We start from the raw sequence: 56,843 nt of genomic DNA, 5'->3' as shown, positions 1-56,843 counted from the left end.
GCCCTTCTCGGCGAAGGCGCGCCGTGCCGCAGCCAGGATGCGGTGTCGTTTCTCCTCGGCGTCCCAGCGCATCAAACGAGCGTACGCGCGGACGTTTCTGCGCATGAAGAAGTGCAACAACCGCATGCCGCGATCCCTCAGTCCGTTGGCGGGCGCACGACGAGGGTCGGACCGTGGTTCCTGCTTCGATACGCGAAACGAAGGGGAGATCATGGAAACGCTGGACGGCACGACAAGCCTCGTCACCGGCGCGAGCAGGGGCATCGGCCGCGCGATTGCCAAGCGGCTCGCCGCAGCGGGGTCGCTGGTGGTGGTGCACTACGGCACGAGCGAGTCGGCCGCGCAAGAGACCGTCGCGCAGATCGCCGAGGCGGGTGGCGCCGCGTTCGCGGTCGGCGCGAAGCTCGGCGTGGCAGGTGACGCCGATCGGCTCTGGACTGGCGTGGAGGCCGGGTTGGCCGAACGCGGCGCGCCGCGCGGCATCGACGTGCTGGTGAACAACGCGGCGATCGGCGGGGCCACGCCGACGCTGGCCACCGCACGGCCGGATGACTTCGACGAGTTGTTCGCGATCAACGTGAAAGCGCCGTTCTTCGTGATCCAGCGTGGCCTGAACCTGCTGCGCGACGGTGGCCGGATCGTCAATATCTCGTCCGTCGCCACCCGAGTCGCGATACCCGGCACTCTCGCGTATGCCATGACGAAGGGCGCGATCAACACGTTGAGCGTCACGCTGGCACAGGAACTGGGCGGTCGGGGTATCACGGTGAACGCGGTGATGCCCGGGACCACCGCCACCGAGAACAACGTAGCCTGGTTCGACGCCCAACCGGCGCTACGCGAGGTCGTCACCGGGCTTTCGGCCCTCCGTCGTGTCGGAGAGCCGGCGGATGTCGCGGACGTGGTCGCCTTTCTTGCCTCTCCCGCCGGGCGATGGGTGACGGGCCAGGTGATCGACGCCTCCGGTGGGGCGCATCTCGGCCTCTCCGTCGACCAGGGGCCGCCGGAGTAGATGCGCCCGTTCCGTCTGACGCTGGTCGATCGGGCGGAGACTGCGGTGACCGACTTACCGGCGGTGTGGCCGGTCTCTACGGCCGCAACCGCTTCAACGCCCGCGTCAGGTTCTTGTTGCCGCATCGAGGCCCGGGCCGTCGACCGCGCTCATCGCTGGACAGAGACGAGGGCTTTGACCCCTCGCCGGCGTCCTGAGGCGGGGCGACGCGGCGATCCGTCTGGGTACGGTGGGAGGTAGCTCCGCCGCACCCAGTCGCTCTTGCCGACCGGAGGTTCGGCTACGCCCGGCCCTCGGCGGACCCCGGACGAACAGGCAGGAGCGCCCAGCCGTCGTGGGGTGCGCGTCCAGCGCCCTGTCCTCGCTGGCCCGAGTCAGAGTGGACCGGCACCCCCTCGCCGACCCGGAAACTGCCGACACACGAGGGTTTCCGGGCGGCAGGGGCCACGGATCGCCGATCCCCCTCTGCGACGGTAGGTGGCGGGTCCCTGTTCGCGAAGACGAGATCCAACCGCCGCTGCCGACGTCACTGCGCCTGGTCTCGGCGGACGAGTGTGCCTCTGGCGGGAGCAGCGGCAACTGCACGGCCGAGTCCGTGGTAACGGCCACCGACGCTGCCGGTAAACCTCGATGCGGCTGGTCTTGTCCGTCACGCAGGCACCCGGAGCGAACGGGCCGGAACGCCGACGTGGGTTCTCTGGCTACCTGCTCCAGGGCTGCTTCTTCTCCTGGAAGTCGACGATCGCCTCTCCATTGTCGCGGGCCCAGTCGGTGAGTACCTTGATCGGCTCGACGAGGGTGCTTCCGAGCGCGGTCAGGCTGTACTCGACGCGCGGGGGCGCCTCGGCGTACGCGTGCCGTTCGACCAGGCCGTACGCCTGAAGACGGCGCAGCGTCTGGGTGAGCACCTTCCGCGAGATGCCGCCGATGAGCTCAGCTAGTTTGCTGGGCCGCTGCGGCTCGAGGCTGAGCGCGAACAGCACGATCACCGCCCATTTCTCGGTAATGATCTCGACCGCCAGGCGGGTGGGGCAGTCGGCGAGGAAGACCTTTTCGGGGGTGTTGTGCACGAGGTCAAAAGTTACCAGTCGGTTCCTATCGACTCCGTAGCGTTTCTGGGCGTACCTCACTGATAACTGGAGGAGCCATCCATGCCACGAGTAGTTGTGTTCGACGAGACCGGTGGTCCGGACGTTCTGCGCATCGTCGAGGAGCCGGTTGTCGCACCTGCAGCGGGCGAGGTGCGCGTCCGGATCGAGGCCTTCGCGGTCAATCCGATCGACCGGATGGTCCGCGCCGGCCAGTCCCCGCGGCCCGTGCGGTTGCCGCACGCCCGGTTGGGCATCGAGGGGACCGGCGTGGTCGACGCGCTGGGATCCGGTGTCACCGGGCTGGCGGTCGGCGATCCGGTCATCCTCGGCGCCGTCCCGGATTTCGAGGCCAAGGGCGCCTACGCCGAATACACAACGGTATTGGCGAGCCGGTTGGTATCCCGGCCTGCCGGTCTGGACGTCCTGGGTGCGGCGGCGCTGTGGGTGGCGTACTTCACCGCGTATGGCGCGCTCGTTGAGAAGGCGGGGATGCGCCCCGGCGACCACGTCCTGATCACTGCGGCGTCGGGCGGCGTCGGACGCGCCGCGATCCAGATCGCCAACCAGATCGGTGCGATTCCCATCGCGGTTACCCGGCATACCGCGAAGCAGGAGAGTCTGCTGGCCGCCGGTGCTGCTGCGGTCATCCCCACTGACAGTGAGGAGGTGGCTGAATCCGCTCGGCTGCACACTGATGGCAGAGGCGTCGACATCATCCTGGACGCCGTCATGGGCCCAGGTTTGGCTGATCTGTCCCTGGCTGCCAAGCTCGGTGGCACCCTGGCAACCGTTGGCTGGCTGGACCCGAGGCCCGCGTCGTTTCCGGCGAATCCCTCACTGACCGTTCACCGTTATATGGCTTTCGCTGACATGACCGACCCGGAGGTCGTCAGACGTGTCGCGGCTTTCCTGGCTGCCGGCGTCCGTACCGGCGGGTTGCGGCCCGCGGTCGACCGGGTGTTCGGCTTTGACGACATCATCGAGGCGCACCGCTACCTGGAGGCGGGAACGTCAGAGGGCAAGATCGTCGTGAAGATCCATTAGCTTCGGGGGGACGCGCGACCACGTGGCAACCAGCACCTCGACGCCGGATGGTCTCGCACCCTGCAATCCGCTGGCCGCGCTCCGCGAATAATGGCTACTCAATCTATAGGAATAGTCGGTAGCATGTCGCCGTGGCCAGCGCGCTGTTCGGGTTCCCCAACCCCGTGAACGAGGTATCCGCCCGACTCGTCGCCAGTGGGGTGGTCATCCTGTCCACTGCGACGATCGTGCTGGACCAGCCCTGGATCTGCGCGCTGATCGCGTACGGGTTCGTCGCGCGGGTGCTCGCCGGCCCCAAACTCAGCCCGCTCGGCCTGCTCGTCACGCGGGTGATCACGCCGCGGCTACCGGTGCGGGCCAAGCTCGTCGCCGGGCCACCCAAGCGGTTCGCCCAAGGGATCGGCGCTGTGCTCACCCTGACCGCCGCTGTGCTGGCGCTCGGGTTCGGGCAGCACCTCGCGGCATACCTCGTCCTCGGCGCGGTGATCGTGGCGGCGACACTCGAATCCGTCTTCGCGTTCTGCGTGGGTTGCGCGATCTTCGCGGGGCTCATGCGGATCGGATGGATCCCCGAGGCCGTCTGCGTCGAATGCGGCGACATCTGGAGCCGCGTGCCGGCGAACGGCTAGGAGACCGTCGGATCGGCCCTCCGCCGACCGTGTGCGTCGCCCGGGCCGTTGGCCCGGGCGCCGTGGTCCCTGCCGCCGCCCATATAGCAGCACATCGAGCTCTCACGGCGACGGGTGTTGCTCCGAGTCGAGCGTTCGCGCCGCCTCGTCGAGGATCTTCTCCGGGCCGTGGCGGTTCCCTCGGTACGACGCGCTGGTCAGTTGGCGTTGGCGTTACGGCGCTGTCAGCGGCTGGGGTGCCACCCGAGCGCAGGGCCGAGTCGGGTCGCCATGTCGGTGAGGATCTGCGCGTAGTCGTCCGGCGTGAAGGTGAAGGGCAGCGCGAACGCAACCTCGTCGACCTCGCGGAACGCGACATTCTCCAGCAGCCGTTCGGCGATCAGCTCCGACGGGCCGACGAGGTCGGGGGCGAACATCATCCGGGCCGGACCCTGGGGTGACGCCGTTCGCGGCGTGCGCTGGAGGGCGTACTCCTCGTAGCGGGCACGTTGGGCCGGGGTGGCGGTGTCGGTGGGGATGACGACGAGCCCTTGCGAGACACGCGCCCGTTCGCCGTCCGGATGGTGGGCGCGAAACATCCGAATATGCGAGAGCTGGATCTCGGCAAAGTCGGTGGACTCCTCGGCCTTGACGACGCTGCTGGTGAGCAGGTTCATGCCGTGCTCTCCCGCCCAGCGAGCGGAGCTGAGGCTGCCGGCGCCGTACCACATCCGGGCAGCCAGGCCGGGGGAGTGCGGTTGCACCCGGCGAGAGAACTGCTCGAAACCCTCGACTCCGTCGACGTCGCTCGCCGGCTCGCCGCGAACAAGGTCGAGCAGCCGTCGCACCCGTGTATAGCTGAAATCTTCCGCTTCGGCGGTGTCCGGGTAGAGCGATTCGCGGACCCGGTCGTAGTGCATCGGTGGGCCGACGCTCACCCCGGGGTTGAGGCGCCCGCCGGAGAGGACGTCGACAGTGGCCAGGTCCTCGGCCAGCCGCAGTGGATTCTCCCAGCCGAGCGGGATGACAGCGGTGCCGAGCTCGATGTGCCGGGTCCGCTGTGAGGCCGCCGCCAGGACGGCGATCGGTGAGGAGATGCCGTACTGGAGGTGCCGGTGGCGTACCCAGGTGCTGTCGAACCCGAGTTGCTCGCCCAACTCCACGAGTTGGAGTGTCGCCTCATGGCCGGTGCGCGGGTCGGCCTCGTCGAACAGGCCGATGGTCAGGAAGCCGAGCTTTCGCAGTGGCGCCGACCGTCTCGACACAGATGTTCCACTCACCGTCCGCCTCCGAGGATGCTTGTCCAAGGACTCAAACCCTACCTGGCTGGTAGGAAAATCGATCGCATGCCGCCTGTTCGGCTCACCACCCGCCGGATCGTCGGTCGGGAGGCCGGGAGGCCGGGAGCTGACCGTCGGCCCGGCTGCAGCCACGACTGCCTGAACGCGCACTTCGGCTGCTGCTCGGCAGTCTTGCCGCGGCCCTCGCGGTCTTCTACCTCAGCCAGGGCATCCGCTGACAGGCCCTCCGGCTGTGTCAGTCGATTGTTGATCCGCCCGCGTCAGGTGCGCAGCAGTGGCAGAAGGTGGTCGCCCTGACGCGTGATTTCGGGAAGGTACGGCGTGTCGGAGAGCACGAAGTGGTTGATGCCCAGCCGCTGGTATTTGCGCAGCGAGTTCGCCACGTCCTGCGCGGAGCCGACCAGCCAGGTGGTGCCCGCTCCGCCGCCACCGTACTTGCCCGGGGTGGTGTAGAGGTTGTCGTCGAGGACCTCTCCGCGTGCGGCGAGGTCGAGCAGCCGCCGCTGACCGACTGCGGTCTTCCAGTGGTGACTGCGTGCGGCGCCTGTGCCCTTGGCCATCTCGGCGACTTTGGCTTCGGCATCGGCCCAGGCCTGTTCGGTGGTGTCTCGCACCAGTGTGGTGACCCGCAGCCCGAACTCCAGCGGGGCGTGCTCACGTCCCAGTTTCTCGCTGAGCTGTTTGAGCCGCTCGATCCGGTCGGCCACGCCGTCGAGCGGCTCGCCCCAGAAGAGTTGGACGTCAGCCTCGGTGGCGGCCACCTCTTCGGCGGCGGGGGAGGCGCCGCCGAAGTAGAGCCGGGGGTGGTTGCGTTCACTGTTGACGACCGGTCGGAGCGCCAGGGTAGAGCCGGTCACGGCGAAATGCTCGCCCTGGTAGGTGACGCTCTCCTCGGTCCACAGCTTGCGGACGATCTGGAGGAACTCTCTGGTGCGGGCGTAGCGGTGGGCCGGATCGCTCTCGCCGTCGCCGTATGCGGCCAGGTCGTCCTTTCCCGAGACAATGTTGATCAGCGTTCGGCCCCCGCTGAGGTGGTCGAGCGTTGCGGCGGCGGCGGCGAAGTTGGCGGGTCGCCAGTAGCCGGGTCGGATCGCGATCAGCGGCTGGAACGTGGTCGTGCGTGCGGCGAGCGCGGTGGCGACCGTGAACGTGTCGGGCCGTCCCCAGCCGGTCCCGAGGAGCGCGCCGCCCCACCCGTGCTCCTCGAGAGCCCTGGCGTGGCTGGTGAGGGTATCCAGGCTGTTGTGGTCGTCGATGACGTCGTCGCCGCGGTGGCCGGGCTGGACCTGGTTCGGGATGTACCAGAGGAACTCGGAACTCATCGGTGGCGGCCTTCCAGTTGGGTGAGATGGCGGCAGCGGTCATCGCCCGCAGGGGTGGCGGTGACCGTGCCGCCCCGCGGGTGAGTCGGGTCAGGGTCGTGTCACGCCACGCTGGCCCGCTGTGCGTCGATCGCGGTGGTGTGCTGGTCGGCCCACTGCGCCGCGATCTCGTACACATCTGTCAGCTGCGACTCGAGTACGGCGAGCGGCGGCGCCGGGACCTGTGCGCCCAGTTCGACGAGCACGTCGCGCAGGGCTGACGAGGCCGCGTCGGCGTGCGCCGGCGAGGCGGCCACGGCCAGTGCCACAGCGACCACGCCGGCCAGCTCCCGGTGCCCGAACTGGTCGAGGAAAACCTTCAACAGGCCGGTGTAGCTGCCCTTGTAGGTCGGTGTCGCGACGACCAGCAGCCGCGCCGACCGGACCGCCGCGAACGGATCGGGGCCGGTCTTCGCCCCGTACGCTGGTTCCGGTCCGAATGACACTCCGACGATCTCGGCCAGCTCCAGCACCTGCACGACTCTCGGCGGTCCGTTCAACCGATCCCGTAGTGCCTCGGCCACCGCCTCGGCGATGCCTCGGGTACGTGACCCGGCACGAGGGTTGCCCACCAGCACGACGATGTCCGGTGTCGGCGAGGGGCTGTCGCTCATGAGGGCACGCCGATTCGCCGCACCGATGAGCCGCCGCCTCGGCGGTACGCCGGCTCGGTCAGCCACGGAGGCTGATAACCGGCGTCGGCGGGGTTCAGCGTGGTGCCGGGCGGGACGATGGCGTCGATGCGGTCCAGCACGTCCGTGGACAGCGTCACCTTGGCGGCGCCGAGCTGTGACTCCAGGTGCGCCAGGGTGCGCGGCCCGATGATCGCCGACGTGACCGCCGGGTGTTCCAGGACGAAGGCGATCGCGAGATGAATGAGCGAGAGCCCGGCCTCGTCGGCGAGTGCGGCCAGTTCGTCGACGGCGGTCAGTTTGGCGGCGTTGGCGGGCAGGGTCGGGTCGAAGCGGGCCGGTAGCCTTTCGGCGCGTCCGGAGATCGGCGCTGTCAGCTTGGAGTGGTAGCGGCCGGACAGCCACCCGCCGGCCAGCGGGCTCCACGGGATCACCGCCAGCCCGTACCGCTGTGCCACCGGTAGCACCTCGCGTTCGATCCCGCGGGCCAGAATCGAGTACGGCGGCTGCTCGCTGACCACCCGTTCCCTGCCGCGGCGCTGCGCGATCCACTGCCCCTCGACGATCGCTGACGGGTCGAAGGTGGACGTGCCGATGTAGCGGATCTTGCCTTGGCGCACCAGGTCGGTGAGCGCGCCCAGGGTCTCGTCGAAGTCCGTGTCCGGCTCCGGGCGGTGTGCCTGGTAGAGGTCGATCCAGTCGGTGCCCAGTCGCCGCAGGCTGTTCTCGACCGATCGGATGATCCAGCGTCGGGAGTTGCCGCGGTGCTGCGGGTTGTCACCGACCTGGCCGTGGAATTTGGTGGCCAGGAAGACGTCGTCACGTCGTCCGCCCGCGAGGGCCTTGCCGACGATCTCCTCCGACTCGCCGTGGGAGTAGACGTCTGCGGTGTCGATGGCGGTGATGCCCTCGTCGAGGGCCCGGTGGATGATCCGGATGCCGTCCTCGTGGTCCGGGTTGCCCCGTTGTCCGAAGTTCATCGCGCCCAGGGTCAGGGCGCTGATGCGGACGCCGGTGTGTCCGAAGGGTCGTTGGTCGACCATCACTTCTCCTTCACGTGGTTCAGTGGGACGCGGTGGTGAGTTGCCGGGTGAACTGGTTGGCGGGTCGGGGCAGCCCGTAGTGCTCGCGCAGGGTGGTCCCGACGTACTCGGTGCGGAACAACCCGCGGCGTTGCAGGATCGGCACGACGTGCTCGACGAACGTCTCCAGTCCGGAGGGCAGTACGGGGGGCATGATGTTGAAGCCGTCGGCCGCGCCGCCGCGGTACCACTGCTCGATGGCGTCGGCGACCTGTTCCGGTGTGCCGGCGAAGGTGCGGTGCCCGCGCCCGCCACCGAGGCGGCCGATGAGCTGGCGGACGGTCAGCCGTTCGCGCCGGGCCAGCGTGACGATCAGCGTGTACCGGCTCTTGGCGCCCTCGATCTCGTCCTCGCTCGGCAGGTCGGCGGGCAGTTCGCTGTCCAGGTCGAGGTCTTCCGGTGCGACCCGCAACGTCGTGGCGAGCTGCTGCCGGGCGTACTCCGGTTTGATCAACCGGTCCAGCTCCTCCTCCAGGGCACGGGCCTCGGCCTCGGTGGCCCCGATGGCCGGAACGATGCCGGGCAGGATCTTGATGGTGTCCGGGTCGCGGCCGACCTGCGCGGCACGCCGCTTGAGGTCGCTGTAGAACGCCTGCGCCTCGGCGAGTGTCTGCTGGGCGGTGAAGACGGCCTCCGCGTAGCGGGCGGCCAGGTCCTTGCCGTCCTCGGACGAACCGGCCTGCACCAGCAGGGGGTATCCCTGCGGGGAACGTGGGACGTTGAGGGGGCCGGCGACGCGAAAGTGCTGCCCGGAGTGCTCAGGTGGGTAGAGCAGTTCGTCGTCGCCCCACCGCCCGGCGTCCTTGTCGCCGAGCGGCGCGGCGTCGTCCCAGCTGTCCCAGAGTTTCTGGGACACCTCGATGAACTCGGCGGCCCGCTGGTAACGGTCCCGGTGCGCCGGCAGGTCGTCGAGGTTGAAGTTCCGGGCCGCCTTCTCGCCGGCGGTGGTGACGATGTTCCACCCGGCCCGCCCGCCGCTGATGTGGTCCAGCGACGCGAAGCGGCGGGCCAGGTTGAACGGCTCGTTGTATGTCGTCGACGCCGTCGCGATGAGCCCGATGTGGGTCGTCGCGCCGGCCAGAGCGGTGAGCAGCACGGTCGGCTCCAGGGTGCCGCCCGGCCGCCGGCCGATGCTGTTCCACAGCACCGGGCTGTCGGCGAGGAACAGCGAGTCGAGCTTGCCGCGTTCGGCGATGCGGGCCAGGCGGGTGAAGTGGGCGACGTCGGTCTGCGCGAACGGGTCACTTTCTGGCAGCCGCCAGGCCGCCTCGTGGTGGCCGACGCCCATGAGGAACGCGTTGAGGTGCAGCATGCTCATCCTTCCGTCTGGTTGACGCCGAGCGCCCGCAGCAGGGTCTCGCGATACGCGAGGAACTGCGGCTGTCGGTACGACCGTGGTGTCGGCAGGTCGATGGCGAGGTCGACGGCGATCCGGCCGCTGTCCAGCAGCAGCACCCGGTCGGCAAGCGTGATCGCTTCGTCGACGTCGTGTGTCACGAGCAGCACCGTGGGTCGGTGCCGGGCATGGAGGACCCGCAGCAGGGCGTGCATGCGCAGCCTGGTGAGCGCGTCCAGTGCGCCGAACGGCTCGTCGGCGAGCAGTAGCTCCGGCTCGGACACCAGCGCCCGGGCCAGCGCCACGCGTTGCTGCTCGCCGCCGGACAGTTGGCTGGGCCAGGCCCGCTCCCTCCCGGCGAGGCCGACCTCGGCGAGGGCCGCACGGCCGCGCTCGGTGGCGTCCGGCCCGCGCAGACCGAGGAGTACGTTGTCCAGCACGCGCTGCCACGGCAGAAGTCGGGCGTCCTGAAAGACGACCGAGGAGTTCTCGGGTACGTCGACCAGACCCGAGCCGGTGGCATCGCCGTCCAGGCCGGCGAGCGCACGCAGGAGTGTGCTCTTGCCCGAGCCGCTGCGTCCCAGCAGCGCGACGAACTCGCCGGTGCCGATTTCCAGGTCGAATGCGTCGAGGACCACCCGGTCCCCGAATCCTCGCGCCAGGCCGTGAACGTGTACGGCGCGGGATGTCGTCAGTCCGCCAGCGTGCGTCGCCATGACAGGGCCTTCCTCTGCGCGAGCCGGACGGCACCGTCGGACAGCAGCCCGAGCAGTCCGTACAGCACGAGTCCAACGATGATCACGTCGGTCTGGCCGTACTCGCGGGCGAGATCCATCATGTAGCCGATGCCGCTGGTGGAGTTGATCTGCTCCACGACCACCAGGGACAGCCATGCCCCGACGACCGCGAACCGCATGCCGAGCAGGAAACCGGGCAGCGCGCCGGGCAGCACGATCCGGCGGATGAAGGTTGTCCGCCGCAGTCGTAGCGACTCGCCCAGCTCGACGTACCGGCTGTCGATGGTCCGCAGCCCGTTGTGGGTATGTATGTAGACGGGAACGAACACGCCCAGCGTGATGGTGATGACCTTCATCTGCTCACCGATGCCGAACCAGAGGACCAGCAGCGGAATCAGCGCGAGAGCCGGGATGGCACGCTTGATCTGGATCGGCCCGTCCAGGATGGCCTCGCCCCACCGGCTCAGACCGGCGAGCAGGGCCAGCACCGTGCCGACGGCGGTGCCGATGGCGAGGCCGAGGCCGGCCCGTTGAGCGGAGATCGCCAGGTTGTCCTGCAGTCGACCGTCGGCGATGAGGTCGCCCGCCGTGACCACCACGGTCCAGGGTGCCGAGAGCGTACGGGGGTCGATCCAACCGGCGGCCGAGCCGGCCGCCCACACCGCCAGCAGCAGGGTCGGGCCGATCGCCGCCCCGAACGGGATCGGGCGTCGCGGCTTGAGTCGGCGTCGCGGCCGGCCGGCGGGAGCGGCGGCGGCCGACCGGGGTCGGGTCGGTGCCGAGACGGTCACTGGGTACCTCCGGCAGTCAGCGCCTGCGCACCGACCGACTCGTACCGTCGGTCGTACAGGTCCTCCGCCGTGAGGGGTTTGTTGCCGGTTTCCCTGGCGAGCAGGTCGATGGTTTCCTGGTGTCGGGCGATGGCCTCGGTCCAGCTCGCCGGGATGTCGGCCACGCCGCCGTTCTGGACCAGCCACCTGCCGTCGTCGGCGGTGAGGCCCTGGTCCTTGACGTAGTACCGCTCGATCCACTCGTCCGGATTCGCCTCGCGCCACCGCCAGGCGCGCGCCCACGCCTGCGTGTACTCGCGGATCGCCGCCGCCTTCGCCGGATCACCGAGTACGGTGACGGGCGCGTAGAGGTGACCGGGATCGTCGCGCAGTCCGTGCGCGATCGTCGTCGCGCCATCCCGGGCGTACTTGGTCTCGTAACGCTTGATCTGCACACCGCCGATCGGCGCGATCTCGACCTGGCGGCTCGCGAGCGCGGTGTTGTAGACATCGCCGGTGCTCGGCAGCTCCACCAGCTTGACGTCCTTCTTGTTGAGGCCGGCCTTGTGAAGCACCCGCAGGACGAGCGCGCCCTGCGCCTGTCCCGGGCTGTACGCGATCTTCTTCCCGCGCAGGTCGGCGAGGGCGGCGACCGTGATGCCGGGGGCGACGCCGAGCCGGTAGATGGCGTGGTTGAGCGGGTCCTGGCGGAACTTCGAGGCCACGATCTTCGTGGGGATGCCGGTCCAGTGCGAGTGGATCGGCGGGATGTCGGCCACCGAGCCGATGTCCAGCGCCTTCGCGCGGAATGCCTCCAGGGTCTGCGGGCCGCCGCTGATGTTCGCCCACTCCACCTCGAAGCTGAACTTGTCGGATTCACCGGAGAACTCGATCGCCTTCTGGTGCTCCTTGTCGCCGACGACCAGCTTGGTTCCCTTCGGCACGACCTCAGGCAGCGGCGCGCCCGCGGCCAACGCCGCGGTGGGTCTGTCGTCACCGGCGCAGGCGGTCAGGCCCAGCGTCGCCGCGCCGAGGGTCGCGGACAGGAAGGCCCGACGGTCCAGGAGGGATGATGAGGTCACTTACAACTCCTTCGTCGCTGGTTGCAGGGCTGCGTAGCGCCCCATGTGGTAGAGCAGCGGCGCGCCGTCGCGGTGACTGGCGATCAGCGGCTCCGCGATCACGATGGCGTGGTCGCCCGCGGACACCCGTTGGGTCACGCGACACAGGAGCCAGGCGACCGGCTCGTCCAGCAGCGGCACCCGGTGCGGCCCGTACCGCCACCCTGGATGTGCGGCGAACCGGTCGATGCCGCTTGTCGCGAAGGTGCGCGCGACGTCCGCCTGGTTCTCGCCGAGCAGGTGCACGGCGACGTGCTCCGCGTCGGCGACCGTCGGCCAGCTCGACGACGATCGGGCCAGGCAGAACGACACCAGCGACGGATGCAGCGACACCGACGTCAGCGAGGTGACGGTGAACCCGGCCGGTGGCTCGCCCGCGGCGGTGACCACCGCGACTGCGGCGGCGTGCCGGCGTAGAAGAGCACGGAACAGGTCCGGGTCGACCGGAGTCACGGGTTCGGCGATGACGGTCATGGCTGTCCTCCTGGGTCGATGAAGACAGGTACCGCCGCCCCGAGTACGCGTGGACGTAGGGCGGCGAGCAGCAGTCGATCGGTGCGAGGAGTCGGCAGCCGGTCATCGTCGAGCCGGCGGCGCGAGGGGGGAGGGAGGGGGTGCGGGCTCAGCGGCAGCAGCCGCAGGCGGCGGTCCAGCCACGGCAGCATCCCCGCGACACCGCGATGGCGGTGCCCCGAAGCAGGGTGTGTTGGCTGGTCACGGATACGACGCTAACCAACAATTCCTATGTGTCAAGTAGGATTTCAGGCCCTGGGATCCGCCCGTCGACAGGCCGTTACGACATCCGGCGCCTGGCATCCCGAAGTCATGTGGTGCCGCCTGGTGCCGGGGACTTGAAATCCTACTTGTTTGGTAGGAAAATCGGCCCATGCTGCTTGTTCGGTTGTTCACCTCCCGCCGGGTCGTCGACCTGATGCGGGTCGCCGCGCAGCTCTGTCGCCCGGCGGTCCTTCCGGCCTGAGCGGGCGATCCCGGCCCGTCGGTCGTCGTCCCGCCGGCTCGCATCCGGCGCCTTCGCACCCGTTCCCGAGCGGCCGCACGTCAACGAGAGGGACCCCTCATGACCAGTGATCTCGCACCGTCCGCATCCCCCGACGCCGCACGATCCACCCGTGCGTTCACCGAGGACTGGCAGGAGTGGCACCACCGGCACGAGGAGGCGCGGGCGGACCGCCACGGCTTCCTCGCCGTCGCCGGACTGCACTGGCTCACCGGGGAGCCGCAGCGGTTCCCCGGGGTGCCCGGGCAGTGGAGCACCGGGAAGGAGGGGCCGGCGGTGACCCTCGCCGACGACGAGGAGATCGTCGTCGAGGGCCGGAGCGTCCGCGAGCGGCATCAGTTCGGGGCGATCGCCGAGCGCGCCGGCATCACAGTGGGCATCGTCGGTGGCGTCCTTGAGGTGGCCCGGCGGGGTGGGCACGACATCCTCCGACCCCGACGCCCCGACCACCCGCTGCGGAGGCGCTACCGCGGCACCGCCACCTACCCGCCCGCCGAGCGGTGGGTGCTCCAGGGGCAGTTCCTGCCGTTCGACAGTCCCCGACCGACCACTGTCGGCGCTGCCGTGGAGGGCCTCCAGCACGTCTACGACGCGCCCGGTCGGATCGAGTTCAGCGTCGACGGCCTGCCGCTGAGCCTGACGGCGTTCAACGGTGCGGGGCCCGGCAGCCTGTCGGTGCTGTTCACCGACAGCACCTCCGGCGTCACCACCTACCGCGCCAACCGGTCGTTGGCCGTCGGGGCACCGGACGAGGAGGGTCGGGTGACGCTGGACTTCAACCGGGCCGTCAACCTGCCGTGCGCGTACACCGACTTCGCGACCTGCCCGCTGCCACCGACGGAGAACCGGCTGCCGGTCGCCGTCGAGGCCGGCGAGAAGACCCCGTTCGAGCGGCTGGTGGCCGACCCCGCCGTCCGTTCCTAGCGCTCCGCGCCGCCACCCCTCGGGAGGAACGCCATGACCTCGTCCACCGAAGCCCCGATCGACGCCGACGCCGACGCGCTGCGCCGGTTGCTGCGCCACCAGGCCAGCACCGTCACGGTGGTCACCGCCCCCGGTGCGCCGCCGGTAGGCTTCACCGCGACATCGTTCACCTCGGTGTCGCTGACGCCGCCGATCGTCTCGTTCTGCCTGAACCTCGGCTCGTCCACGTGGCCGACGCTGGCCCAGGCGCGGCACGTGGCGGTGCATCTGCTCGCCCACGGCCAACAGGACTTGGCCAAGACCTTCGCCACGAGCGGGATCGACCGCTTCGCCGCTCCGACCCGCTGGCGGCCCGGGCCGAACGGGCTGCCGATCCTCGACGGCGCCCTGGCCTGGCTGGTGTGCCGGGTCGTCGACCGAGTGGTCGTCGGCGATCACGTGGTCGTGCTGGCCGAGCCGGAGCTGCTCCGGCACGCCGACGTCGGCTCCCCGTTGCTCTACCACCGGGGTCGCTACGCGGGTCTCGCGGACGCTCCGGACGGCACAGCCCGCCGCGCCGCCGCCTGACCATCGGGCCGGCGTCGTCCGCCGGTCGCCGACAGGGTCGTTGGTGTGTGCCACCAGTCAAGAACCTCGTGGAGACCCAGGGGGTTGTATGCGGGCGATCGTCGCCGCTCCGGACGCCGCCGACGGATTCCGGCTGATCGATGTCCCCGAGCCCGAGGTCGGGCCGGGGCAGGTGCTCGTCGAGGTGCGGCACGCCGCCGTCAACGCCGGCGAGATCCGTCACCTCGATCTCTGGCCGGCCGGACGAGTGCTCGGGCACGATGCCGCCGGCGAGGTGCGGCGGGCCGCCGAGAGCGGTCCGGGTCCGCGGGTGGGAGACCGGGTGCTCGCCTTCGGGCCGGGCGCGTGGGCCCAACGCGCGGTGTTCGACCTGGACAGCGTCGCGGTGGTGCCCCCCGACATCGACCTGTCCGAGGTGGCCGCACTGCCGATGGTCGGCCTCACCGCGCTGCGGACGCTCCGGGCGTCCGGTCCGCTGCCCGGGCGTCGCGTGCTGATCACGGGGGCGTCCGGGGGAGTGGGCCGGGTGGCGGTCCAACTGGCGCGGCACGGGGGTGCGTCCGTGATCGCCGCGGTCGGGTCGGCGCCCCGGGGCGACGGGCTGGCGGCGCTGGGGGCCGACGAGGTGGTGGTCGGCCTCGAGGGCGTCGGCCACCCGGTCGACGTGGTGCTGGAGACGGTGGGCGGTGCCCAGTTGGTGGCCGCGTGGGGCCTGCTCGCGCCGGGCGGGGTGCTGCACAGCATCGGCTGGGCCTCCGGCGAGCCGGCCGTCTTTCCGGTGAACTCCACCTTCGCCCCGGGCACATCCCGAACGTTACGGTCCTTCGGCGACGCCACCGCCCCGGCAGCCGATCTTGCGCTGCTGGTGGACCTCGTGGCCCAGGGGGTGCTGCGGGCGCCGATCGGCTGGCGCGGCTCGTGGCATCGCCTCGGGGTCGCGGTCGAGGCGATGCGGGAACGACGGGTGCCGGGCAAGGTCCTGCTCGATCTGGACTGACGCTCCCAGGCGGTGACGTGTCCGGCGGACCGATCCCGGCCCGCGCGGGTCCAGGCCGACCTGCGGACGCATTTCCTCCAAATCCTATAGCCTTAGTAGGGATTACGTCAATGAATCGGCGTCCCCGCGTGCGATAGCCGACATCCATCGACCGATGTGTTGACACCGATCCGCACGGCGAGTGAACTCGGCTCATGTCCAGCGAGCTGCGGCTGACGATCCGCGGCCACATCGACTTCGGTCGGGTGTGGTCGAGTTCCTGTCTGGCCTGACCGGCACCCGCTTACCCGGCCCGCCACACCGGCCGGCCGAAGGTGGAGCTCACTGCCGAGCCGACCGCCGAGCAATCCGCACCGACACCCCAGGACCGACCCGCGCTCACCGCGCCGGGCCGGGTGTCGGCGTACCCGTACCGCCTGCCTGGACAGGAGACCTCGCCATGCCCGCCAACCGTTTGCGAACCCTCGCCGCCGCCGCACTCGCCCCGCTGCTCGCCCTCGTCGCCGGCTGCTCCACCGCCACCACGCCGGCCGCCGAAGCCGCCGGCGAGCCGCGCTCCGGCGGCAGCCTCACCTGGGCCGTGGAGACCGAGCCGATCACCCTGAACCCGCACCAGTACGCCCAGGCCAAGGCTCGACTGTTGGTCTGGAACACCTTCGAGTCCCTGCTCACCTACGACCAGCAGGGCAAGCTGGTGCCGTGGCTGGCCACCGGTTGGCAGGTCGCCCCGGACGGGTTGGCGTACACGCTGACACTGCGCGACGGCGTCACCTTCTCCGACGGCACGCCCCTGGACGCCGCAGCCGTCAAGGCGAACATCGACAAACTCCGCGAACCCGGTTACGCCCCCGCCGTCGCCGCCGTGCAACTGCGCAACCTCACGTCCGTCGAGGTCGTCGACCCGCGCACCGTACGGCTCACTCTCACCAGGCCCGACGTGCTGATCCTCGACTTCCTCGCCTCCCCGCAGGGCGCGCAGATCTCGCCGAAGTCGTTGCGCGAGGCGAAGAACCTCAAGGCCGGCGGCGTCGACGTGGTCGGCACCGGACCGTTCGTGCTGGACCGCTACGTCGCGGGTCAGGAGCTGCACTACCGGCGCAACCCCGGCTACGACTGGGCGCCGCCCACCGCGACGCACACCGGCCCGGCGTACCTCGACGAGATCATCTACCGGTTCCTCAAGGAGTCGGCGGTCCGCGTCGGCGCCCTCACGTCGAGTCAGGTGCAGCTCATCGAGGGAGTGCCGGCCACGGACCAGCCGCTGGTCACCGGCAATCGGACGCTGCGCCTGACCAGGGAGCTCAACTCCGGCTCCGCCTACTCGTACTACTTCAACACCTCCCACGCACCCTTCGACGACCTACGGGTCCGCCAGGCGTTCCGGGAGGCCGTCGACGTGGACACCGTGCTGCGGTCGGTCTACCGGGACACCGCGACCCGCGCCTGGAGCGTGATCAGCCCGTCCAGCCCGCTGTACGACAAGCGGCTCGACGGCAACGCGTACAGCGGCGACGCGGCCAAGGCGAACAGCCTGCTCGACCAGGCCGGCTGGACTGCCCGGGACGCCGACGGCTACCGGGTGAAGGCCGGCAGACGGCTCACCGTACGGCTCGTGCAGTCCGCACCCTTCGTCCGCGACCGCCGCGACGTCCTGGCGCAGGCCGTGCAGGCGGCCGTCAAGCAGAGCGCCGGTATCGACCTCAAGGTGTCGCTCGTCGACCAAGGGACCGCCACCGACGCCATCCAGCGTAACGAGTACGAGGTCTTCGACAACTCGCGGGCAGACACCGACGCCGGAGCGGCGCTGAACCTGCTGCTGCACTCGAAGGGCGGCATCAACCGCACCCAGGTCAACGATCCTCGGATCGACCAGCTCCTGGAGGCCGGTCAGGCCACCGCGGACCCGACGAAGCGGGCCGGCCTCTATGCCGACCTGCAGCAACAGGTCGTTGTCCAGCAGGCCCTGCTGCTGCCGCTGTACGCGCCCGCCGACCAGATCGCCGCCAGCACCGGCGTCGGCGGGGTGCGCTTCGAACCCACCGCCGGGGTGCCCGCCAGCGCGTACGACCTGTGGATCGGCAAGTGACATGAGCCCACCACCCGTACGTGCCGTCGCCCGCCGACTCGGCGCCGGCCTGGTCGTCCTCTGGGTCGCAGCCACCGCCGCCTACCTGGCGCTGCTGGCCGCCCCCGGAGACACAGTGGACAATATCGTCGGCGACGGCGCGGACACCCCGCAGATCCGCGCCGAGATCATCGCCGACTGGGGCCTGGACCGGCCGGCCGTCGTGCAGTACCTCGACTACCTCGAGCGGTTGGGTGGCGGCGACCTCGGTCGCTCGTACCTGTTGCAACGACCCGTCACCGAGATCATCGGCGAACAACTCGCCCCCACCCTCACCCTCGCGGTCGCCGCCGCCGGGCTCGGGGTGTCGCTCGCCCTACTCATCGCGGTGGCCACCGCCGGGGACCGGCGACCGTGGCTGCGCCGGGTCAGCTCCGGCGCCGAACTGCTGCTGGTCTCCACCCCGTCGTTCCTGATCGGCCTTCTGCTGCTCAGTGTGCTCTCGTTCCGGTTCGGGCTCTTCCCGGTCTCGGGCGACAGTGGACTCCGCGCATTGGTGCTCCCCGCGGTCACCCTCGCGCTACCCATCGCCGGGCTGCTCACCCAGGTGCTGCGCGACGGCATCGACAAGGCACTCGACGAGCCGTTCGTGCTCACCGCCCGGTCGCGAGGCGCACGGGAACGAACGGTGTTGGTACGCCACGCGCTGCGGCACGCCGTCCTGCCGGCCGTCAGTCTGGCCGGCTGGGTCTTCGGCATCGTCATCGGCGGCACCGTCATCGTGGAACAGGTCTTCGGCCGGCCCGGCCTCGGCCAGGTCACCCTCTCCGCGGTCACCACCCGGGACATGCCGGTGGTGCTGGCCGTCGTCACCCTCTCCGCCGCCGGCTACGTCGTGGTCAACACCACCGCGGACCTGGCGTACCTGCTGGTCGACCCGCGTCTGCGAAGGAGCTGACCCGATGACAGTCACAGTGGGCCCCCCGCTCACCGACGCGCCCGCCCGGATCTTCGTCGACCAGACCGAACCGGTCGTACGCCGACGATTTCGGCCGCGGCCCGGCCTGCTCGTCGCCGGGGCGTACCTCGTTTTGCTGGTCGTCGCCGCGGCCTGGCCGGCGGCGCTGGCGCCCGGTGACCCGCTCGCGGCCGACCCGCTCGCCGTGCTGAGTCCGCCCGGCGCCGGGCACTGGTTCGGCACCGACCACCTCGGCCGCGACGTCCTGACCCGGGTGGTGCACGGCGCCGGTCACTCGCTCACCATCGGTGTGGCCGCCACCGCGATCGCGGTGACCGGTGGGGTGCTGCTCGGCCTGCTCGCCGGGCTCACGCACCGGGTCGCCGACGAGGCACTGAGCCGCACGTTCGACGCGCTGTCGGCGTTCCCGATGTTGCTGCTGGCCCTGTTGTTCATCGCCATCGCCGGAACCGGCACCGGCAGCCTGATCGTGGCCATCGGCATCGCCACACTGCCGCACCACGCCCGGGTGGTCCGTGGTCAGACGCTTCTGGTCCGCCGCTCCGGCTTCGTCGAACAGGCAGTCACCTTCGGGCAGTCGCGGTCCCGGCTGGTGCTGCGGCACGTGCTGCCCAACGTGGTCGGGCCGGTGCCGGTGCTCGCGGTGATCGGGCTCGGTGAGGCGGTCCTGGCCGCCGCCGGGCTCAGCTTCCTCGGCATGGGTCCCCAGCCGCCGTCGCCGGAGTGGGGCGCGATGCTCTCCGAGGGGCGCAACTATCTCCACGTGGCGTGGTGGATCAGCATCCTGCCCGGCCTGGCCGTCACCGCCACAGTGGTCTCGCTGACCGTGGTCGGCCGGCACTGGCAGGCCCGCTTCGATGGGCGGCGACGCTGATGGCACCGCTGGTCACGGTCGAGGACCTGCACGTCGACTTCGACACCCCGTCCGGCCGGGTGGCCGCGGTGCGCGGAATCAGCTTCACCGTCGAGCGTGGTGAGTGCGTGGCAGTCGTCGGGGAGTCCGGCTCCGGCAAGAGCGTCACCGCCCGTACCCTTGTCGGTCTCGCCGGCCCGGACGCACGGGTCCGCGCCGCCCGGCTCGACCTGGCCGGCGAGGACGTGCGGACATACCGCCCACGGGACTGGCGGCGGGTCCGGGGTCGCCTCGCCGGGCTGGTCCTGCAGGACGCGCTGGTCTCCCTCGACCCGCTGCGCACCGTGGGCGCCGAGATCGGCGAGGTGCTCACCACCCACGGCATCGTCGGCCGTACCGAACGGGCCGGCCGGGTCGCCCACCTGCTCGACCTGGTCCACCTGCCGGAGCCGCAGCGTCGCGCCCGACAGTATCCGCACCAGCTCTCCGGCGGGCTGCGGCAGCGCGCGCTGATCGCCTCGGGGATCGCCGGGGAACCGGCACTGCTCATCGCCGACGAGCCGACCACCGCGCTGGACGTCACCGTGCAGGCCCAGATCCTGCGGCTGCTCGCCGAACGCCGGGCCGCCGGGGTGAGCCTGCTGCTGATCAGCCACGACCTGGCCGTGGTCGCCCAGGTCGCCGACCGGGTGCTGGTCATGCGCGACGGTCGCATCGTCGAGCACGGGCCCACCGACCGGCTGCTGCGGGCACCGGAGCACCCGTACACCCGGCAGTTGTTGGCCGCGGTGCCGTCCGCGACCTCGCGGGGCCGACGGCTCGCCGGCGCGGCCCCCGGCGGAGCTGCACGGGCGGCGCTGCCCGCCCGGCCGGAGGTCCGCGCCGACGACACAGTGCTCGACGTGGGCGGCCTGACCAAGAGGTACGGCGAGCACACCGTCGTGCACGACGTCTCATTCACCATCGCGCGGGGCGAGACGCTGGGCCTGGTGGGGGAGTCCGGTTCCGGCAAGAGCACGGTAGCCCGGATCGTCGCCGGTCTGCTCGATGCCGACGCGGGCACCGTCACCTTCGAGCAGACGCCGTGGGCCGCCGTGCCAGAGCGGACCCGGCACCCGCTGCGACGCAGGTTGCAGCTCATCTCGCAGGACCCGCTGAGTTCCTTCGACCCGCGCTACAGCGTCGGGCGGGTCGTTGCGGAGAACCTCGACCCCGACGTCGGCCGTGCGGACCGCCGTCATCACGTCGTCGACCTGCTGCGTCGCGTCGGCCTCGGCGCGGACCTGCTCGACAGACATCCCCGGCAACTCTCCGGCGGGCAGCGGCAGCGCGTCGCCATCGCCCGCGCCATCGCACCCCGACCGAGTCTGATCATCTGCGACGAGCCGGTCTCCGCGCTCGACGTCTCCGTGCAGGCCCAGGTGTTGGACCTGCTGGCCGAGCTGCGCGCCGCCGACGGCACCGCGCTGCTGTTCATCTCGCACGACCTGGGCGTGGTGCACCACCTGAGCGACCGGGTGCTGGTGATGCACGACGGCACTGTGGTCGAGCAGGGACCGGTCGGCGACGTCTTCACCTACCCCCGACACGACTACACCCGATCGCTGCTCGACGCGCTGCCCACGCTCGTCGCCGCCGGCCGACCGCAGGAGGAACGCCCATGACCGAGAAGACTTTGCACCTGGCAGTCGCCCTCGACGGCCTCGGCTGGCATCCCGCCGCCTGGCGTCTCTCGCGCGCCGGCGCCTCGGCGCCGCTGACCGCCCGCTACTGGGCGGCCCTCGCCGGGGAGGCCGAGCGAGCAACCCTGGACCTGCTCACCTTCGAGGACAGCCTGGACCTTCAGTCGACGCGACCCGACGGCCCCGACGGCCGGGTCGACCAGCTCCGCGGACGCCTCGACGCGGTGCAGATCGCGGCCCGGTTGGCCCCGCTGACCCGGCACATCGGGCTGGTACCAACCACCAGCACCACCCACACCGAACCGTTCCACCTCGCCACGGGGGTGGCCACACTCGACCACCTCAGCGGCGGCCGGGCCGGCTGGCGGCCCCGGGTCTCCGCCCGGCGAGCCGAGGCTGGTCACTTCGGCCGTCGGGAGATCCCCGCGCTGGATCCGGCCCGGCTCGACGACCCGGACGTCGTCCGACTCGTCGGTGACCTCTTCGCGGAGGCCGGCGACGCCGTGGAGGTGGTCCGCCGGCTGTGGGACAGCTGGCAGGACGACGCCGAGATCCGGGACGTCGCCAGCGGGCGCTTCGTCGACCGGGAACGGCTGCACTACATCGACTTCGTGGGTCGGTGGTTCTCGGTCAAGGGGCCCTCCATCGTGCCCCGCTCGCCGCAGGGCCAGCCGGTGGTGGCCGCGCTGGCCCACTCGTCGGTGCCGTACGCCTTCGCGGCCCGGCACGCCGACGTCGTCTTCGTCACCCCGGCCGACGCCGCGCACGCCGCCGCGGTCGTCGCCGAGGTCCGGGCGGCCGAGGCGGTCGTCGGCCGGACCGAGCCGCCGCTGCGCGTGTTCGCCGACCTGAACGTCCTGCTTGACGAGCCGCCGACCCACGCCCGGCGGCGCGGTGCGCGTCTCGACGAGCTGCACGGCCAGCAGTTCAGCTCGGACGCGGCCAGCTTCACCGGAACGGCGGCCGACCTGGCGGACCTGCTCGCCACCTGGCAGCGCTCGGGCGTGGACGGTTTCCGGCTGCGACCCGCCGTCCTTCCCCACGACCTGACCCTGATCACCCGTGCGCTGGTGCCCGCGCTGCGGGACCGGGGGCTGTTCCGCGTCGGGTACCCGGGCGGGACGTTGCGCGACCTGCTCGGCCTGCCCCGACCGGCCAGCCGGTACGCCGTCGCGGCGACCGCCTGATCTCTGGAGACCGCCATGCCCAAGCAGATCATCCTGGCCGCGCACTTTCCCGGCGTCAACAACACGACGGTGTGGAGCGACCCGGACTCCGGTAGTCACATCGACTTCTCCTCGTTCGTCCACCTGGCCCGCACCGCCGAGCGCGGGAAGTTCGACTTCTTCTTCCTCGCCGAAGGGCTGCGCCTGCGCGAGCAGCGCGGGCGCATCCACGATCTGGACGTGGTGGGCCGTCCGGACACGTTGACCCTGCTGGCCGCCCTCGCGAGCGTCACCAGCCACCTCGGGCTCGCCGGCACCCTGAACACCACCTTCCGCGAGCCGTACGAGCTGGCCCGCCAACTGGCCAGCCTCGACCACCTCTCCGGTGGTCGCGCCGCCTGGAACGTCGTTACCACGTCCGACGCGTTCACCGGGGAGAACTTCCGCCGGGGTGGTTACCTCGACCGTTCCCTGCGCTACGAGCGGGCCGCCGAGTTCCTCCGGACCGCCCGCGAGTTGTGGGAGTCCTGGCCGGCGAAGGCGATCGTGGGGGACCGCGACGGCGGCCGGTACCTGGCGGAGGCGGACCCGGGCGGGTTCGCCCACCCCGGCGACCAGTTCGACATCAGCGGCCACTTCACAGTGCCGCGCAGCCCGCAGGTGCACCCGGTGATCCTTCAGGCCGGTGACTCGCCCGACGGACGCGAGTTCGCCGCGTCCAGCGCCGACGCCATCTTCTCCCGGCACGGCACGTTGGAGGACGGCCAGGAGTTCTACCGCGACGTGAAGTCCCGGCTCGCCAGGCACGGCCGCCATCCCGACGATCTGAAGATCATTCCCGGGGTCACCTTCGTGCTCGGCGACACCGACGCCGAGGCGCAGGAGCGCGCCCACCACATCCGCCGCCAGCAGGTCAGCCCGCAGACCGCGATCCTGCTGCTGGAACAGCTGTGGAACCGGGACCTGTCCGCGTACGACCCGGACGGCCCGTTGCCCGTCGAGGACCCCGACGTCAGCGCCGACGTGATCAGTCGAGGCCGGGCCGGCATGTACCCGGACCCGGTCGGTACCGCCCGCCGGTGGCGCGCCCTGGCCGAGGAGAAGGGCCTCGGGATCCGTGACCTGATCATCGAAGTGACCGGTCGGCAGTCCTTCGTCGGCACCCCGCGGCAGGTCGCCGACCGGATGAACCACTTCGTCCAGTCCGACGCCGCCGACGGTTTCATCCTGGTGCCACACCTGACCCCGGGCGGTCTCGACCAGTTCGTCGACCAGGTCGTCCCACTGTTGCAGGAGCGCGGCGTCTTCCGCACCGAGTACACCGGCACCACCCTGCGCGACCACCTTGGTCTCGGCCCCGCCCGCCCGGTCGGCCGCGTCGGTGCCGCGTGACCACGCCAGTCACGGTCTGCCGCCGACGGTGGGACGACCCCGACGCCACGGCCCTGCGGGCCGGAATGACCACCGAACTGCGTCACCGGTACGCCGACCGTCCCGACGACCCGATCCACCTGCCCACGGCGCAGGTGCTGAGACCGGGCTCGGTCGCATGGACGGGCGTGGCGTACACGGCCGACGCCACGCCGGTCGGCCACGCCGCGATGCGGTGGCACGGTCGCGACCTGGAACTCAAGCGGATGTACGTACCGCCCGCCCACCGGGGGCACGGCATCGCCGGAAGTCTGCTCGACGCGGCCCGGGAGGCCGCCGGCCAGCTCGGCGTGGTACGCATCGTGCTGCAGACCGGCGACCGCCAACCCGACGCGATCCGCCGGTACGAGCAGCCCGGTTACCGGCCGATACCGGTCTTCGCCCCGTACGACACCCTGCCCTACTCGCGCTGCTTCGCCCTGGCGGTACGCCACCCATGACCCCTGTGCCGGAAGCGACGGTCCCCGCATGAAGTTCCTGCTGATCACCCTGATCACCCACCTGCCCGACCCGGTAACCGGTCAGCGCCGCGGCACTACCGAACGGTTCCGCGAGGTGGTCGACACTGCTCTCCTCGCCGAGGAGCTCGGCTTCGACGGGTACGGCGTCGGCGAGCGGCACGAACGGCCGTTCATCTCCTCGTCGCCTCCGGTGGTGCTGAGCCACATCGCGGCCCGTACGTCCACCATCCGCCTCTTCACCGCCGTCACCACGCTCAGCCTGCTCGACCCGGTCCGCGCGTACGAGGACTACGCCACCCTGGACCACCTCTCCGGCGGTCGACTCGAACTGATCATCGGCAAGGGCAACGGGGCCGCGCAGGCCCAACTGTTCCACGTCACGGCCGAGGACCAGTGGGATCGGAACCGGGAGGGCTACGAGCTGTTCCGTCGGCTCTGGCGGGAGGACAGGGTCACCTGGTCGGGGACGTACCGGCCGTCGCTGACCGAGGCCGAGACCTGGCCGCGCCCGCTGCAACAGCCGATCCGCGTCTGGCACGGCAGCGCCACCAGCCGGGAGTCGGTCGACCTGGCCGCCCGCTACGGCGACCCGCTCTTCTCCGCGAACGTCACCAACCCCATCGAGCCGTACGCCGAGCTTATCCGCCACTACCGGGACCGCTGGGTCCACTACGGTCATGACCCGGCCGACGCCCTGGTCGGCGCGGGATCGGCCGGCTTCTACGTGACGCGCACCTCGCAGGAGGCGATCGAGCGGTACCGACCGATCTTCGACGCCCGGGTCGCGGCGTTCCAGCGGCTCGGTCTGCCGGCGGTCTTCCCCACCCTGGAGGACGCCATCGAACGCAGTTCCATCCTGGTCGGCAGCCCGCAGCAGATCATCGACAAGGTGCTGCGCTATCACGGGGAGTTCGGCCACGAGGTCATGCACCTCCAGGCCGATCACGACGGGCTGACCGACAAGCAGCATCGAGAGAGCCTGGAACTGTTCCAGGCCGAGGTGGCGCCCGTGCTGCGGCGAGAGATCCCCAGTCGCCCCTTCGCACCGGCGGTGACCGCCACGCCGGCGGTCTGAGAAGAGACGGGAAACCACAATGCCATCGACACCCCTGTCCGTCCTCGACCTGTCGCCGGTGCCCGCCGGAGGCACCGTCGCCGACGCCCTCCGCAACACCGTCGACCTGGCCCGCCGGGTCGAGCAGTCCGGCTACCACCGTTACTGGTTGGCCGAGCACCATCTCGCCGTGGGCGTCGCCAGTTCGGCGCCGGCGGTGCTCATCGGGCAGGTCGCCGCGGCCACCAGCGTGCTCCGCGTCGGCTCCGGCGCCGTTCAGGTCGGTCACCGCACCGCCCTGTCGGTGGTTGAGGAGTTCGGCACCCTCGCCGCGCTGTACCCGAAGCGGATCGACCTCGGGCTGGGCCGTTCCGGGCAGCGGCGCGTCGAGGCGGCCCGGGAACTCACCGCTCCCACGAACGTGCCGCCGGTCGAGGCCCGGGTCGTCGACGGACTGCTGATCCCGCCGCCGTTCTCCTACGCCCGGGTGCTCGCCTCACCGCGCTTCGCGCAGGCCAGCGCGTTGCTGCACCAACCGGGCGCGCAGCCGCCGGCCTTCGCCGACCAGGTGGCCGACGTCCTGGCCCTCCTTCGTGGCGACTACACCGACGAGAACGGTCTGGACGCGCACGCCGTACCGGGGGAGGGTGCCGACCTCTCGGTGTGGTTGCTGGGCAGCAGCGGCGGCGAGAGTGCTCAACTCGCCGGCGCGCTCGGGCTGCCCTTCGCCGCGAACTACCACGTGAGCCCCTCGTCGGTGCTCGATGCGGTGACCGCCTACCGGGCCGCGTTCCGGCCCTCCCCGGCGCTGGCCCAGCCGTACGTGGTGGTCTCGGCCGACGTGGTCGTCGCCGAGACCGACGAGACCGCACGTCGGCTCGCCGCACCGTACGGGCCCTGGGTGCGCAGCATTCGCAGCGGTGACGGTGCCATCCCGTTCCCGCGCCCGGAGCAGGCCGCCGCGCTGACGTGGACCGACGAGGACCGCGAATTCGTCGCCGACCGGGTGGACACCCAGTTCGTGGGATCGCCGGGGACAGTCGTCGAGCGGCTGCGCGTCCTGCGTGACGTCACCGCCGCCGACGAACTGCTGATCACCACGATCACCCATGCGCACGGCGACCGGGTCAGCTCGTACGAACTGCTCGCGAAGGAGTGGCGGGACTGATGGCGTCCGCCTCGCGATCGACGCGCCGGTGCAGATCGTATGAGCGCCGGAGTGGACTCGGAACGCCTCCTCGGTGAGGCTGGCACCGGTCTCAGTGCGACTCCGGCAGCGGGAGCATGGCCAGGGGCACGTGGTGCTGCCCGGCGTGGATGTCGCGGTCGCGCAGGCTGCCCTGAGCTGGCCAACCGTCGCCCGAAACGGCACCTGACGTCCGCCACCAAGAGCAACGGCATCTCCATCTCCATGCCGTACTGGGACGAGCGGGTGGCCGCGATGGGCGGGCAGTTCTCCGACGTTCGCCTGGACAAGTTCCACATCGACGCGCTCGCGGCGCAGTTCGTGCTCCACCCGGAGTGGTTCGACGTCGTCGTGGCCAGCAACCTCTTCGGCGACATCCTCTCCGACCTCGGCCCGGCCTGCACCGGCACACTCGGCATCGCCCCGAGCGCCAACATCAACCCTGAGCGTGAGCACCCGAGCCTGTTCGAGCCCGTGCACGGCTCGGCACCCGACATCGCCGGCAAAGGTATCGCCAACCCGATCGGCCAGATCTGGTGCGGCTCGATGATGCTGGAGCACCTCGGCCATCCGGAGGCTGCCGCCCACCTGCTCGGCGCGGTCGAGGACGTCCTGGCGTACGGGCCCGGGCAGGCGCCGCTGACCCCCGACCTGCAGGGCACCGGCACGACGGCGGAGCTGGGCCGAGCGATCGCCGAGAGGGTCAGTGAACGCCCGTCCGGCACGGCATGAGGTGACGGCAGGTCGCGCTCTCGTCAGCGCCTGACCCTCTACTGGCGTAGCCGGTTCGGCTGTGTGGTGACCGCGCGATCCCCGCGCTCCACGGGGCGATGCCGACACCGGCGTCAAGACGCGGTCTCGGTCTTCGATCGTCTGCGGGAACGGCCGGTGGTCGTCCGGGCGTCGCAACGGGGTCTTGCCGATCCGCCTGCACTGTGCTCCGTACGGATTCCGCGCCACCTGGCATCACCGAGGCGCGTTGGCAACGGGTCTGGCGCCGTGAGCGGGACGACCGGCCGCTGCCGCTCGTCCCCTGAGTTCGAGGTGCACGGATCTACCGCGACCACGCAGGACCGGACGCTCTGTTGGCCGTTGTCGACTCACGGGGCGGCCAGGAGGGCCCTGTCCCACGTACGCTGCCGTGGTGCAGATCGACCTGGTTGCCCTCATTGTCGACGAGTACGACCCCGCGATCGCGTTCTTCACCGACGTACTCGGCTTCGACCTCGTCGAGGACTCCCCATCGCTGACCAACGATGGTCGACCCAAGCGGTGGGTCGTCGTCCGGCCGCCGGGCGCCCAGACCGGGCTCCTGCTCGCTCGCGCCGACGGAGAACACCAACGTGCCGCGATCGGTGACCAGTTGGCCGGCCGAGTCGGGTTCTTCCTCCGCGTCGACGACTTCGACGCCGCATACCGGCGGATGGTCGAGGCCGATGTCACCTTCGTCCGAGCGCCACGAACCGAGCCCTACGGCCGGGTCGCGGTCTTTCTCGACATCGCCGGCAACCGGTGGGACCTGCTGGGGACCACCTGACGTCGCGCACCTGCCCGCCGAGGTGCCGAGGTCACCGATCCTGATCGGCCGCTCGTCGAGTGGATTCGCTTCAACCAGAGCGCGGGACAGGTCACCCGGCTCGCGGGGCTCGACGAGCGGCATTCCGGAGAACGACGGATACTCGCCTGATGACTGGACCGGATCTCGACCCCGAACAGTATCCGCCCATCGACCCCCGCGAGCCGGTGCCCGACGACCCGGGCGTCCTCCTGCCCGGCGCGTCGGACGAACTGCCAGAAGCCCCTGCCGAACCGATGCCGGACGATGGTGGGAACGCCGGAGGCGTACGCGAGCCGGCCTAGCTCGGTTCGTGGACGTGTTCGACGCGCGCCAGGCGGATGGCTCGAACGTTTCCGGACATGATCCGGGCTTGTGGAACGGGGTGGCCATCCGCCGCGGCGCCGGCCGTACCCCCTGCACTGCCGTCCCGGGGCGTGGCGTCGCGGCAACGACACCCCCGTCTAGCTGGACTGCTCGGGGGCATGTGTCGGGTCGGGGCGGACGACCCGCGTGGCGATCTCCTGCAGGGCAGCGATGTGGGCGCTCAGAGCCACGCGACCGGTCGTGGAGAGGTTGATCCAGGTACGCGGGCGCTTGCCCACGTAACCCTTGCGGACCTCGACGTAGCCGCCGTCGCTCAGGGCTGAGATCCGCTTGGACAGGGCCGAGTCGCTCAGCTCCACGGAGTCGCGGACGAAGGCGAACTCGGCCCACTCCGTTCCCGCCAGCAGCGCCAGGATGGCCAGTCGGGTGGGATCGAGTAGCGCGGGGTCCAACTTGGGTTCGGTCAACGTCCGGTCTCTCTGGTGAGGATCCTGCGCTGCCACCACGGACCTGCGGCGGCCACCAGGACACCGCCGGCGAGCCCGCTCCACAGGGCGACGTGCGGAACGTCCATGGCCGCGGCGATCGTTGTGCCGCCGATCAGGACGGCAAGCACCAGCAGCAGCCAGAGCACGCTCGCCGGGTCGGGCGTGACGCGCGGACGCACCGGCCGACGGAGCAGCGAACCGCCCAGGCGTGTGTTGCCCAGCAGAGAGGCGAACAGCAGCAGGAGGACGATGGCGCTGCCCCAGGTGCGGATGAACTGTGGTTCACGGTCGGCGAGGAATCCGTACGCCGCGATCAGGACCCCGGCCACGATCCAGCCCCACCGGGAATGGCCGGCCGCCGCTGCCGTCTGGTTGCGTCGCCGGTCGACATCCCGCAGGGCCGCTTGGGCTTCCTCGGGTGTGGGGGTGTTCACGATGCGGCTCCTTCATGCTCGGCAAGTACTTGCTCGTACGGAAAGTTAACACTCGCTTTCCGTGCGAGCAAGTACTTGCCGAGGCGTTGCCCCGTCGTTGTGAGCGTTCACTGTTCGTCAAGAGCAGGCCGTTACGGTTTCAGGGGCAAATCGGAATGTCAGTGGGCCGTTCGATGGTCGGCCGCGCCTCTGCCACATCGAACGCGCACGGAATCAAGGAAAGAGAACCATGGCAGACAGCCGCGACATGTACCTCGTCCACAACGCCTTCCGACGCGAGTTCCCCGCTGCCGCGGCACTCGTACGGACCACTTCTGCCAACGACGGCGTCGCCGCCGCACGGGTCGCCGACCACGTGCTCATCCTCACCGGTCTGCTGAACCTGCACCACGCCGGCGAGGACGAGAAGGTCTGGCCGAAACTGATGCAACGGGGTCCGAGAGAGATCGCGCCGTTGGTCGAGACCATGGAACGTCAGCACGAGGGCCTGCATGAGGCACTCGGCGAGGTGGAGAGTCGGTCCCACGCCTGGCGCCGGAGCGCGACCGCTGTCGACCGCGACGCTCTCGCCGCGGCTGTCGAGGCCCTGGTTCCGCCGATGCTGGAGCACCTGGTCACCGAGGAGACGCACCTACTGGCATTGATTGACAAATACCTGACGGACAAGGAGTGGGCCGAGGTTGGCGCGGCTGCGATGGCCACCATGCCGAAGAACCGGTTGCCCATGGCCTTCGGGATGGTGTTGCGCGACGGCACTCCCGAGCACGTCGCGGGTCTCAGGGCGGTCATCCCGGGTCCGGCCTGGTTCGTGCTCTCCCGGCTCGGGCCGGGCGCGTACACCCGGTACGCCCGTCGTCTGGGCCTGGACAGGGTGCGCAGCGCCGCCTGACCGGTACTGACAGTCGCACGATGTAGGGCAGCCGGAGATCCGGCTGCCCTACATCGTGCGCTCGGGCACGGCAACGCCGCCCGGGCCTGGGGCCGGGCGGCGTCGCCACAAGCTCACTCCGGGAGTTGGTAGAGGCGATAGCGGGCGACGGTGTCGAAGCCGATCCGCCGGTACACCGGCTCGCCCTCGGCGCTTGCCTGCAGCGTGGCGATCCGCCGCCCCGACTCGCGGGTGATGCGCAACGCCTCGCGGGTGAGGGCGGTCGCGATTCCGCGTCGGCGGAAGGCGGGGTCCGTGGCGATGCAGTACAGGGCGCCGACGTCGGTGCCGAGCGACACTGTGCACGTGCCGACGGTACGGCCGTCGAGGGTGCCCGCGAGTCGGACCACCTCGGGGTAGGCGAAGCCGAGTTCCCGGTCGACGACGATCCCGAGGTCACCGGGGATGCCGAGCGGTCCGGCGTAGGCCTCGACGTACTCCCGCATCCCGACCGGGTCGACGATGGTCCGGATCGTCAGGTCGGCGGGCGCTGCGACAGCGGCCACCGTGGTCACGTCCACCGCCATGATGGGCATGTCGCCGATTTGCTCCGCGCCGCGCTCGAGCAGACCTTCGGCGGTGCCGTCGTCGCTGTCCGCGCCCACCCACCAGCCCCACCGTGAGCCGGTGAGGTGCTTCGTCGCCTCCGCGATGGCGTCGTCCAGTTGCCGACCTCGGACGCGGAGGACGCCGTTGAGCAGCGGGTGAGGGATTTCGGTGCGGTAGGTCGGAAGGTCGGTGTCGGGACGCGCGCCGGCCCAGCCGCACCAGTAGCGGCGGTTGGCGGCGAACTGTGGCTCCAGGTCATGGATCGAATTTGTGGTCATACCTTCCAGGACCTGGTGTGGCGGCCAGAAGTTCGATTCGCCGGGGAAGTGATCACCGGGTGGGTCGGTCGCGGGGTGTGCAGGAGGCGCACCTCACACACCAGGCCCTTCTTCTCGCGGAGCAGCCAGGTCCCGCCGGGCGGGCAGTGGTACGGATCCTCCGGCGGGTTGATGAAGGCGTTCTCCCAGATCGTGATGCCCGCACCAGCCACCACTCCGGTGATCTGGTGGGCGACGCCGGAGTCGTAGTCCCGTCGCATGGCCGCGAAGACCGGTTCGCGGCCGATCGTCCGTTCGCCACTCGGCCAGTAGAAAGTCAGGTCCTCGGCCCAGCGCGCGGTCGCCTTGTGCATCGGCGCACCGTTGGACACCGCGGACAGGATTGTCGTCGCCTCCTCGCGTCGTTCGGCCTGCAGGGACGTGGTCTCGTCGTGCCGCTCCTCGTGCAGGCGGGGCAGGACGTCGGCCAGCTGACGGCGCGCTTCGCTCAGGCGGCTGCGGACGGTGCCGATCGGGACCCCACACAGCTCGGCGATCTGCTCGTACGAGTTGTTCTCGGTGAAGTAGCGCAGCAACGCCACCGTCTGCGCGGCCGGGGACAACCGGTGCAGTCCGTGCCAGATCCAGTCCCGCACGGCGCTGCGGTCGATGCGGGCGGCCGGATCGTCCCGCTCCGAGGCGAGCAGATTCTCGCCGGCCACGCCGACCGGGACGGGCCGGTGAGAGCGGAGAAGCTTCCGGCAGTTGTTTCGCACGATGGCGTGCAGCCAGGGCCGCACCGCAGACGGGTCGCGCAACTCGCCGATCCGGCAGAACGCCGTGATCGCCGCATCCTGGCAGGCATCCTCGGCGTCGGGCCCGGCGCCCAGGATGCGGTGTGCCACAGCGAGCATGCCGGCGTAGTGAAGCTCGAACAGCAGCCTGAAGCTATGCGGGTCGCCCAGCTGGGCGGCCCGGATCACCTGCTCCGCGTCGCCTGCCGACACGGGTCCCGATGTTGGTAGGAGCATCCCGGAACGCTAGCTCGGGCTGGGGAAATCCTTCGCAGCGAACCGAACTTTCCTCCTGCCGCCTGGATCTGCAGTACATGCCCATCGACATCAGCCAGGACCACGCCGTCGGCGAGAAGTTCCACGTCGTACCCTGTTCAACCCCGACGTCCGTTCCGCCGAACGCGACACCCCGCCCTTCCGGCAGCCGGAGGGAGGGACGCTCGATCCAGCCACCGTTACGTGAATCCTCGCCAGAACCTGTCTTCTCCGGCCGGTCGTCCGAGCCGGGACCGGAGGATGCGCTGCACCTGCAGATCATGGGCCCGCTGCGGCTCTGGCGCGGTGCGGTCGAGCTGGACGCGGGCCCGCGTCAGCAACGCGGCCTGTTGGCACTGCTTATGGCTCGTGCGGGGCGGCCCGTCAGCACCAGCGATCTGACACGCCTGATGTGGGGTCCGGATTCGCCGGCCAGCTCGGTGAACGTCATCCACAAGTACGTCGGAGCGCTGCGCCGCCTGCTCGAACCCGGTCTACCCGCACGCACAGCCGGGTCCTACCTGCTGCGGCACGGCAACGGTTATCGCTTCGAGGCCGGGCCGGAGACGCTCGACCTCGGCGCGTTCCGCCGGCACGTCTCGGCCGCCAAGTCGATTCTCGGGCAGGACCGTCCCGCCGAGGCGCTCGACCACTACCTGAACGCTCTGCAGCTGTGTCACGGTTCGGCCGGTGACTTCTTGATCGACAGCGCGTCGGCGGCAGCGACCTTCGCCGGCATCGACAGCGAGTTCTTCGACGCCGCAGTGGCCGCCGCCGCGGTGGCCGTGCGGGTGCGTCAGCCCGGCCGGGTACTGGCCCCGCTGCGGCTCGCCGCGGAGATGGGCCCGCTCAACGAGCCGATCCACGCGTGCCTGGTGACGACGCTCGCCACGGCAGGCCATCAGGCCGAGGCATTGGCGGTCTACGGCGCGATCCGCGCCCGCCTCGACGACGAGCTGGGCATCGACCCTGGACACGAGCTGCTGACGATCTTGAAAGACCTGGTGATTGGGATGAGGCGGAGGTGAGGCTTCGGCCTGAGCCCAGACGCCGACACGATCCGCAGCGGCTAATCATGCCTGCGCACGTCCAGGCAGCACGAGCAGGACGTCCATTGGATTCGCCTGAGATCATTTCGTCAGGGATCTCTAACTGGCCTGCCGGAGCCACGCCTCGGGCTCGCCGGGGCCGAGCAACGCCTGGGCCTGCCGGGCCAGCAGGTGGTGTTGGGCCGCGCGGGCGAGTTGTTGGCCCATCCTGGCGTGGCTCACCGCCTCCTGAGGCCTGCCGGCCGCCCGGTACGCCCCCGCCAGGCCGAGGTGGGCGTTGACCTCGGCACGGCGGTAACCGATCTCGCGACCCAGCCGCAACGCCTGGTGCAGCAGCTCGAGTGCCGCCGCCGGGCCGTGCAGGCCGAGCGTGACGGTGCCCAGGGTGGCCAGAGCCTCCGCCTCGACGCGGCGTCGGCCGATCGCGCGCGCGATGCTCAGGCATTCCTCGGCGAGGCGCTGCGCCTTGGCGTGGTAACCGAGATCGACGTACGCGGCGGCGAGCTGGTCCAGATCCGTCGCGGCGCCGTAGCGGTTACCCACCTGGCGACGCAGCACCACGGCGTGAGTGAGGTGCAGCACCGCCAAGCTGGGCCGGCCGAGCGCGCGCAGGCCGACGGCGAGGTTGTGCAGCACGTTGGCGATGTCGTTGAGCGGCTGCTCGGCGACGTCCACTGACGTGTACCCCTCCAGCGCCGCCTGCTGCGCCCGGACCGCTTCGTGCACCTGGTCCAACTCCAACTGGACGACACCGAGGTTGCTCAGACAGCTCCACTCGGCGTACCGGTTGCCCAGCTCGCGGTAGAGCCGCAGCGCCTGCGCGTAGCACTCGCCCGCCTCGGTCAGCCGGCCCTCCTCCCGGTGCACGATGCCGAGGTTGTTGAGGATGGATGCCTGCCCGACCCGGTTACCCAGCCGGAGTTGGATGGTCAGTGCCGTGTTGAACCCTCGCCGGGCGTCGGCGTACTCGGCCCGGCTGGCGCTCAGTGTCGCCAGGCTCGCCTGCATCGCGGCGACGCCCGGGTCGTCACCTTCGAGCTGGGCCTGCGCCAGACCCAGTTCGGCGACGGAACGCCATTCACCGTGCGCCCCGGTCTCCTGGAGGTAGCCGCGCATCCGGTCGGCCAGATGCCAGGCGATCTCCCGTGGGCCGTGCTGCGCCAGGTGCCGGATCGCGGCGAGCAGGTTGGCGTACTCGGCGTGGAACCAGCCAGCTGGCTCCGGTCGCGCCGCTGCCGCCGTACTCCGGATTGGCCCGGCGGGTTGTGGGAGGAACGCCATCCGAGGATAGCTACGCCGGGCGAGCGCGTCGGCGGTGGCCAGGTAACCGTGGAACAGCCGGTTCAGGGCTTCGGCGCGCTGGTCGGCGGTGTCCTCGATGCGAGACTGCTCCGCGGCGTACAGACGGATCAGGTCGTGGGTGGCGAACCGACCGCCCCTGGTGGGGCGTACCAGGTGACTGCTGGTCAGGGTGCGCAGCACCGCGTCCGCGGCGGGCCAGTCGACGTCCGTGAGCGCCGCGAGGTCTTCGGTGGTGAAGCAGTCGGTGGGCGTCGACCCGAGTAGTCGCAGCGCCCGCCGCTCCGCGCCTCCGAGCCGCTGGTAGGACGGTGCGATCGCGGCGCGCAGCGCCACCCTCGGGTCACCGGGCACCGAAAGGCCGCCGAGTCGGTCGCCGTCGCGCAGTCGACGCACGTACGCGCGTGCGTCAGCCGGGCCGGCGGTGGCCAGGTTGGCCGCCACGATCCGCAGTGCCAGCGGGAGGTTGCCGCACAGCGCGGCCAGGTCGTGTACGACTTCCGGGGAGATGCTGAACCCGTGTTCGTGGAAGACCGCGGTGAGCAGGTCGACAGCGTCCTGTGGGTTGAGCGGGTCCAGTCCAACGGCACGTCCACCGTGCAGCGCCACCAGAGCGCCGAGTGTGCTGCGGCTGGTCACGATCACGGCGCAGCCGCCAGCACCGGGTAGCAGCGGCTCGACCTGCTCCGCCGAGGCGGCGTCGTCCAGGACGATGAGGATGCGGCGACCGGCGAGAGCCGCCCGTAGCGCGGCGGCGCGCGCGTCCGCCGTGGCCGGTTGGGCCGCACCACGCACACCCGAGTAGGTGAGCAGCTCGGCGAGGACGTCGAGGGGGTGAGCGTGGTGGTGTTGCTGGCCGCGCAGTCGCACGTACCACTGGCCGTCGGGGAACTCGTCGGCGAGTTGGTGACCGAGGTGGATGGCGAGGGCGGTCTTTCCGATGCCCGGGGCGCCCGAGACGGACACCAGGGGCAGGCGTCCCTCGTTGGCGGCGGTGACGAGGGACCGCCGGATGGCCGCGACCGTCGCGTCGCGTCCGTGCAGCACTCCGCTGTCGGCCGGCAGTTGGAACATCGGTGGTGCGGCCGGGGTGACCTGGGGTGTCGTGGGTGGTCGCCAGCTCAGCGCGGGGTCGGCGCGGAGCACGCCGTCGCGCAGCTCCCGCACCGCCGGGCCGGGGTCGACGCCCAGCTCGTCGGAGAGGATCGCGGCGAGCTGATGGAAGGCGTCGAGGGCTTCGGCCTGCCGTCCGCTGCGATACAGCGCGAGCATCAGCTGCGCCCACAGCCCTTCGCGCAGCGGGCTGCGCCGGGTCGCCCGCCGCAGCTCCGCGACGATCTCGGTGTGCCTGCCGAGGGTCAGCTCGGTGTCGAAGAAGACGTCGGTGGCGCGTGCCCACCGTTCGGTCAGGGCCGGCACATCCTCGCGGTGCAGCACCTCGGAGTCGATGTCCGCCAACGGGTCGCCACGCCACAGCGCCAGGGCTTCCCGCAGCAGGTCGGCTCGGCGTTGCGGGTCGGCGGTCAGGCCGGCCGCCACGAGCGTGTCGAAGCGGGAGAGGTCGAGGGCGGCCGGGGGAAGCTCGAGGACGTAGCCGCTGACCCGCGTCACGATCAGCTCGCCGGGTTGGTCCTCGATGGTCAGGGTGCTGCGCAGCCGCCGGACCAGTGAGTGCAGTGCTGCTCTCGCGTGGGCGGGTGCCCGCGTGCCCCAGACCCGCTCGACGAGGGCGGAGACGCTGACCGTCTCACCCCGGTTGAGCAGCAGCGTGGCCAGCAACGCCCGCTGCCTGTTGGCTGGGACGGGGATCGTGCGGTGGTGTCGGGAAACGCGAAGAGTGCCGAGCACGGCGAAGTCCCACTCCACGAAGCCCCCAGCGTCGGGACGGCCAGACGCCGCACGGCGCCGACCGAGAGCGACGGTAACACGACGGTCCGACACCACTGTGTGGTCGCGACGCACCGTGAACATCCAAGGGAAGTCCCGTGACAGCGCGATGACAGCGCTTCGACGACGCCCGCTGCAACAGTTTCTCGGCAACGAGGAGGAGCAGGTGAGGCAGATGGATTTCCGCATCCTGGGGCCGATCGAGGCCGTCCGGGCCGGTCAGCCCGTGCCCCTGGCAGGGCCGCAGCAGCGCTCGGTACTGGCCGCGCTGCTGCTCGCGCGTGGCCGGATGGTGTCGGTGGATCGGTTGGTACGTCTGCTCTGGGCGGAGCGACCGCCGGCGACCGCGCGTACCCAACTGCGCAAGCGGGTCTCCGAGTTACGCGCGGTGCTCGGCGCCGACCGCATCCGGTCCTGGCGGGAGGGTTACGCGGTGCGGTTGGAGTCGGGTGAGCTGGACCTCGACCGGTTCCTCGACGAGGTACGGCGAGCCACAGTGCTGCGTGACGCGGGCCGGCCGGCCGAGGCGTCGGACGCGTTGGCCGCAGGTCTCGAGTGGTGGCGCGGGCCGGCGTTGGCCGACGGTACTGACGAGCTGACCGACGCGGAGGCACCGCAACTGGAGGAGGCGCGCCTCGCCGCGATCGAGCAGCGGGTGGCCGTGCGGTTGGACCTGGGCCACCACCCGCAGGTCATCGGCGAGCTGGTCACCCTGGTGCGCCGTCACCCGTTTCGGGAGCGGCTGCGCGGTCAGCTGATGCTGGCCCTGCACCGCAGTGGTCGTACCGCCGACGGCCTGGGTGTCTACCGGGACTGGCGGGCGGAGCTGTCGGCGCAGCTCGCCATCGAGCCGGGGCGGGAGCTGCGCGACCTGCATCGCGCCCTGCTTGGTGGGGATGTTTTCTGCTGAACGGGGTGGTGCCGGGCGAGGGCTGGATGGCCCCCGCCCGGCTTGCCGTCATGAACAGGAGACGCCCCAGTAGTGCGAGCTGATCTGGTTGTCGGCTGCGGTGCCGTCATCGAACGCCTGGTAGCCGAGGGTGAAGTCGGCCCAGTAGTCGCCGCGCGAGAGGCACATGCTGCCACCGGTGAGGAACGCGCCGGTGCGCATCCGTACCGCGTCGTAGGTGTGCATAACCCCGTTGTTCCAAACCGACGTGGCGATGTTGTCGAAGCTGTAGTCGCCGCCGCAGCCCCACTGGCCGGTCGTGGCGGGACCGCCCGGGTTGACCCAGTTGCTCGCGTTGCCCGCCCAGGCGCACCAGCGGCCGCCCCAGTAGGCGTGCTCGTAGGCGTAGAAGTAGCCGTTGCCCGCTGCCGCGGATCGCGCACCGTCCAGTGGGGTTCTCTTCGGCAGGTCGATGCGCTCGGCCCGGCCGTCCCGGTTGGACGGCTCGGCCTGGACGGCCGAGCCGGCCGAGCCGGGCTGCGCGGGGGCTGCGGCTGCCGGTGCGCCGGCCAGCAGCATGGCGAGCATCGCGCCCCCCGCCGCCAGGACCAGGTGGATCCGTTTCATCTCGTCCTCCTTCTCGCCGAGCGACCATCGCTCGGCGTTCATTCGTGTTCGGCGGCGACCACGGCCCGGGCCCGGGGGAGTGCCCCGTGCTCCAGCCGGTGTTTGGTCGCCACGTCCTGGTGGTACGCCGTCGTCAGCTCGTCACCGTGGCGGGAGTCCAGCGCCCGTGCGGTCGCGGCGAGGCCGTCCTGGGCGCACCGCGCCTCCGCGACCGCCGCAGCGATCTCGGCCGCCCGCCCCCGTTCAGCGACGCTCTCCCGCAGCCGATCCGGGCTGTCAGCGGTGTACCCCTGCTGCCGCAGGCACCGCGCCCACGGCCGTAGCGCGGCCGTCCAGGCGGGATCGGTGAGCACCCGCCGCTGCCGCAGGTACGTCAGGTCGGCGACCACCTTGCTCGACCGGTACCACCCGGCGAGGTCGCCGTAGAGCTGGCGCTGCGCCTCGGACGTGCAGCCCTCGGCGCTGCGCCGCATCACCCCACCCGAGGGGAGCCGTGCCTCCAGGCCCTCCGGGCGGGCGCCGTTGAGCGCGGCCAGCGCCGCCCCCCTGCGTTCGGGGGAGAGGCCGTCGACGTAGCGCTGGTTGGGGTCGGCGAGTCGGCGGGCGTTCATCGCCTCCACCACGTCCGAGCCGAAACCGTGTTTCCGCGCCCACGCCACGTCGTCGACGAGGTACGGAAAACTGCGCTGCTCGTCCGCCGACGTCGGTTGGACCGGCCACAGCTGGAATCCCGCGCGGGTCATGCAGTCGCGGGTGAGGAGCGCTTCGGCCCGGTCCAGCACTCGCCGTTCCTCCACGCTGGCGGAACCCGCCGGAACGGTTTCGGGCCGGGTGGCGATTGCCGACGCCGGTCCGGCCGACGTCGACCCGGACCGGGCTGCGGCGATCGACGATGCGGCGAGTGGCAGCGCGACGGCGGCGACGGCGATGGCGACGAGCGCTCGCTGTCGGGTCCGGAGTGGTAGTGGTGTCCTGCCTGATCGCATGAGCTGAGCAGACCAGCGAGGTGTTCCGTTTCCGTACCGTTGACGTACCGCGAGCACCTGGCCCGTCCACGATCGCGGGCTAGCGACGCCGCTTCCGCAGAGACGCCGCAGACGGGCATGAGTATCGGACGCTCGACCTCGTGCGGCAATGGTGGGCCGAGCGACAGCGGCTTGTCGTATGGATCAACCAGGTACGACGCCAGTGGTCACTCAGCGATCGGACCGACAGGCGTGACAACGCGGCAGGCCTGGTCGAGTTCGGCCGGTATCTCGACGACGGCCTGGAAGCTGATCTTCGCAACTACGGGTTCTGGCTGGACGACCGAAGACCTCGAAAGCCACGTGAGGTGCCCCCGACCCTCTAGTTCCGTCGTGGAGCCGTGCCCGCGGTCTGCGCGTCTGCCGCAGAACGGTCGGCCGCCGTCACCTCCCGCTTCTGGGCGTTTTCGCTGTCTGACCTGGCAAGGCGAGGCATTACCGTCGTGGACGTTATGGGGCTGTTTTGCTGGACCAGTAGTCCCGGTCGGGCAGTAGGACCCATTGATCGGCGGGGCCGGCGATGCATCGGGCGTCGACAGGACGCAGGCCTACGAACGCGCACGCGTATGCGAGGGCCTTCTGCCCGTAGAGGTAGCTGAGCAGGATCATCTGGCTGGTGTCTTCGCTCCACGCGGCACCGCCGGGGTGCAGGTCCCAGCCGATCGTCTCGCCATCACGGTAGATGCTGCCCTGGTTGCCGCTCTTCGGGTTGGCGTAGAGGCCGTAGGCGACGGTGCCGGCGGATAGCAGTCGGCCGATCAGGGGTGTCTGTGGCTGGTATCCTCACGGCTGGGTGATCACGCAGCCGCCGGGCACGTCGGTGATGCCGATGAGTAGCAGGTCGTCCATCTCCGAAAGCCAACCCCAGTCGTCGTCTGGCTCCTGGTCGACGTCGTAGTAGGCGAGAAGCTCGTCCTCGGGCATCGGGGTGCCGTCGAGCCGGCGGATCGCCTCGCTCACGTCGATCCCGACACCCTCGCCTCCATCAGCAACACCGCAATGCTGGAGTTGTCGGCGCAATGGGGGCGGACTGAGGAGTTGGCGTGGGGTGGTCCGCTTGCTGACGACGAGATGCTGCCCGTGATCCAGAAGTTGGCCGCCCTTGCTCGGCGCGCGCGAGACGCGGGCGAGGATCTGTATTGCTGGTGCTGCCTGTGACTGACAACAGGGTGTTGCCGGGCCCGGATCGGGGAGCCGGTGGGGGAGCGCGGCGTAGGCGCTGCCTACGCCGCACTTCCGCGTGACGCATTGTCACCATCGCGCCTACCTCGCAGCGGCACAGGTGACATCTCGACAGTCAAAATGATCGCGGGTATTATTTTCTCGGACTGCCGCCGAGGGGGCCGCGTGTGACTTTACGAGAATTCGTAGGCCGCCAAGCCGAGCTCACCGCGTTCGCGAACTTCCTCCGCCCGCCGAGCACCTATCGAATTCTCGCCGTCAGTGGGATCGGCGGAGTCGGAAAGTCGACACTCGTCGAGAAATTCTGTGAAATTGCGCGTGCTGGGTCTCATCCCGCAGCGCTGCTGAACGCCCGCCGTCTGTCGAATCCTGACCTCGGATCGGAATACCCGGCTGCGGTCGAGGCAATGATCGCCCTGGAAAGATCGTTCTGTGATGCTGGCCTGAAACTGACCGAATTGAGCAAGCAGCTCAATCGGTACAAGAAGCTGCATTCTTCGCTTGCCCGCAAGTTCGCCGGGGCCGAAGGCACGGCCGTCGGTGTGATGATGAAGGTCGGCCTTTCCGCCATCCGGGCGGGTGCGACCGTCTTCCCGATGGCGGCCCCGCTCAACGAGGTCCTGACCCCGGAGTTGGCCACGCAGGTCAGCACCGCCATCGCCTCCTACCGGCGCGCAGCGGACCGGCGGTTGCTGTCCGATCCGGTTGAGGAGTTGACGACGACGTTCGTCAGAGGCCTCAACAGTCGGGCGAGCCATGATGAGCGGCGCATCGTCATCGTGGTCGACGAGTTCGAGCGGGTGCCGATCCGCGTCGAATACTGGCTGCGCGCTCTGTCGTGGGGCGACTTCGGTGCCCTGGAACAGCGAGTGCTGCTCGTGCTCTCCGGGCGCAGCCCACTCGATCAGGACTGGACGTCGCGCGGGCTCGCCGGCGGCCCGTCCGAGGTGATGCAGTTGCGGTTGCAGCAGTTCTCCAATGGCGAGGTCATCGAATACCTGCACCGCACCGGCGTCGACAGCGAATCCGTTCAGACGATCGCGTCCAGTCTCGGGCCGACGTACCGGCTGCCACTCGTCCTACGGTTGCTGGTGGCCGATCCCGGCCGCTTGCCGCTGCACACAGTCGGGCACGGCCATCTGGGCCTGTTCGCCGACGATCTCGTCGGCCGGATCCTCGATGTGCGGGAGACCAGCCAGCAACGCCGCGACCTCGCCCTGGCGATGAGCGTGGCCAGACGATTCGATCTGTCGATCGTCTCGGTGTTGCTGGGCGAGATGAGTAACGACGAGGCCCGCGACGGCCTACAGTGGCTGACCCGTCAGGATTTCATCGACCAGCACGCCCCGGCGTACACCTATCACGACCTTGTGCGAAGCGTCTTCATCGAGCACCTACAGAATACCGATCGGGATCTGCTCAAGGGCATGCATCTCACCATCCGCAGACACTACGAACAGATGCTCACCGACAACATGGTCGACGAGCGTTCGCGGGCGGTGAGTCTGGAGGTTGCTTACCACGCGTTGTCCGGGGGTGGCGGCCGGCCACTGACTGATGCGTTGCGGCTGCTCTTCCGATTCCTTCCCACCGCCTACGAGTACGGCATGGAATGGAGTCGCGCGATAGGGCAGGTGCTCGCCGAGCGCACCGACTACGGCCCGGTCGAGCGCGCGAAACTGGAACGCCTGTCGACGGTGCTGGAAGAGTCGTGGCTGCTCAGCGTGCCGTCCGCGCGCCCAGGTGCGGCGGTCGCCGCGGACCCGGCGATGAACATCCTCTTCTCCAGTTCATTCGACGACTCGCTGCCGACCATCGACGACCACAACGCGGAGCTGTGGCTGTCCTACCTGGAGTGCCGGTTGCGCATCGTCGCCGGGAGCCCTGACGACCTGGTCGTCGCGTTCGACGAACTGCGCCGCATCTGGTCGCACCGCGTTGGTCTGGAGAATCTGTTGTCCTTCCGGGTCGCCACGGATCTCGCCGACGTCCACACCCGCCGGAACGAGCTTGCGGAGGCGCTCGTCTATCACCGGGAGGCGGTGGCCATCGCGACCGCCGAAGGTGCGCAGATCTGGCAGGCGTTCGCGCTGTACCAGTTGGGTAACGACCAGAAGCGCCAGGGCGCCTACCAGGACGCTCTCGCCTCGCTGTCGGCCGCGATCGAGCTCATGAGCACTACCCGGACCGACCGGTCGACCCGCTACTACCGGGGGCGTTTCCTGCTCGACCAGGCCATCACTCTGACCTACCTGAACGACGCGGTTGCCGCCGAGCGCAGCTTCGAGGAAGCCCGGGTCGCCTTCGCCGGCAGCAGCAAACTCAGCTATGCCGAGCTCAGCCACCGGGTTGGCTGGTTGAAGCGGGTCCGCGGCGACCTGACCGGGGCGCTCGCCGACCACGAGGCCGCGATTCGCGCCTTCGAGGAGCTCGATTCCGGGCTGCACATCCCGGACGGGCGCACCTCGGCGGTCAGCTACCTGCTGGCCAAGGCGCTGCACAGCATGGGCAACGTGTACGCCGAGATGAGCCGCCATGCCGACGCGCTGCGCACCTACGCAAGGGCGGTATCGCTGTTCCAAGGACAGGGTGGGGTACGCCACGAAGCCATCGTTCTCAAGGACCGGTCGTGGAGCCGGGCCATGATCGACGGTTACGAGGCCGCCGAGCACGATGTGATCGACGCTGTCGATCTTCTCGGCCCACAGGGCTCCCAGTCCGAACGTCCAGCGGTGAACGCCGCAACCCACCTGGCCGAGGCATGGTTGACGCTGGCGAGGATTCGTTGTTGTCGCGCCGACCTGCTCGGTGCCCGCGGTGCCCTGGGGAACGCCCTGCGGATCATCGGTGAAGAGGTGAACCCGCCGCTTCTGGCACCCGCGTTGCTGCAGCTTGCGATGTGCCACGCCCTGGCAGGCGACATCAGAGGCGCTCAGGCGGCGCTACAGGCGGTGAGTGAACGGGCGACGGCGCCGCGCACGCTGCACTGGCAACTGGCCGGGCGGGCACGACTGGTCGAGGCTGTCGGGTACGCGGTGGTCGGCGAGCATGCGCAACGCGACAACGCATTGGCCGAGTCGCTTGTCAGTGGTGCCCGTTGGAATGAATTCGAGCGGCGTTTCCTGGTTGAGTTGTGGGCCCGACTGGAGCCTACGATGACGGCCATGACGAACTCTCGCGCGACCGCGCTGACGGATCCGGAAACCGTGGGCGAAGACCAGGACGAGATCATCGACATCTACGACGAAAGTGGCAACAGTCGCGGCCAGGCGAGCAGCCGGGCCGCACATATGGCCGGCCTCTGGCACAGATCATTTCACTGCTGGATCATCTCTCGCGATCCGGCAGGGGACCATCGGGTGTTACTTCAACGGCGCGGGCCGTTCGCCAGAAGCTTCCCGAATCTGTTCGACATCAGCGTCGCCGGCCATTACAAGGCCGGTGAGGGTGTCGAGGGCGGGGTTCGGGAGTGCCGGGAGGAGTTGGGTATCGAGATCGATCCGGGCGCGCTGCGACAGATCGCGCGCCGGATCATCGACGAGAACCTCTACAACGGCACTGTCAACCGGGAGTTCCAGGACATCTACCTCCTGGAGCTCGATGATCCAATTGACTCCTCCACGATCGGCTACCCGGAGGTGAGCGCGCTTGTCACGTGCTCGCTGCGTGGACTGCTCGGTGTGGTGACCGGCGATGTCCTCTCGATTCCTTATCAGGGCGTCTCGTACGACGAGAGTCTGGGCAGGGTCACCGATGTCGACGGACGGCTCACGCAGGCCGAATTGATATTGGAGGCAAGGGCCTATCACCAGACCGTCTTCGCGCTGATCGGGAAGGTCGTCGACAGTGGTGTCGACATCGCTGATCTCGCCGGTGCGGCGCAGTCCGAGGTCAGCATTGCTGACCGATCCAGATGGATCTCGATGCTATGACCTCAGCGGTGGTGATCGGGGACATCTTCCACGACTACGTCAGCGACCTCAGCCGCGCCGACGTTCCCGTGCCCATCGACCTACCGACATGCAACGCCGATGCTGTCGCTCCGGTGCTCAGCGCCCCGGGCGGAGCGGGCGCGCAGTTCGGCATCGCCGCCGTGTCCGTGGGCTTCAGCCCGGTCACGATCATCGGCAAGGTCGGTGGGACGAGCGCCACCGAGGTCGACATCGAGGGCAGATCCGCGCTGGGCGCCCTGTCCTCTGCGGGGCTGCGACTGGCGCTGGCCATCGACCCCACGGTGCACACCGGCCGCGCGATGATCACCTATTTTGCCGGCGATCACCGCTTCATGATCTCTGATCCTGGCGCGAACGCGACCTTCGAGCCGTCCGATCTGACCCCCGCCATGCGGGACGCGGTGGCGAATGCCGATCTGCTCTACGTCTCTGGCTACTCGCTCGTCACTCCCGCGCGGCGGGTCGCCGTCCGGGAGTTGATCGTGATCGCCCGCGCCCACGGCGTGACAGTGGCACTCGACCTGGTGCCTCACGAGTTCGAGGCGCTCGTGCCGCGCAGCACAGTGGACGCCATGCTCGGCTCGATCGACTGGATCCTGCTCGCCGCCGTCACCGGCCGACGACTCCTTGGCGCGGCACGGACCGCGAGTGCGGAGGACGTCCTGGACACGCTCGCCCCGCGGATCGCCTCGGTTGCCGTGTTCGAGCATCCGAGCAGCGCGAAGGTCATCAGCCACGGCGTGCGGAGCTCCCACACGTTCACCTACGTCGCCGGTGCGCAGAGCCGTGGCCAGTCCGCCCGTGCCCATGCCGAGCTTCTCCACGGGCATCTGACGACGAGGAGTTGACGTGGGTGCAGCGACGCAGTCCGCTGACCTTCCTGTCGACCTGTCCGTCGACCTGTGCGGCGTTCGGCTGGACGGGCCGCTAATGCTCGGCTCGGGTGGGCTGGGCGAGTCCGCCGACACCCTGGCCGAGTTCCAACGCACCTCCTGCGCCGCCGTGGTCACCCGCACACTGCGTACCGTAGTCCTGCCCGGTCGGGAGCGGTTTCCCAGCCCACACCTGAGCGCCGGTCCCCGCCGGAACTGGTTGTTGAACTGTGAGTGGGGCAACCTGCGCCCGTTGCGGTACTGGATCGACACAGGGCTTCCCGAGGCCGCCGCCCGCGGGCCGGTCATCGCCAGCATCTCCGGCCGAAGTCTCGAGGATTGCGAGCGGACCTGCCGCGCCCTCGCCGGGAGCCCGATCGGTCTCGTGGAGATCAACTTCTCGTGCAGTCACGCGGGACAGGCGTTCGGGCGGGTCACCGACGACGCCGACCACGTCGCCCGAGTCGTCACGGCCGCGAAGCGGGCTTCGCGGGCCCCGGTGATCGCGAAGCTGGGCTGGAGCCCCGTGCTCGCCGCGGTGGCGGCGATGGCGGTACGGGCCGGCGCGGATGCAATCGCGGTGACCAACAGCATCGGTCCGGGTCTGGACATCGACGTCGACACCGCACACCCCAAGCTCGGCATCGCCGGGGGATTCGGGGGCATGAGCGGGCCGGCGATCTTTCCGATCGCCCTGGAGTGCGTCCGGCAGGTCGTCGACGCGGTGACGGTGCCGGTCATCGGTGTCGGCGGGATCTCCTCCGGAGACGACGCCATAAAGATGATCATGGTGGGGGCGACCTGCGTGCAGGTGTACACGGCGGCCACCTTCCGGGGGCCTGCCGTCTTCGACGCGATCACGAACGGCCTGAGGCACCATCTGCGCAGGCGCGGCCACCAGACGGTGGCGGCGCTACGCGGGCTGGCGACACCGCACCTCCGCGAGCCAACCAACACGCACATCCGCGTCCCGGTCGTCGACACCGCCAACTGCCACCCCTGCGGCGCCTGCCAGCGGGTGTGCCCCGCCGACGCCATCGACATGACCAGCCGAGCGGAGATCCGCCCGGACGCCTGCACGGGTTGTGGGCTCTGCGTCGACGTCTGTCCGCCGTACTTCAACGCGCTGTCGCTGCCCCAGGGCACGTCCAACCGGAACGGCTGAGACGGGCGTCGCCCACCGCGCGGGGGGTGCTACGCCGGCGGCTCGACCGCCTGGAGTACGTCCCGGTACGGGTGAGCAGCGTGTCGGCTGTCGGCATCAGAGTTTCCTCGATCTTGTACCCATCCGCCCTCAGGTCCCCCTCGAATGCCTCATGACAGCAGCAATCGAGTACCAGGATCTGAGGAGTTCGTATGAAGCGGCGCTTGTTTGCCACGGTCGGCGTAGTCACCGTGCTGGCCCTGTCCGGCTGTGGTGGCACCGACAGCGAGGACACCGCCAGCGGTGGGAGCGCCGCGCCGAGCATGTCGGCCAGCGCGCCGATGACGTCGATGTCGCCGTCGATGACATCGGGTCAGTTCGGTTCGGGCTGCGCGGCGGTGCCGACCGATGCGTCGAACCCGGGGAGTTTCGAGGCGATGGCGAAGGTGCCGGTGGCGACCGCCGCGTCGGGTAACCCGCTGTTGTCGACGCTGGTGACGGCGGTGAAGAAGGCCAACCTGGTGGATTCTCTCAACGGTGCGCAGGGCGTGACGGTGTTCGCGCCGACGAACGACGCGTTCGCCAAGATCCCCAAGGCGGATCTGGACAAGGTGCTGGCCGACGACGCCATGCTGAAGAAGATCCTGACCTACCACGTGGTGACGACCCAGTTGTCCCCGGACACTCTCGTCGGGACCCACAAGACGTTGCAGGGCGGCGACGTGACGGTGACCGGTGGTGGCACGGAGTTCACTGTCAACGGCGCTTCGATGGTGGTCTGTGGGAACGTCTCGACGGCCAACGCCACCGTGTACATCGTCGACAGCGTCCTGATGCCGAAGAGCTGATGGCGTCCACCGACGTCGAGCCCCGGCCGGCGACCAGCCGGCCGGGGCTCCCCCGCAGTAGTGCCGCCGTCCGTGTATTCGCCGTCGGTGTGCTCAGCGCCGGCGTTGCCCTCGGGGTGGCGCACCTCGTCGCGGCGCTTGTCGATCCGGCGGCCGATCCGGTGCTGGCGGTCGGCGGCGTCGCGATCGATCTGGCGCCGCAACCGGTGAAGGCGTTCGCCATCCGGACCTTCGGTGTCAACGACAAGATCGCCCTCCTCTGCGGCGTCTACGCCCTGCTGGCCGTAGCCGCGGTCCTGCTGGGTGCGGCGGCGCTACGACGACGCCGTCACGGTCTGGTGGGACTCGCCGGGTTCGCCGCGGTCGGTGTCGCCGCCGTCCTGTCCCGCCCGGCCGCGACGCCGGTGGACGTCCTGCCGGTGCTGGCGGGTGTGCTCACCGGGATGGCCGCGATGCTGGTGTTGGTGTCCGCCGCCCGGACGGTCGCTGTCGCTGGCCCGGGTCGGCCCCGGTTGCTCAACCGTCGTCAGTTCCTGGCCACAGCGGCGGGGACGGCCCTCACCGCCAGCGCCACGGCCGCCATCGGCCAGGCTGTCGGTCACCGCAGCGCGGTAGGTGCCCGTTCCCGCGCCGCCGTTCGCCTACCGCCGCCGACGCGACCCGCGCCGCCGCTGCCCGGGGGAGTCTCCACCGGCGTGCAGGGGGTTTCGGCGTTCGTCACCCCCAACCGGGACTTCTACCGGGTCGACACGGCCCTCACCGTCCCGCAGGTGGACGTGCGGACGTGGCGGCTGACCCTGGACGGGGCGGTCGACCGTCCGCGTGCGTGGACGTTCGACGACCTCCTCGCCCGTGGCCTGGTGGAGCGCGACATCACCCTCAACTGTGTTTCCAACGAGGTCGGCGGCCCCTACGTCGGCACCGCCCGCTGGGCCGGCGTTGCGCTGGCCCCGCTGCTGCGCGAGGCGGGCATCCGCGCCGGGCAGAACCAGCTCGTCAGCCGATCCGTGGAGGGCATGACCATCGGCACCCCGCTCGAGGCGATCCTCGACGGCCGCGACGCGCTCCTGGCCGTGGCGATGAACGGTGAACCCCTGCCCCTGGAACACGGCTTCCCCGTCCGCATGCTCGTGCCCGGTCTCTACGGCTACGTCGGTGCCTGCAAGTGGCTGACGTCCCTGCGGGTCACCACGTTCGACGAGTTCGACCCCTACTGGGTGCAGCGCGGGTGGGCCGCCGACGCGCCCGTCAAGACCGCGTCGCGGATCGACACCCCGAAACCGTTCGCCCAGCGTCGCGCGGGCCCGGTCATGGTCGCCGGTGTCGCCTGGGCGCAACGTCGCGGAATCGGCGCCGTCGAGGTGCAGGTCGACGACGGGCCGTGGCGGCAGGCCCGCCTCGCCGACGGCCCGTCGCCGGACCTGTGGCGGCAGTGGACCTACCGCTGGGACGCCACCTCCGGCAGCCACACCCTGCGCGTACGGGCCACCGACGCCACCGGCGACACCCAGACCGACAGGCGGGCCGCGCCCTTCCCCGACGGCGCGACCGGCTGGCACAGCACCACCGTCACCATCACCTGACCCGGTGCGCCCGTCGGGTCGCCGTCCGTACCGGAAATGAATCCGAGCCGGCACCAATCCGGTGGACCGGAGGCGACGAATCCCTCACGACAGCATTCGAGCACAACGCCGTACCCAGGCGGAGACGGAGACTTGTTGTGAGATTGTCCCGAGCACTGCTCGCCGTGCCGGCGGTCGCGCTGACCCTCGCGTTCCCGGGTGTCGCGCACGCCGACGAGAGCGTGCAGGTCCAGTTGCAGGACCTGAACGAGACCGGGGCGACCGGCACCGCGACGTTGACGGCGACGAACGGCGGCGACCTGACGGTCATGATCCGGTCGAAGGGCATGACGCCGAACTCGCCGCACGCCCAGCACGTGCACGGCGCGGCCAACGGGATGGACTTCCACTGCCCGGACAAGTCCGCCGACGCGAACGGCAACGGTTACGTCAGCACCGAAGAGGGCCTCAAGATGTACGGGGACATCTTCATCTCGTTGACCACCACCGGAGACACGACGAAGGCCAGCGGCCTGGCGGTGGACCGGATGCCCAAGGCCGACGCGAAGGGCAACCTCAGCTACGAGCGCACCATCCCGGCCGCGGACCTGCCCAAGGGCACGATCGAGCACCTGAAGGATCTGCACCTCGTGCAGCACGGCATCGACGCCAACAAGAACGGCAAGTACGACATGGAAGCGCTCGGGGAGTCGACGTTCGCCAGGTCCATCGGCGTCAACGGCATCCCCGCCGAGGCCACCGACCCGGCGACGTGCGGCATGGTCAGCGGCGCGGCCGCCGGCTCCGTACCCGCCGGGGGTGTGGCCACCGGCGACGGCAGCACCTCCGGCGGCTCGCCCATGGTGATGTACGCCGTGGGTGGCCTCGCGCTGCTCGGCGCCGCCGGTGCGGTCGTCGCGCGCCGCCGGTTCGCCGGCGAGCGCTGAGTCGGATCATCCGATGGACAACGGCGACGTACCTGTGCCTGCCGGCCACCGTCGAGGGCGCTTTGCGCTCCCGGCGGTGGCCGGTGTCCTCACCGTGACGGCGGCCGTGACGATCGGTCTCGCGCTCACCGGTCGCGGCGAGGACCCACCCCGGCCCGACGCCACCGCTGCGGCGCCGGCCGTGAACGCGTCGCCGGTCCCGGCGACCAGGCCGGGCGAGTTGACCTCGGGGCCGCTGATGGTCGGCTCGCCGCCGACGCGGGTGTCGATCCCGTCGCTGAAGGCCGCCGCCGCGATCGTCGCCCTGGGCCTGCAGGCGGACGGTGCGATGCAGGTCCCGGACAGTGCCACCGACGTGGGCTGGTTCACCAAGGCACCGACGCCCGGTGCGCTCGGCCCGGCGGTGCTGGCCGGGCACGTCAACTGGAAGGGCCGCCGCGGAACGTTCTTCGACCTGGGCAAGCTGCCCGTCGGCGCCGGGATCACCGTCGAGCGTCAGGACGGCAGCACCGCGGTGTTCACCGTCAGCAAGGTCGCGCAGTACCCCAAGGACCGCTTTCCCACCGACGAGGTGTACGGGACGACCGACCACGCGGCGCTGCGCCTGATCACCTGCGGCGGCGAGTTCGACACCTCCACCCAGCACTACCGCGACAATGTCATCGTCTACGCGCGCCTCGCCCACGCCCATCCCGCCTGACGTGCACGTACACGTACACGTCGGCGGCCCACCGGGCCGTCGACAGCACAGGAAAGGACATGCCGAGAATGAGCGGTGACCCGGAACAGGCGCGGCGGTTACGAGCGGTGCCACAGGACACCGCGACCCCGCCGAACGCCGACGAGCTGTTGCTGCGGGTGGCGCGGGGCGACGAGGCGGCGTTCGCCGCGCTGTACGACATCATGGCGGGCAAGGTCCTCGGGCTGGCCCGCCGTGTGGTGCGTGATCCGGCGCAGGCTGAAGAGGTGACGCAGGAGGTGATGGTCGAGGTGTGGCGCACGTCCGGCCGCTTCGACGCCGGTCGGGGCTCCGCCTCGGCGTGGATCCTGACCATGGCGCACCGCCGGGCGGTGGACCGGGTGCGCTCCGAACAGGCCCACACCAACCGCACCCGGCAGGTCGCCGCGACCGAGACGCATGTTCCCTACGACGAGGTGGTCGAGGATGTCACCGCCCGGTTGGAGCGGGAACAGGTCCGCCGGTGCCTGGGCCGGCTGACGCCGGTGCAGCGGGAGGCGGTGACCCTCGCCTACTACGGCGGTCACACCTACCGAGAGGTGGCCGAGAAGTTGCAGACGCCGCTGCCGACGGTGAAGACGCGGATGCGCGACGGACTGATCCGGATGCGCGACTGCCTGGGCATCGACATGGAGGGACGGGCATGAGCGCCGACGTTCACACCCTCGCCGGCGCGTACGTCCTGGACGCTGTCGACGACATCGAGCGGCAGGCGTTCGAGCGGCACCTGGCCGAGTGCGAGCCGTGTCGCGTCGAGGTGGGCGAGTTGCGGGAGACTGTCGCGCGCCTCGCCGACGACACCGTGATCGAGACGCCTCCGCCGGGGTTGCGGGAGCGGACCCTCGCTCAGGCGACCCGGACGCCGCAGGTGCGCGTCACCGCCCCGGGTGCGGGCGGTGGACGGCAGGTAGGGAGGTGGCGACGGCTGAGCGTGGCCGCCGCCGCAGTCGTCCTCGTGGCCGGCGGCGCGAGCGCTGTCACGTGGGCCGTCAGCAACGATCGGATCAGCGACGAGCAGGCCAGCAGCGACCAGGCCCGGCAGATCGCCGCCGTCCTCGATGCCCCGGACGCCCGGGTGTTCGAGCGGGCGTTGGAGCCCGGGGGTGCGGCCACCGTGGTGGTCTCCCGCGAGCGTGACCGCGGGGTGGTGCTGCTGCGCAACCTGCCCGCGCCCGGTCCGGGGCGGATCTACGAGCTCTGGCTCATTCGCGGCACCGAGCCGGCCCGTTCGGTGGGACGACTCGCCGAGGGGGACAGGGCGTCGACAACGGTCATCGGTCCGGTCGCCGAGGCCGCCACGTTCGGAGTGTCCAACGAACCCGCCGGTGGCTCCGTCGCCCCCACACAGATCGTGGGTACGGTCGAGCTGAGCTGAGCCGGGTCGGCCTCCGTCAGACCGGCGGCCGACCCGACCCGCCACCTGAACCCCCGGGTGCTTCTGGTCGCTCCCACCCATCCGGGCGCTGAGCCGCTCCGAATCCCCCACATGGATGACGAGTTGCTCGCCGGCCGGTACCGCAGACTCCTGCTGATCGGTGACACCGCGGCCCCCGGCGGCGTGTGGCTGGCACGCGACGAGGTGCTCGACCGGCACGTCGCGCTCAAGCAGATCGTCCTACCGGGATGGGCGAGCGACGCCGAACGGTCCCGGTTGCGGGAGCGGACGCTCGGCGAGGTCCGCGGATTGGCGGGGCTCGATCACCCGGGCGTCGTGGGGATGTGGGATGTCCTGAGCGCCGATGGGTGCCTGTGGCTCGTCATGGAGCACGTACCCTCCCGGTCCCTGTCCGCTGTGGTCGCCGTCGACGGCCCGCTCGCACCCGCCGAGGTGGCGCGGGTCGGCCTGCACGTGCTCGCCGCCTTGAGCGCCGCCCACGCGACGGGAGTCGTACACGGGGAACTGAGTCCGCTGAACGTGCTGCTGGCCGACGACGGGCGGATCATGCTCGGCGGGTTCGGCCTGGCGATCTTCGACAGCAGCAACCCGGCGACCGTCACCGCGCCGACCCTGGCGACGGTCCAGTACGTCGCACCCGAGCGGGCCCGCGACGGCAGGGCCACCCCCGCCACCGACCTGTGGGCCCTCGGCGCGACGCTCTACCTGGCCGCGGAGGGCCGCCCGCCCTGGAATCGGCCCTCGACCCTGGGTACGCTCGCTGCCCTGGCCACCGAGGCGCCCGACCGGATGACCGCCTCGCCGCTGGAAACCACGATCACGGGTCTGCTGCGGCGTAATCCCCGTCAGCGCCTGTCCGCACCGGAGGCCCGCGACCAGCTGGAGCAGGTGGCCGCGGCGACCGTACCCATCGATCCCGTGGCGGCGCCCCGCGCGCGCCGCTGGCGGCCCGTGACCGCCCTCGTTCGCCGGCCGCCGGCCGATGCCACCCGGGTCCTTCCGGTCGCGCAGGACGGCATCGACACCACAGTCATCCGGATCCGGGCGTCAAGCCCTCGCGACCGGACGACCGGCTGGGCGTTCGCCGGTGCCGTGACGGGCCTGCTGGCGGTCGTGGCCGTCGTCGTCACGGCAACCGGCACCGTGATCGGCGGCCTGCACGGTCAGGACGAGCCGCCGGCCGCCGCACCAGGCGGAGCGGCGGCCGGCGCGATGGAGTCGACCGCCCCGGCACCGCCGGCCCACCCGTGCCTGGACGATGGTGTCTCCACCGAGGTCGAGCCTCTGCAGGGGCCCGCCGGGCCGCAGCCGTACGCGCTGCCGGACGGATGGACGTGGCATCAGGACACCACCGGTTTCGTGATGGCGGTGCCCGTCGGGTGGACCCGGCACACCGAGGGCGAGACGGTCTGCTTCCGCGACCCCGCCGAGGTACGGGCCATCGCCGTCGACCCGGCCGCCGAGGCGTCCTCCGTACCGTCGAAGCAGTGGGAGGCCGCCGAGCGTGACGCGGTGACCACCGGGGCGCTGGCCGGCTACCAGAAGATCAGCATCGGGCCGGTCATCCGCCCCGGCGGTGCAGGGGAGTGGGAGTACACCTGCGACCAGGCTGGCGGTACGCGGCTGCACGTCCGCCGGCTGCTGGTCAACGACAGCAGGACCCGCGCCCACAGCCTGTCCTGGATCACCCAGGACAGGCTGTGGGAGGCAACCGAAGCCTCTCAACGACTGTCAGTGGCCACCTTCCGCCTCGACTGATCGCGGCGGGTGGCCGGACGAGCACGGCCTGCGGGTGCATCCGCCGCCGGAGTCTCCTTCCGCGCGGGCTGGTTACTGCCGTAGGAGCAGTGCGAGGTCGACCACCACGTGTCCAAGGAAGGTGCCGGTGGTCTGGGCCTCGCCGGTGAGCACGTCGACTCGGTACAACCGAGAACCGGCGATGCCGTTGAGTACGGCATAGGCGTTGTTGGCCACGGCGCGATCCGCGCGCAGCGGGCTGTGGATGTCGAAGCCCGCCTGGAGGTTCGCGTCCACTCCGAGCGCGCCGGTGGCGGCCAGTTGCCCGGAGTTGGCGGGGGATTGCAGCGCCACCTGGTCCAGGGTCGTGTCGATGTCGAACAGGGTCGTGGCGGTGGTGGGGTTGAGATCGTTGTTGGTGTAGGCCGCGGCGGTGACACCGACGGCGGTGGTGGCCGGCGGGTAGGTGAGGGGACTGTCGACGATGGTCGTGCCGCCGGGGTTGACGTTGTGGCGCAGGTTCTGGCCGGTGTCACTGATGATCCGGAGCCGGTCGGCGGCGGGGTTGAAGTCGACTCCGAACGACGTGCCGTTCAGCGCGACGGTCAGTTGGCTGACCTTCGTGGGCGCGGCGGTTCGCGTGTTCAGCGTGAAGATGCCGCCGGTGCTGCCGACGCCGTAGAGCTGTCCGTCCTGGATGCGGAAGTCGATGCCGATGAGCGCTTCGCTGCCCGGCAGGTCGACGGCGCCGATGGTGCAGGCCAGCGCAGGGCGATTGGCGGCGAACTTGATCAGCTGCTGGCCGTCGGTGAGGCCGATGGCGACGAGTCCGTTCCGGCCGCCGGCGTTGAGCAGGTCCCACAGCACAGTGCACGCCCCGTTGCCCAACGCGGGTAGGCCACGGGACGGGATGGTTGCTGCTGTGCTTCGGCTCGGCTGGGCGGTAGCGGGGGTGACCGGCGTCGCGGTGATCGCGACACTGGCGACCATCATCGTGGCGGCAATGAGCAGCCCTCGGTGAAGCGTACGGTGCATGAGAGGTACTTCCTTGATCCAAAGGCACCCACGGACCCCTTCGCGGAATCCGACGCCATGCCGGCGGCGGTGCAGGGATGAACTCCCTGTTCAGAGCCTATGTAGAGACGTCTTGCCGCATGTGTCGGTATTTTGCTTTTCCGGCAACTCTCGCACCTTTTGCGAAGTGCGATCCATGCTCGACGGACCCTGGGTCATGCTGTCCCCGGCGTCTGGGCTCAGACGTCGGGGTCGAGGAACAGCTCGGCCAGCCGGGGCAGCCGATTGCGCATCTCGTTGTCGTCATCGAAGTCGAAGTCTTCACCCATGCCGGAATCATGAGCGTCGTCGATGCCGGCCGCATCGCGTTCACGGACCTTCATCGCCTCGTAGAAGGCTTCGTCGTCATCCCCTGTGACCTCCTCGTAGGCCTCGCTGGCTACGTAGTTCACCGACTCGGCGAACAACCCGCCGTCGTCGTCCTCGGCCGCCGCTTCTCGCACGACGGGGTGGTCAGCCAAGGCGTCAGGGGAGGCCAGGACGCGTTCGTACCACTCGCGCCCGAGTGCGATGACTCCCGCCCGGAAATCGATGAAGCTGTCGTCCGAGCATCCCCCGCCGATCAGGTACGCAGCCGTCCACACATTCCAGCGGTAGAGGGCGTCATGGAGCTGATCGAACAGCTCCTGGAACTCGAGGATGCTCTCCGGTGACGTCGCGGCCAGACGCGTCACCAGTGCCGCGGCTACGGCCTCACCGTCGTCGTCGGTCCGCCCGTCGAGACCCGCCCCGGCCGACTCCACTACCGCCCAAAACTCGTCAACGTCCACGGCGCGAGAGTCTCCCACGGCCAACCGACACCACTCACGCCCGTCGACCCCGGCCGACCGTGGGAACCGCGACGACCGGCCGCCCGTCACTGATCGCATCACTGCGAGGCTCGGCAACCGAGCCGGCCAGCTTCCGGAGCCAGCGGGTTGAAGCCCGGTGAAGGGGAAGATCCAGCCCGGGTGGGCAGTCGCGGACCGGGCGGGCCGCCGCAGCCAAAATGCGGGGGTACGCAGAGCCACAGTGGCGCATACTCGCGATCATGATGGCATCGGTTCGGAGCGTCGCGGATCTGGCCGCCGCGCAGGCGCAGGGTCATCAGGTCAAGTTTCTGTTCTTCTGGGGGCACCAGCCCGAGCGGGACGGGAGTGTCGGCGCGGGCTGTCTGAGCCAGTGGTGGCCGGCGCCGTTCACCGCCGACGACCTTCGGTTCGCGACCGCGGAGCACTACATGATGTGGCGTAAGGCCATGTTGTTCGGCGACCATGCGATGGCCGACGAGATCCTTGCCGCGCCGCATCCGCACGCCGCCAAGACGCGGGGAGGACGTGTCTCAGGGTTCGATGAGCAGACCTGGAACGAACACCGCTTCGCGATCGTGGTGGCCGGGAACCTTGCCAAGTTCGATCAGCATCCCGCGCTACGGGAGTTCCTGTTGGCGACGCGGCAGCGGGTCCTTGTGGAGGCCAGCCCGATCGACCGGGTCTGGGGTATCGGCCTGAACCGCGACGATCCCGCTGCTGTCGACCCTGGCGCGTCGCAGCGCCTCAACCTGCTCGGATTCGCGCTCATGCAGGTGCGTGAGGTGCTCAGAAAACAACGCCTGGCCCGGTGACTGTAAGCGCGATGGGCTTCGTGTGGCTCGCGCGTCCGCCGCTCGGCGTGGCTCAGCACGGTTGGGGGACGGGTCAGCTGACGGACCTACCCGAGCAGAGCCGCCGCTGCGGCCAGGGTGGCCAGCGACAGCGTCGTGGTCACCACGACGGCCCGGGTGGCCACCGCCTCGCCGACGGCGTCCTCCTGACCGAAGATGAACGTGTTCTGCGCTGTCGGCAGGCCCGCGCACACCACCACGGCGAGCATCTGCGCCGCTGACAGGTGCAGGGCCAGCCCCGCCGCGTACGCGATGGTCGGTTGTGCGACGAGCTTCAGCGCGGTGATCACGGCCAGCTCGGCCGGTGCGGCTGGCTCTGCCCGCGACGGCGCGGTGCGGTGCAGCGACGCGCCGAGTGCGACCAGGGCGGCCGGAACCGCGGCGCCCGACAGCAGGGTGAGCGACGCGCCGGCAACCGACGGTGGATGCAGCCCGGTAGCCGAGCACGCCACACCGAGCAGCGACGCCAGGATCACCGGGTTGCGTACCGGTAGGGAGGCGATGCGGCCGACTCGTACCCGCCCGGCCGGGTCGCTGTGACGGTCCAGGGCGACCAGGATCACGGGCGTCACCACCAGCACCTGCAGCAGCACCACTTCCGCCAGGAACGACACGGTGCCGAGAACCTGCGTGGCGATCGGGATGCCGAGGTTCGCCGAGTTCACGTACCCGGCGGCCATGCCCCAGATCGGCCGTTCGCCGCGGTCGCGTCCGAACAACCGGCTCGCGCCGACCCACCCGAACCCGATGACCGCGGCGGTGCTCAGTCCGAAGGCGAGCAGCGGGCGGCCGGCGAACCCGGAGAGCGGCATTCGGGACAGAGCCAGGAACAGGGCGGCCGGCATCGCGAGGTGGAACACGAATCGGCCGAGCACCGACGCCGCCGCCTCGCCCAGCAGTCCCCAA

54 protein-coding genes (2 of these 54 cut by a window edge) are annotated in these 56,843 nt (G+C 70.3%); 32 read left to right on the top strand and 22 right to left on the bottom strand.

The window, feature by feature from the left end:
* Positions 1–126, bottom strand: the start of a protein-coding gene (locus tag ABZ406_RS22705) for a helix-turn-helix domain-containing protein (RefSeq protein ID WP_357764949.1). The gene continues 474 nt to the left of window position 1, outside the view; only the first 126 of its 600 coding nucleotides appear in the window; its start codon is at positions 124–126; its stop codon lies beyond the left edge, outside the window.
* A gap of 85 nt (positions 127–211) precedes the next feature.
* Here ABZ406_RS22705 and ABZ406_RS22700 point away from each other — a divergent pair, with 85 nt between their 5' ends.
* Positions 212–1,012, top strand: coding sequence for an SDR family oxidoreductase (locus ABZ406_RS22700; RefSeq protein ID WP_357764947.1), 801 nt, complete (start codon positions 212–214; stop codon positions 1,010–1,012).
* Between the two features lie 701 nt (positions 1,013–1,713).
* Here the strand turns inward: ABZ406_RS22700 and ABZ406_RS22695 are convergent.
* A complete protein-coding gene (locus ABZ406_RS22695) occupies positions 1,714–2,082 on the bottom strand; it encodes a helix-turn-helix domain-containing protein (RefSeq protein ID WP_357764944.1) in 369 nt (122 codons plus the stop codon).
* Between the two features lie 96 nt (positions 2,083–2,178).
* Here ABZ406_RS22695 and ABZ406_RS22690 point away from each other — a divergent pair, with 96 nt between their 5' ends.
* Both ABZ406_RS22690 and ABZ406_RS22685 read left to right on the top strand, forming a co-directional pair.
* Complete coding sequence (locus ABZ406_RS22690) at positions 2,179–3,147, top strand: zinc-dependent alcohol dehydrogenase family protein (RefSeq protein WP_357764941.1); 969 nt, start codon at positions 2,179–2,181, stop codon at positions 3,145–3,147.
* Between the two features lie 131 nt (positions 3,148–3,278).
* Positions 3,279–3,776 (top strand): DUF4395 domain-containing protein, encoded by a 498-nt coding sequence (locus ABZ406_RS22685; protein ID WP_357764938.1) that lies wholly within the window; start codon positions 3,279–3,281, stop codon positions 3,774–3,776.
* 224 nt (positions 3,777–4,000) lie between these two features.
* Here ABZ406_RS22685 and ABZ406_RS22680 read toward each other — a convergent pair whose 3' ends face one another.
* From ABZ406_RS22680 to ABZ406_RS22640, 9 genes are all read right to left on the bottom strand, one after another.
* Entirely contained in the window at positions 4,001–5,020 is a 1,020-nt protein-coding gene (locus tag ABZ406_RS22680) for an LLM class flavin-dependent oxidoreductase (protein ID WP_357764935.1), read from the bottom strand.
* A gap of 296 nt (positions 5,021–5,316) precedes the next feature.
* Positions 5,317–6,378, bottom strand: coding sequence for an LLM class flavin-dependent oxidoreductase (locus tag ABZ406_RS22675; protein ID WP_357764932.1), 1,062 nt, complete (start codon positions 6,376–6,378; stop codon positions 5,317–5,319).
* Positions 6,379–6,479: 101 nt separating this feature from the next.
* Positions 6,480–7,031 (bottom strand): NAD(P)H-dependent oxidoreductase, encoded by a 552-nt coding sequence (locus ABZ406_RS22670; protein ID WP_357764929.1) that lies wholly within the window; start codon positions 7,029–7,031, stop codon positions 6,480–6,482.
* Positions 7,028–8,092 (bottom strand): aldo/keto reductase, encoded by a 1,065-nt coding sequence (locus ABZ406_RS22665; protein WP_357764927.1) that lies wholly within the window; start codon positions 8,090–8,092, stop codon positions 7,028–7,030. Before ABZ406_RS22665 ends, ABZ406_RS22670 begins: the two co-directional genes overlap by 4 nt.
* 19 nt (positions 8,093–8,111) lie before the next feature.
* A complete protein-coding gene (locus ABZ406_RS22660) occupies positions 8,112–9,449 on the bottom strand; it encodes an LLM class flavin-dependent oxidoreductase (protein ID WP_357764924.1) in 1,338 nt (445 codons plus the stop codon).
* The gene (locus ABZ406_RS22655) at positions 9,446–10,183 is read right to left on the bottom strand and encodes an ABC transporter ATP-binding protein (RefSeq protein ID WP_357764920.1); all 738 of its coding nucleotides are present in this window, start codon (positions 10,181–10,183) and stop codon (positions 9,446–9,448) included. Before ABZ406_RS22655 ends, ABZ406_RS22660 begins: the two co-directional genes overlap by 4 nt.
* A complete protein-coding gene (locus ABZ406_RS22650) occupies positions 10,159–10,995 on the bottom strand; it encodes an ABC transporter permease (RefSeq protein WP_357764917.1) in 837 nt (278 codons plus the stop codon). Before ABZ406_RS22650 ends, ABZ406_RS22655 begins: the two co-directional genes overlap by 25 nt.
* On the bottom strand, positions 10,992–12,056 hold the full coding sequence (locus tag ABZ406_RS22645; RefSeq protein WP_357764914.1) for an ABC transporter substrate-binding protein: 1,065 nt from the start codon (positions 12,054–12,056) through the stop codon (positions 10,992–10,994). The genes ABZ406_RS22650 and ABZ406_RS22645 overlap by 4 nt, the downstream gene beginning before the upstream one ends.
* Entirely contained in the window at positions 12,057–12,569 is a 513-nt protein-coding gene (locus ABZ406_RS22640) for a flavin reductase family protein (protein ID WP_357764911.1), read from the bottom strand.
* A 604-nt stretch (positions 12,570–13,173) separates the two neighbouring features.
* Between ABZ406_RS22640 and ABZ406_RS22635 the strand changes: the two genes are divergently transcribed.
* The 15 genes from ABZ406_RS22635 to ABZ406_RS22565 all read left to right on the top strand — a co-directional run bounded on the left by ABZ406_RS22635 (position 13,174) and on the right by ABZ406_RS22565 (position 28,338).
* Positions 13,174–14,037, top strand: coding sequence for a DUF1684 domain-containing protein (locus ABZ406_RS22635; RefSeq protein WP_357764908.1), 864 nt, complete (start codon positions 13,174–13,176; stop codon positions 14,035–14,037).
* Positions 14,038–14,070: 33 nt separating this feature from the next.
* Positions 14,071–14,604: a flavin reductase family protein gene (locus ABZ406_RS22630; protein ID WP_357764905.1), complete on the top strand. Its 534-nt coding sequence runs from the start codon at positions 14,071–14,073 to the stop codon at positions 14,602–14,604.
* An 88-nt stretch (positions 14,605–14,692) separates the two neighbouring features.
* Complete coding sequence (locus ABZ406_RS22625; RefSeq protein WP_357764902.1) at positions 14,693–15,601, top strand: zinc-binding dehydrogenase; 909 nt, start codon at positions 14,693–14,695, stop codon at positions 15,599–15,601.
* A 439-nt stretch (positions 15,602–16,040) separates the two neighbouring features.
* Positions 16,041–17,687, top strand: a complete 1,647-nt coding sequence (locus ABZ406_RS22620) for an ABC transporter substrate-binding protein (RefSeq protein WP_357764899.1) — start codon at positions 16,041–16,043, stop codon at positions 17,685–17,687.
* Position 17,688: 1 nt separating this feature from the next.
* Positions 17,689–18,624, top strand: coding sequence for an ABC transporter permease (locus ABZ406_RS22615; RefSeq protein WP_357764896.1), 936 nt, complete (start codon positions 17,689–17,691; stop codon positions 18,622–18,624).
* 4 nt (positions 18,625–18,628) lie between these two features.
* On the top strand, positions 18,629–19,519 hold the full coding sequence (locus ABZ406_RS22610) for an ABC transporter permease (RefSeq protein WP_357764893.1): 891 nt from the start codon (positions 18,629–18,631) through the stop codon (positions 19,517–19,519).
* Positions 19,519–21,162, top strand: a complete 1,644-nt coding sequence (locus tag ABZ406_RS22605) for an ABC transporter ATP-binding protein (RefSeq protein WP_357764890.1) — start codon at positions 19,519–19,521, stop codon at positions 21,160–21,162. Before ABZ406_RS22610 ends, ABZ406_RS22605 begins: the two co-directional genes overlap by 1 nt.
* Complete coding sequence (locus ABZ406_RS22600) at positions 21,159–22,367, top strand: LLM class flavin-dependent oxidoreductase (RefSeq protein WP_357764888.1); 1,209 nt, start codon at positions 21,159–21,161, stop codon at positions 22,365–22,367. Before ABZ406_RS22605 ends, ABZ406_RS22600 begins: the two co-directional genes overlap by 4 nt.
* A gap of 15 nt (positions 22,368–22,382) precedes the next feature.
* The gene (locus ABZ406_RS22595) at positions 22,383–23,738 is read left to right on the top strand and encodes an NtaA/DmoA family FMN-dependent monooxygenase (RefSeq protein WP_357764885.1); all 1,356 of its coding nucleotides are present in this window, start codon (positions 22,383–22,385) and stop codon (positions 23,736–23,738) included.
* Positions 23,735–24,217 carry a GNAT family N-acetyltransferase gene (locus ABZ406_RS22590; protein WP_357764882.1) on the top strand — a complete coding sequence of 161 codons (483 nt, stop codon included), beginning with the start codon at positions 23,735–23,737 and terminating at the stop codon, positions 24,215–24,217. The genes ABZ406_RS22595 and ABZ406_RS22590 overlap by 4 nt, the downstream gene beginning before the upstream one ends.
* Before the next feature lie 28 nt (positions 24,218–24,245).
* The gene (locus ABZ406_RS22585) at positions 24,246–25,313 is read left to right on the top strand and encodes an LLM class flavin-dependent oxidoreductase (protein ID WP_357764879.1); all 1,068 of its coding nucleotides are present in this window, start codon (positions 24,246–24,248) and stop codon (positions 25,311–25,313) included.
* Positions 25,314–25,332: 19 nt separating this feature from the next.
* Entirely contained in the window at positions 25,333–26,460 is a 1,128-nt protein-coding gene (locus ABZ406_RS22580) for an LLM class flavin-dependent oxidoreductase (RefSeq protein ID WP_357764877.1), read from the top strand.
* A gap of 39 nt (positions 26,461–26,499) precedes the next feature.
* Positions 26,500–27,210 (top strand): isocitrate/isopropylmalate family dehydrogenase, encoded by a 711-nt coding sequence (locus ABZ406_RS22575; RefSeq protein WP_357764874.1) that lies wholly within the window; start codon positions 26,500–26,502, stop codon positions 27,208–27,210.
* Positions 27,211–27,619: 409 nt separating this feature from the next.
* Positions 27,620–28,015, top strand: a complete 396-nt coding sequence (locus ABZ406_RS22570; protein ID WP_357764871.1) for a VOC family protein — start codon at positions 27,620–27,622, stop codon at positions 28,013–28,015.
* Positions 28,016–28,164: 149 nt separating this feature from the next.
* Positions 28,165–28,338, top strand: a complete 174-nt coding sequence (locus tag ABZ406_RS22565; RefSeq protein ID WP_357764869.1) for a hypothetical protein — start codon at positions 28,165–28,167, stop codon at positions 28,336–28,338.
* A gap of 159 nt (positions 28,339–28,497) precedes the next feature.
* Here the strand turns inward: ABZ406_RS22565 and ABZ406_RS22560 are convergent, their stop codons facing one another.
* Both ABZ406_RS22560 and ABZ406_RS22555 read right to left on the bottom strand, forming a co-directional pair.
* On the bottom strand, positions 28,498–28,827 hold the full coding sequence (locus ABZ406_RS22560) for a transcriptional regulator (protein WP_357764866.1): 330 nt from the start codon (positions 28,825–28,827) through the stop codon (positions 28,498–28,500).
* Entirely contained in the window at positions 28,824–29,282 is a 459-nt protein-coding gene (locus tag ABZ406_RS22555; protein WP_357764863.1) for a hypothetical protein, read from the bottom strand. The genes ABZ406_RS22560 and ABZ406_RS22555 overlap by 4 nt, the downstream gene beginning before the upstream one ends.
* 229 nt (positions 29,283–29,511) lie before the next feature.
* Between ABZ406_RS22555 and ABZ406_RS22550 the strand changes: the two genes are divergently transcribed.
* Complete coding sequence (locus ABZ406_RS22550) at positions 29,512–30,171, top strand: hemerythrin domain-containing protein (RefSeq protein ID WP_357764860.1); 660 nt, start codon at positions 29,512–29,514, stop codon at positions 30,169–30,171.
* 113 nt (positions 30,172–30,284) lie between these two features.
* Here the strand turns inward: ABZ406_RS22550 and ABZ406_RS22545 are convergent, their stop codons facing one another.
* Together ABZ406_RS22545 and ABZ406_RS22540 are read right to left on the bottom strand one after the other, a co-directional pair.
* Entirely contained in the window at positions 30,285–31,037 is a 753-nt protein-coding gene (locus ABZ406_RS22545; protein ID WP_357764857.1) for a GNAT family N-acetyltransferase, read from the bottom strand.
* The gene (locus tag ABZ406_RS22540; protein ID WP_357764854.1) at positions 31,034–32,023 is read right to left on the bottom strand and encodes a sigma-70 family RNA polymerase sigma factor; all 990 of its coding nucleotides are present in this window, start codon (positions 32,021–32,023) and stop codon (positions 31,034–31,036) included. Before ABZ406_RS22540 ends, ABZ406_RS22545 begins: the two co-directional genes overlap by 4 nt.
* A gap of 323 nt (positions 32,024–32,346) precedes the next feature.
* Between ABZ406_RS22540 and ABZ406_RS22535 the strand changes: the two genes are divergently transcribed.
* Positions 32,347–33,093, top strand: coding sequence for a BTAD domain-containing putative transcriptional regulator (locus ABZ406_RS22535; RefSeq protein ID WP_357764852.1), 747 nt, complete (start codon positions 32,347–32,349; stop codon positions 33,091–33,093).
* Positions 33,094–33,213: 120 nt separating this feature from the next.
* Here the strand turns inward: ABZ406_RS22535 and ABZ406_RS22530 are convergent, their stop codons facing one another.
* Complete coding sequence (locus ABZ406_RS22530) at positions 33,214–36,279, bottom strand: BTAD domain-containing putative transcriptional regulator (protein WP_357764849.1); 3,066 nt, start codon at positions 36,277–36,279, stop codon at positions 33,214–33,216.
* Positions 36,280–36,409: 130 nt separating this feature from the next.
* On the opposite strand from ABZ406_RS22530, the gene ABZ406_RS22525 reads away from it, so the two are divergent.
* Positions 36,410–37,210 carry an AfsR/SARP family transcriptional regulator gene (locus ABZ406_RS22525; RefSeq protein WP_357764846.1) on the top strand — a complete coding sequence of 267 codons (801 nt, stop codon included), beginning with the start codon at positions 36,410–36,412 and terminating at the stop codon, positions 37,208–37,210.
* Positions 37,211–37,258: 48 nt separating this feature from the next.
* On the opposite strand, the gene ABZ406_RS22520 is transcribed toward ABZ406_RS22525, so the two are convergent.
* The 3 genes from ABZ406_RS22520 to ABZ406_RS22510 all read right to left on the bottom strand — a co-directional run bounded on the left by ABZ406_RS22520 (position 37,259) and on the right by ABZ406_RS22510 (position 39,801).
* A complete protein-coding gene (locus tag ABZ406_RS22520) occupies positions 37,259–37,858 on the bottom strand; it encodes a hypothetical protein (RefSeq protein WP_357764843.1) in 600 nt (199 codons plus the stop codon).
* Complete coding sequence (locus ABZ406_RS22515) at positions 37,855–38,802, bottom strand: hypothetical protein (RefSeq protein ID WP_357764840.1); 948 nt, start codon at positions 38,800–38,802, stop codon at positions 37,855–37,857. Before ABZ406_RS22515 ends, ABZ406_RS22520 begins: the two co-directional genes overlap by 4 nt.
* A gap of 822 nt (positions 38,803–39,624) precedes the next feature.
* The gene (locus ABZ406_RS22510; RefSeq protein ID WP_357764837.1) at positions 39,625–39,801 is read right to left on the bottom strand and encodes a hypothetical protein; all 177 of its coding nucleotides are present in this window, start codon (positions 39,799–39,801) and stop codon (positions 39,625–39,627) included.
* Between the two features lie 389 nt (positions 39,802–40,190).
* On the opposite strand from ABZ406_RS22510, the gene ABZ406_RS22505 reads away from it, so the two are divergent.
* The 10 genes from ABZ406_RS22505 (at position 40,191) to ABZ406_RS22460 (ending at position 53,242) form a co-directional block, all read left to right on the top strand.
* On the top strand, positions 40,191–43,955 hold the full coding sequence (locus ABZ406_RS22505; protein WP_357764834.1) for an AAA family ATPase: 3,765 nt from the start codon (positions 40,191–40,193) through the stop codon (positions 43,953–43,955).
* Entirely contained in the window at positions 43,952–44,824 is an 873-nt protein-coding gene (locus tag ABZ406_RS22500) for a hypothetical protein (protein WP_357764832.1), read from the top strand. Before ABZ406_RS22505 ends, ABZ406_RS22500 begins: the two co-directional genes overlap by 4 nt.
* A gap of 1 nt (position 44,825) precedes the next feature.
* Positions 44,826–46,013 (top strand): 4Fe-4S binding protein, encoded by a 1,188-nt coding sequence (locus ABZ406_RS22495; RefSeq protein ID WP_357764829.1) that lies wholly within the window; start codon positions 44,826–44,828, stop codon positions 46,011–46,013.
* A 191-nt stretch (positions 46,014–46,204) separates the two neighbouring features.
* Positions 46,205–46,840 (top strand): fasciclin domain-containing protein, encoded by a 636-nt coding sequence (locus tag ABZ406_RS22490; RefSeq protein WP_357764826.1) that lies wholly within the window; start codon positions 46,205–46,207, stop codon positions 46,838–46,840.
* Positions 46,840–48,423, top strand: a complete 1,584-nt coding sequence (locus ABZ406_RS22485; RefSeq protein ID WP_357764823.1) for a molybdopterin-dependent oxidoreductase — start codon at positions 46,840–46,842, stop codon at positions 48,421–48,423. The genes ABZ406_RS22490 and ABZ406_RS22485 overlap by 1 nt, the downstream gene beginning before the upstream one ends.
* Before the next feature lie 137 nt (positions 48,424–48,560).
* A complete protein-coding gene (locus tag ABZ406_RS22480; protein ID WP_357764821.1) occupies positions 48,561–49,349 on the top strand; it encodes a hypothetical protein in 789 nt (262 codons plus the stop codon).
* A 76-nt stretch (positions 49,350–49,425) separates the two neighbouring features.
* The gene (locus ABZ406_RS22475; protein ID WP_357764818.1) at positions 49,426–50,049 is read left to right on the top strand and encodes a class F sortase; all 624 of its coding nucleotides are present in this window, start codon (positions 49,426–49,428) and stop codon (positions 50,047–50,049) included.
* Between the two features lie 59 nt (positions 50,050–50,108).
* A complete protein-coding gene (sigK, locus tag ABZ406_RS22470; protein ID WP_357764815.1) occupies positions 50,109–50,735 on the top strand; it encodes an ECF RNA polymerase sigma factor SigK in 627 nt (208 codons plus the stop codon).
* Positions 50,732–51,463 (top strand): anti-sigma factor, encoded by a 732-nt coding sequence (locus ABZ406_RS22465; protein ID WP_357764813.1) that lies wholly within the window; start codon positions 50,732–50,734, stop codon positions 51,461–51,463. The genes sigK and ABZ406_RS22465 overlap by 4 nt, the downstream gene beginning before the upstream one ends.
* A gap of 111 nt (positions 51,464–51,574) precedes the next feature.
* Positions 51,575–53,242, top strand: a complete 1,668-nt coding sequence (locus ABZ406_RS22460; RefSeq protein ID WP_357764810.1) for a serine/threonine-protein kinase — start codon at positions 51,575–51,577, stop codon at positions 53,240–53,242.
* Positions 53,243–53,314: 72 nt separating this feature from the next.
* Here ABZ406_RS22460 and ABZ406_RS22455 read toward each other — a convergent pair whose 3' ends face one another.
* Positions 53,315–54,256, bottom strand: coding sequence for a DUF4394 domain-containing protein (locus ABZ406_RS22455; protein ID WP_357764807.1), 942 nt, complete (start codon positions 54,254–54,256; stop codon positions 53,315–53,317).
* A gap of 218 nt (positions 54,257–54,474) precedes the next feature.
* Positions 54,475–55,065 (bottom strand): DUF4240 domain-containing protein, encoded by a 591-nt coding sequence (locus ABZ406_RS22450; protein ID WP_357764804.1) that lies wholly within the window; start codon positions 55,063–55,065, stop codon positions 54,475–54,477.
* Between the two features lie 260 nt (positions 55,066–55,325).
* On the opposite strand from ABZ406_RS22450, the gene ABZ406_RS22445 reads away from it, so the two are divergent.
* Positions 55,326–55,898 (top strand): NADAR family protein, encoded by a 573-nt coding sequence (locus ABZ406_RS22445; protein ID WP_357764801.1) that lies wholly within the window; start codon positions 55,326–55,328, stop codon positions 55,896–55,898.
* An 86-nt stretch (positions 55,899–55,984) separates the two neighbouring features.
* Here the strand turns inward: ABZ406_RS22445 and ABZ406_RS22440 are convergent, their stop codons facing one another.
* A protein-coding gene (locus ABZ406_RS22440) for an AEC family transporter (RefSeq protein WP_357764798.1) crosses the window boundary here: on the bottom strand, positions 55,985–56,843 show its 3' portion. The gene runs 65 nt beyond the window's last position; the window shows 859 of its 924 coding nt (coding positions 66–924); its start codon lies beyond the right edge, outside the window — the gene reads right to left on this strand; the stop codon is at positions 55,985–55,987.

The organism is Micromonospora sp. NPDC005710 (assembly GCF_040630995.1).
GTDB lineage: Bacteria > Actinomycetota > Actinomycetes > Mycobacteriales > Micromonosporaceae > Micromonospora.
Note: the sequence above shows the minus strand (reverse complement) of the source record. Positions and strands in the feature narration are given on the sequence as shown.

Excerpts from the sequence above, each read along its gene's own strand:
- ABZ406_RS22700 (WP_357764947.1), top strand. The coding sequence starts at position 212 with ATGGAAACGCTGGACGGCACGACAAGCCTCGTCACCGGCGCGAGCAGG.
- ABZ406_RS22675 (WP_357764932.1), bottom strand. The coding sequence starts at position 6,378 with ATGAGTTCCGAGTTCCTCTGGTACATCCCGAACCAGGTCCAGCCCGGC.
- ABZ406_RS22670 (WP_357764929.1), bottom strand. The coding sequence starts at position 7,031 with ATGAGCGACAGCCCCTCGCCGACACCGGACATCGTCGTGCTGGTGGGC.
- ABZ406_RS22665 (WP_357764927.1), bottom strand. The coding sequence starts at position 8,092 with ATGGTCGACCAACGACCCTTCGGACACACCGGCGTCCGCATCAGCGCC.
- ABZ406_RS22660 (WP_357764924.1), bottom strand. The coding sequence starts at position 9,449 with ATGAGCATGCTGCACCTCAACGCGTTCCTCATGGGCGTCGGCCACCAC.
- ABZ406_RS22655 (WP_357764920.1), bottom strand. The coding sequence starts at position 10,183 with ATGGCGACGCACGCTGGCGGACTGACGACATCCCGCGCCGTACACGTT.
- ABZ406_RS22640 (WP_357764911.1), bottom strand. The coding sequence starts at position 12,569 with ATGACCGTCATCGCCGAACCCGTGACTCCGGTCGACCCGGACCTGTTC.
- ABZ406_RS22635 (WP_357764908.1), top strand. The coding sequence starts at position 13,174 with ATGACCAGTGATCTCGCACCGTCCGCATCCCCCGACGCCGCACGATCC.
- ABZ406_RS22630 (WP_357764905.1), top strand. The coding sequence starts at position 14,071 with ATGACCTCGTCCACCGAAGCCCCGATCGACGCCGACGCCGACGCGCTG.
- ABZ406_RS22625 (WP_357764902.1), top strand. The coding sequence starts at position 14,693 with ATGCGGGCGATCGTCGCCGCTCCGGACGCCGCCGACGGATTCCGGCTG.
- ABZ406_RS22620 (WP_357764899.1), top strand. The coding sequence starts at position 16,041 with ATGCCCGCCAACCGTTTGCGAACCCTCGCCGCCGCCGCACTCGCCCCG.
- ABZ406_RS22615 (WP_357764896.1), top strand. The coding sequence starts at position 17,689 with ATGAGCCCACCACCCGTACGTGCCGTCGCCCGCCGACTCGGCGCCGGC.
- ABZ406_RS22610 (WP_357764893.1), top strand. The coding sequence starts at position 18,629 with ATGACAGTCACAGTGGGCCCCCCGCTCACCGACGCGCCCGCCCGGATC.
- ABZ406_RS22605 (WP_357764890.1), top strand. The coding sequence starts at position 19,519 with ATGGCACCGCTGGTCACGGTCGAGGACCTGCACGTCGACTTCGACACC.
- ABZ406_RS22600 (WP_357764888.1), top strand. The coding sequence starts at position 21,159 with ATGACCGAGAAGACTTTGCACCTGGCAGTCGCCCTCGACGGCCTCGGC.
- ABZ406_RS22595 (WP_357764885.1), top strand. The coding sequence starts at position 22,383 with ATGCCCAAGCAGATCATCCTGGCCGCGCACTTTCCCGGCGTCAACAAC.
- ABZ406_RS22585 (WP_357764879.1), top strand. The coding sequence starts at position 24,246 with ATGAAGTTCCTGCTGATCACCCTGATCACCCACCTGCCCGACCCGGTA.
- ABZ406_RS22580 (WP_357764877.1), top strand. The coding sequence starts at position 25,333 with ATGCCATCGACACCCCTGTCCGTCCTCGACCTGTCGCCGGTGCCCGCC.
- ABZ406_RS22575 (WP_357764874.1), top strand. The coding sequence starts at position 26,500 with ATGAGCGCCGGAGTGGACTCGGAACGCCTCCTCGGTGAGGCTGGCACC.
- ABZ406_RS22565 (WP_357764869.1), top strand. The coding sequence starts at position 28,165 with ATGACTGGACCGGATCTCGACCCCGAACAGTATCCGCCCATCGACCCC.
- ABZ406_RS22550 (WP_357764860.1), top strand. The coding sequence starts at position 29,512 with ATGGCAGACAGCCGCGACATGTACCTCGTCCACAACGCCTTCCGACGC.
- ABZ406_RS22545 (WP_357764857.1), bottom strand. The coding sequence starts at position 31,037 with ATGACCACAAATTCGATCCATGACCTGGAGCCACAGTTCGCCGCCAAC.
- ABZ406_RS22535 (WP_357764852.1), top strand. The coding sequence starts at position 32,347 with ATGGGCCCGCTGCGGCTCTGGCGCGGTGCGGTCGAGCTGGACGCGGGC.
- ABZ406_RS22525 (WP_357764846.1), top strand. The coding sequence starts at position 36,410 with ATGACAGCGCTTCGACGACGCCCGCTGCAACAGTTTCTCGGCAACGAG.
- ABZ406_RS22520 (WP_357764843.1), bottom strand. The coding sequence starts at position 37,858 with ATGAACGCCGAGCGATGGTCGCTCGGCGAGAAGGAGGACGAGATGAAA.
- ABZ406_RS22515 (WP_357764840.1), bottom strand. The coding sequence starts at position 38,802 with ATGCGATCAGGCAGGACACCACTACCACTCCGGACCCGACAGCGAGCG.
- ABZ406_RS22500 (WP_357764832.1), top strand. The coding sequence starts at position 43,952 with ATGACCTCAGCGGTGGTGATCGGGGACATCTTCCACGACTACGTCAGC.
- ABZ406_RS22490 (WP_357764826.1), top strand. The coding sequence starts at position 46,205 with ATGAAGCGGCGCTTGTTTGCCACGGTCGGCGTAGTCACCGTGCTGGCC.
- ABZ406_RS22485 (WP_357764823.1), top strand. The coding sequence starts at position 46,840 with ATGGCGTCCACCGACGTCGAGCCCCGGCCGGCGACCAGCCGGCCGGGG.
- sigK (WP_357764815.1), top strand. The coding sequence starts at position 50,109 with ATGCCGAGAATGAGCGGTGACCCGGAACAGGCGCGGCGGTTACGAGCG.
- ABZ406_RS22465 (WP_357764813.1), top strand. The coding sequence starts at position 50,732 with ATGAGCGCCGACGTTCACACCCTCGCCGGCGCGTACGTCCTGGACGCT.
- ABZ406_RS22460 (WP_357764810.1), top strand. The coding sequence starts at position 51,575 with ATGGATGACGAGTTGCTCGCCGGCCGGTACCGCAGACTCCTGCTGATC.
- ABZ406_RS22455 (WP_357764807.1), bottom strand. The coding sequence starts at position 54,256 with ATGCACCGTACGCTTCACCGAGGGCTGCTCATTGCCGCCACGATGATG.
- ABZ406_RS22445 (WP_357764801.1), top strand. The coding sequence starts at position 55,326 with ATGATGGCATCGGTTCGGAGCGTCGCGGATCTGGCCGCCGCGCAGGCG.